This window comes from Glutamicibacter ardleyensis (genome assembly GCF_014644555.1).
Lineage (GTDB): Bacteria > Actinomycetota > Actinomycetes > Actinomycetales > Micrococcaceae > Glutamicibacter > Glutamicibacter bergerei.
The window spans coordinates 1-47,327 of sequence record NZ_BMKX01000015.1; the positions used below are offsets into that span (position 1 = coordinate 1).

Below are 47,327 nucleotides of genomic sequence, written 5' to 3' on the forward strand. Positions count from 1 at the left end.
TTGAAAAGCTCCCCAGATGTGGTTACTGATTTCTCAGTCCAACATTTGGGGAGCAGTTCATTTGAGGGTGGGGCGGTTTCGTTTACTTCGGCGGGTCTACGTTGGCTCGTGCCAGAGCACCAGCGATAAGCCCGACGAGGCTGCCGACGATGCCGACCACGACAACGAGCAGTGAGACAAACCCGTTGATCTGGTCAAGGTTGATAATGCCCATCGTGACCAACGTGGTGAGCACCAACGCTGCTAGGACGATGATTGCGGTGTAGAGCTTCTTGCGAGTTGCCGGATCACTCAGCCCGGAACCTTGTGCTTCGTACTTTCCCATGAGGGTTGCCTCCTAGTTGTTGTCGTTTAGCCATCGTTGGATGGCCTTACCGGTTTCCTTTTCAGGCTTGCCGTCCAGGCGCCACTTGCGGGTGTCGTAGTAGACCTTGCCTCGGTGGCCCAGATCGTCGGCCAGCATGCGCTGGAATTCGACCCAGAACCAGTAACCGTCCTTGCCGTCCTTCGCCAGTGGCACACCCTTGGCGACACCCTTAGCGGCGAACGGGGTCTTAACGTAGTAGCCGTTGCGCTGCATCAGCGTCATCGTGTCGGTGATGGTCAGCTTCTCGAACTTGCCATCCCAGCGTCCGTTCTTCCCGTCCACGACGTTCTCCAGCAGGATCTGCAAGGCGCCGATCTCCCAGGACAGGAAGTTGCCGTTGACCTTCAGGTTGGCGTAGTTGTCCGGGAAGTTCGTGGATCCGTTCGGAACGTTGTCCGGCGACTGGTCCTTGACCTTCGGACGCGACTTCACCGGGACAGGCTTGCCAGTCAGCTTCCCACCAAGCTCGCGTTCCCACAGCGCAATGGTGTCGTCCTTGTCGCGGCCTGCAGCAGACCAGGAGAATTCCACGTGCAGGTGGTCGGTGTGCGGGTTCACGCCGGTGTAGTTGTACCAGCCCTTATTCTTGTACCCACCGGAGAAGATCTTCCGGTTGAAGATGATGCACTGGATGCCGAGCTCCTTGGAGTTCAGGCGCAGCTGCTCGGCGAACTCTTCGAAAATCTCGATCTTGTCGTACCAGCGCAGACCGAAGTCCATCGCACGACCTTCACCATGCAACGAAGTGGTGCGAGTGGATCCACGGACTGTCCGGCAGTTGTAGATTCCCGAGTTGCGGCCGCCTAGCTCCTTGTACTTGGCGAGGAACCACGCCATAGCGCCGAGAGCGCCCTCGGCTGGACCCTTGGTGCAGGACTTGGCTCCTGCATATCCGTTGAAGACTGCCATGGTTAGTTGCCTCCTAGTGGCTTGATGCCCTTGGCCGGCGCAACGTAGTCCGGGTGCTCCGGGTCGGTGACTTCCTCAGGGTTCGGGTCGTCGTATTCCTCTTGGTCAATTGCTTCTAGCGGGTCAAGATCAGACATGGCGTTCCTTTCGAGGGCATAAAAATAACCCTCACCGTTCGGTGAAGGCTTGGAGTGTTTGGGGGGTTATTCGATATTGACGTGTGGTCTTGGTGGTGGGTGCTCAGCCTGCCGGTAGTGATCCCACCGGTTAGTTAGGTCATCCCACGCAGCGGTGAACAACCGGACCGCATCACGCAGACTGCGGATCGTTCGGTCTTGCTCACGGATATGTGTTTCGAGCGAGTCCACACGGCCAGATAGTTTCGTGCGCTCTTCACGCTCAGCATTCAAGTCCGTACGCAATCGTGTGTAGTCCTCACGCAGATCATCAGCGATAGCCATCGCCATCTGCTGCGACTTCTCAGCTACGGCAATATCAGCGTCACGCTTCTTCACCGGCGCTTCTTTACTGAACTGTTTGTATCCCCAATAACCGCCGCCGCCAACTACCCCCAGTAGAGCTACGATGATCGCTATTATTGAGCCTTCACTCATGGGTATGCTCCTCAACTTCGCGGAGTGTTCGTCGCACGCTACGTTCAATCATGACAATAGAGATAGCGCGGACAGTGGCACCGATACCGAGGAATAAGGGCACGCCCCAAGAGAATTGCGACTCAGGGTAATGCCACGAAACACTGATCGCATACGTAGCAAACCCGCCTGCTGCGAGCCACCAGCCGAATTGTTCTAACTTCCAGCCGGTGGATACGTTGTCGCCAAACCAGTTGAGGCCGGCAAGCGCCATGACACCGCCAGTACCGAGGAAACCAGACACGAGGATGACCACAGGCCACGGCATCCGGTCCATGCTCTTAGACGGCGTATATTCCGGTGCGATCAATGACAGCACCACGAGCACTCCGAAGAGAACCGCAATCACCGCCACCGTCGTATCCAAAGGGTGAACCAACAAACGATCCCACCACCTCGGCGGGTTACGTTTGGGCTGAAAAACATGGGTAGGCATTGTTACCTCAAATTTTGTGATGGTGCTGTGCGGATGGCATAAAAAATGCGCCCCCGCACAAGCGCTTCATCGTTCTTCCGGTGGCTCTGTTTCCTGCTCGACTCCTGCGCAAACCGCGCAGGTTCCTGTAGGGATGAACGGGTCAATGTCGATGTGGATGATTTCGCTGTTTTCGTCTAACTCATGCATCATGCTGCAACCCCCGGTAATGAACTAGGCCAAGGGTCGCTGGTCGCGAACGTTGCACTGAGCGTTGCCCCGGCACTTCCAGTCGTGATGAAGTTGACGACATTTCCATAAATACGCGCAGTTGCTGGCGTGCTGCTGGGTCGCGTACCCACCAAACCTTCCAAGGCGAATACTGGCCTAAACCCGCTGGGAAGAGTCAAGAACCCCTCTGTTCCAACCCCTCCCGATGCGGGTAACCAGTTTCTGACAATTAGGTGGACTAGGTTCCCTTCGCGCCGGAGGTAAACATTCGTTGCTGTTCCCACGGATAGTAGACCCGCAATCTCCCGAAGGCCTGTATCACCGTAGATCAGCTGGTACCGACTATTGAGGTAGTCCCAAACGGACACGGTGCGACCAGCAGTTTCGGAAACCTGATAGAACTGGTCGGTATTGGATACGCCAGACGGGCCGGGGTCTCCCTTTGGGCCCGGAGGACCGGGGACGGTCGAATCCGCACCTGGAGGGCCCGGCACTGTTGAAACAGGCCCCGGAGGACCCGGCACGGTGGAGTCCGCACCCGGCGCGCCCCTCACATTCCCAGCAATAAACGTGCCACCATTACGGCGCGTCATCTGCAAATCATCACCAACGACCACAGCGCCAGTGATCGTCTCGTTCACCGCAGCTTCTGCCTGCGGCAAACCATATCCAGGCGACGACGGGACCTGCACGAGAGTAGTGAGATCCTGAGTACTTCCGGACGGTAACGCGAACGCATGCGATGCGATAGCCGGCTTCACGCCAGCAACCGGGTTGAACGCGTACGTCGCAGTCCACGTCCAATCCGTCACAGATATGTCCGGGTCATCCGTGGCGATAAGCTTCACGCCCCGATACATTGCTTCGCCAGTGACAGGGTGCGGGGTGGAAAGGTACCCTTCCTCGTCAAAGACACCCACAATAGGTGCAAAGAGGATCGTTACAGGCGATGGTGACGCGGTTTGGTCTGGTGCGTAAGTAAGTGGTGACGTGAAGGTGACAGTGCCCGATGCTGGGATAGCGTCAGGTTCCTGCGCAGCATCTGCACCGTCGATGGCAGCGATAACAAACCGCCCGGTAACCATTCCCGTACTCACGTTCAATGGCAAATCTGCCATGGGAACTCCTTTCGGGTACGACGAAGGCCCCCACCATGTTTGATGAGGGCCTTCGAAAGTGTTTTGTTAGACTGCCAGCAGTTTGGCGTTGCTAGTGTTCGCGTTGATGCTCACAGTGAGAGCCGTAGCATCCAGCGGGATGGTTGCGACGTGGCGGAGGTTTAGGGTTCCGCCTGACGGGATTGTGTGAGTTTTAGTTGACTCGCCAATCTTCGAAGTCACAGTGGCGCCCACGCCGCCGGTCACCGTTGCCGTCAACTCACGGGTAGAACCGGGAAGATTCTGCCGGTATTGCGGAAACGCGAACACCTCGGAGAACGACGATCCCGAATGCGTGGTGAGCGCGTCGTCCCGATACGAACTAGAAACGTCAGCGACACCAAGCCCAGACTTCGTAAGCACAATAATATTACCCGCGTCACGTTGCGCCACAATGTAATCCAGCACTGCGATGAAGTTCGCGAGCGTCATATTCCCTGCTGTGCCAATGTTGTTTGAGTGCCACATCATCACGACACCCTTTTTCCAGTCGCGTGCCCGATCCACAAGTTCTTGACAGCGCGCCGTGTCATAAGTATCCACGCTGTAATGGATCTGCCCATCGCGTAGCACGCCGTCCAATGGCCGGTAGTAGCTGTCCGCAAAATAGCCAGATGACAATGCGTGATGCCCCGCAATGAGCCGGCCAGCGTACGTGTCCGACCAGTTACTGACAGCCGTAGAAGGAAGGTGCCCGTCATAGGACATTGCCGGACCGCCCGGAGGCGCGAAGCAATCAATCGGCACTCTCGGCATCATCGTGCGGAGGTCTTCAAGACCGCCAATGACGTTCGCATAGATCGCACTATCCCCGGCAGCATCAGCATGATCACGGCCGTGATTCCACACCTCGCCGCCAGACTCGATGCTATACGTCTGCATGATAGGGAACTCGGAAGCGCTAATATTCACGCCAGCCACTGACTTGGAAGTAGTAACCCGAGTGAAAGGAAGGTTGCGCGCCTTTAGCAACGGGAGAACAGTAGTTCGGAACTCGACGGCAGCATCGTCGAACCGTAAAGCGATAACGCCCTTACCGTTCGTTCCAATCCGCCCACCCTTACGAGCAGTTAGCGCCCCAGTAAGCAGCTCATGGCGTACTGGCCCAGCATCACTACCGCCTGAGCCGCCTGAACCTCCCCCATCCGGCTCCCAAGGTTGAATGACACCGCCAAGAGTACGCTGACGCTTATAACGCAACGATGGTTGCGCGCCGTCCTCTATCGACTCAAAGTAATGAATTCTCGCCGTGCCAAGAGCCTTGCTAGTGAAGAACCCTGGACGCTCACGAGGCAACCCAAGATCGCGAGCAATCACCACGTTAGTCACAGGGCGAGATACGTTCTCTAGCGCCCACAAATCATCGGTCCCCAAAAGCGGCGAAGGGTCCCAAGAAATATGATTTGCTAATTCAGTCCAAGAAGAAGTCACGCCGTTGATTCTATGCTGAATAAATTTGCGTGTCTTAGCCGTCTCAGCTTCGATACTAATAAATTCGTGATCACGTGCACCAGACGAACCTACAGGGTGAACGATCAGCGTACCCGGACGTGCACGAGGCAAGCCCAAAGACGTAGCCACAGCAGTGCTAACCACAGGGTGCGCACCCACAGGAAGGTTATTCACGGCGACAGTACCGTCTAGGCCACCAGGACCGCTCCAATAAGCTGTCGCACCAGCTGGCCCACGAAGGTTAGCTAAAACTATCCAAGCCATTTATTGCCACTCCTTCAAAAGTCCTGTATTACGTGCGTCGTAGGGGTCGGGGTTTGCGCCTGGCTCTTGCTCAAGCCAGAGCATGAATTTCCGTGGGTTTTCCGGTGCCGTCTGGGATACCCAAACAATGCGACCGTTCGAACCGCCAGCGGTACCGTCCGGGCCTGTAACGAGCTCACCGAAGTTCCCGCCAGCCGAGGGCACTTGAAGCCGCCAATCCGGGAAATCAATCAGCCCGGAACCGTGCTGTTTACTCAGCCAGCGAACCTGCACGTTATACCAGCCGACGTTCACCATCGAATCCGTGACAGCAAGGTTCACTGTAAAACTTCCATCAGAAGCAGGCTTCACCACGGCCGGTTCGGTAGGGATGACCCGCCCAGCAGACGAACCAACCGAATAAGTATTTAGTGCGTTGAGCTGGAAAATAATCTCAACCTCACGATTGGCCATGCTCTGCGCCGTAAGATCCAAGATGGAACCAGTAACTACTGCCATGCCGCCTCCTTGTTAAATGCGAAACCCACCGTGTTATTCGGTGGGTTCAAGTTGTGTTTCAAGTTCTTTATTGCGCTCAACCAACAGTTGGTTCTTCGCGAGAGCCTCGGCGTACTTCAAGTGAAGTTCTGCCAAATCTTTTTGGTATATCGCCAGCATCCGTTGATGGATCAGCAACTTATTATGATTTTCAATCTGAATTTCTTCCACGCCATGCCTCCTAGGCCGCTGCCGGATCAAACGTTGACTTGTACAAGTACCCCGTACCAGATATGTGCACGTTCGGTTTGTTAGCTGTCGTAGGTATACCGGTAAGTTGAACCTGCACTCCAGTGAAAAGTACCGAGTTGCCCACAGTCAGCTTTCCGGAAACATCAAGCGAACCAGTGAGAGAAGCAGTTGAACCGATAGACATGAACGTTGTTCCAGAGCTCTGCATGAACCAGTCGCCAGCCGAGTCGATACCCATCACCGTGGACCCGACTTGGAACTGTGCAGCGTTCAAACTGGCCCGAATTTCCGCACCTGAACCAGCGCCAATCATGCGAACAACGCCACCGACGGACGTGACTTTCGAACCGTCCTGAAACAGGATCGAACCACCATCAGCAGATGGGGTAAGTGTCATGTTTGTGCCCACGTTGATCTCGCCAGAGTTCGTCACGTTCAAATCGTTGTTCAGCGTGGTCACACCGTCAATATCGAGCGTTCCCGAAATCGTGGTGGGACCGTCAACCGCGAGTAAACCTGTGATCGTCGTGTCGCCAGTAATGATTAGTAGACCAGTGATCGACGTGTCACCGTTGATCGTGAGCACACCGTCAAGCGTTGTAGGACCGGTAACGTCCAGCGAACCAGATATTTCGGTAGGGCCGGTCAGATTGTTATCGCCAGACAGGTTGTTCGTGCCGTCCAGGTTGTTCGTGCCGGAACCGTTGAATGTGCCTGTTACGTCGAGCAAGCCCTCGATAACAACGGTGGAACCGTTCAGCCAACGAGTTGAACCACGCTCCACCGCCGTCCGCGACAACGGAGTCTGCACGGCGAGCGCGCCTTGGTTCCTGACGAACTTCTTGAAGCTACCTGAGTTGAGGTTGGGCTTGCGTGCCATGGGCGGTCACCTCACTTTTTATTGGAGTTCGAGTTTGATCCAGTCGCTTGTGACGTTGCCGGAGTATTTGATGATTTCTGAGAGGTGCCAGCCGTCGGGGATTCGGGGGTCACCGTTGCTGTACCAGCGGACGAGTGTTCCGGGTTTGAGATCCCACATGTTTCCGAAGCGTGGTGAGTCGGCTCGGATGTCGAAGTCGATCTGGCTGATCAGCTTGCGTGCGGTGAGCGCGGAGGTGGCGTTCTTCTGCAGCTGGGCGGCATCTTTGATGTTCTTGAACTGATCAATGACTTCCAGTGCGATCGGGCCGGTGCGGGATGCGGTGGCGACGAGCATGTCTATGCCGGATCCTTCGCCGATGGCTATCTGATGGGTGGCCATCGTTCGTCCCGAGCGTTTGTAGCTGATTCCTTTCAGGTCGGTTTTTGGTGCGGCGAGGTTGACCTCGATGGTTTGTCCTTCGGGGCTGAGATCGCCGGTTCGCATGGTCCAACGCAGGGAGCCGTCGGGCGCCCATTCTGGCCGGAAGTCAATATCCGGACCGTCGTCAAGGTCCATGATCTCGGTGATCGCATCTAGGGCTGTATCGAGGTTGTACCCGTTGTAGGTTCGGGTTTCCCCTCCGGTGTAATCGTCCTCGTATCGGATCGGTATGTTGCGTCCGATGCCGGTGGTGGCCAGCTGGATGAGTCGTTTGGCGATGGTGTCGTAGGAAAGGCCCGAGTATGTTTTCTTCCAGCTGGGGATGCTCGACGTGCGGTCTTCGGCGATGATACGAAGGTCGAATATTGACCAGATGTCATCGTGGGTGATGGTCAGTGACTGATCGTCTTTGGTGTAGTTGTCATCCCAGATGAGTCCGGCGTAGGTGACCACCCCGCCGTCTTCGACCACGATGAACCGCTCCATGGGTTCCAGGAGTCCGGCTTTCATGTGCGCTTTGGTGGCTTCGTCGTTGACGTTGAAGCTGGCGGTGTGGCTTGCCCCCGCGTTGGGTGCCCTCGACCAGGGGCAGTCCACGGTGCTGATGAGTGCTTTGTCTGCGAAGTTGGTGGCGGAGACACTCCAAACGCGTGATCCCTTCATCGGGTCTCCTTACATGTAGGTGTCGGTCACTTCGATCGCCAGTGCGCCGGTGCCTGTGGTTAGGGGAGCGAGTGCGACGTTCTGGGCGAGGCCCGGTGCGATGGTGTTCCACTGGTAGTCATTGAGACCACCCGTGGCCACAGCTCCGTCGATGCGGAGGATGCCGGTTGAGAGGTCCAGTGTGTGGATCTGCGAGGCGGTCAGCGGTGCGGTGACCGACACGGTTTTACCGCCCTTGGTGATCCGATACCCGCCGGGCATGGTTCCGCTGATCGTGAGGATCGGCGTAGCTGGGTAGGTGCCTCGCTGGAACACTCCGACCGAGGAACCGCCGGCCGTTGCGGTGAATACCTCGGCGCCACCGAACTTCCGGGGGTCAACCGCTTTCACCTGGATCGAATATTCGAGCAGCTTGTAGGCCGTCCAATCCATATCCGAGTTATCCACGAGCTTGACCCGCGCCCACTGGGCTTGGCCATCGGCTCGCACCGTCATGATCTCCGACCCACCCGAGAGCAGGGACGAGAGAATGTCTGCCCCTGCCCAACGGTCTCCCGGCGACTTCGCTGCAAACGCACCCTTGATCGTGACGAACCGGGATTCGAAGTGATCGACCGAATCAAAATCTCCGTCAGCATTAGGCCTTGACTCATCCCGCGTCTTGCGGGACGGGGCCTTCCACCATCCGTCAATATCGTCAACTTCGAAATACCCGTTGCGGTGGGATGGATTGTTCAGTTCCATCCCACCGATGATGAGGCTGAGATCATGCGCCAAGGATCAGCCCTTCCTTTCGAGCTTCGTTCCGGAACTTCGGCCACAGCTTCTGGAACAACTCCTCGGAGTCACCACCTTGCACCTGGTACACCGGCGCATAGGTCACCGATTTCGAACCGGTAGGCTGCGAGGCCTGAATCGGAGCGGTGACCGCGGCAAAGTTCACCGGGCCACCCTCATCGGGCACATTGACCAAATTCGCCATCTGGTTATCAATCGCCGGAGCCACATCCTCAACACCGAGCAGTACGCCCTCGCCGATGTTCTCGCCGAAACCAGCGAAGACCCGGGACGGGGAATGAATGCCGAGTGCCGCTTTGAACGGGCCGACGATCCAACCAGGCAGCAGGTCGAGGAAGAAGTTACCGATCGTTCCTGCGAGAGACTGAATACCGTCGATCAGGCCTTGCACGATATTCTTGCCGGCGTTGAACAGCCAGTCTCCTGCGCCCTTGAGCACACCGAGGATCATGTCCGGCAAGCCGACGAAGAACGCGATCAGGTTGGCGCCCATTTCCTGAGCACCGGTCACGAAGCCCTGCCATAAGCCGACTAAGAACGCACCGATTGCGCCCCACATGGCGTTCCACCCAGCGGCGAAGCCGGTGATCAGCTCCGTCAGCCAGTTGATGAAGCCGCCCCACACCTCGGTGCCCCAGGCGACGATGGTGTCCCAGTTTGCTACGAGTAGTGCGATCGCCGCGATCAGCAGGAGAATGCCTGCGATGATCCACGTGATCGGCGAAGCCCACATGACAGCGTTCACGATGCCCTGCACGACGGCGAACGCACCCATGGCCAGCACGAGCGGACCAAGAATCGGTGCGAACTGCCTTAGACCTTCCAACAGCGGTTCGAGGATCGGCAGAGCGCCAGAGACAATACCTCCGAAGGTTTCCTCCACGGTGCGTCCCAACTGCTTTAGCTGCGCGCCGGGCCCTTCACTGACTGCGTTACTCAGCTCTTCAGCCTTGCCAGCGGTCTGACCCATCCCACCATCTGCGGAAGTGAGCGCGTTAAGGAAGCCGGGGATCTCGTTCTTACCAATATCTTCCAGCGGGGTGCCAAACAGAGCGATCGCGGCCGACGCTTGCTGACCCGGATCCTTGATCCCTTGAAGCCCCGAGATGATCTCCTGCGAAGCCTGCTTGGCAGCCGCTCCACCGCCCAGCAGATCCTTGGCCGTTTGCTTACCAGACAGGCCGAGCGACTCAAGCGCGGACTGCGCTCCCTTGTCGTCCAGATCAGATGCGCGGATCATGAATTCCTTGAGCGCGTCACCGGTCTTATCCATCTGGATCTTGCCGCCCTGGGCAGCATCAGCGATCAACCCCATGGCATTCGGACCGTCAATGCCGAGCGCTTGGAAGTCCTTGGCGTATTCCTCCATGACCGGCAGCAGTTCACCACGCATGGCCTTGGGTACCTTCTGCGAGGCGGCCGCCATCAGGTCGAACGCTTCAGCGCTATCCTTGGCCAGCCCTGTGGAAACCATGACACCAGCAGACGCAGCGGTCTCGGTGACATCGGTACCGAGGGCCTTGGACAAAGCCATAGCCTGACCGGTGATATCTTCCAGTGCGGCCGAGCCAGCATCACGCATACCAGGGAAGGAAGACATCACGGTTTCCACCGCGTCGCCCACTTCCTGCAAGGATTCGCCGAAGGCATCAGAGTACAGTCCACCGGTCGCGGATGCTGCAGCTTCTGCCTGCCCCGCATCCAGCCCGAGGTTAGCAGTGAGCCCCTTGCTGACCGAACCCTTCTCAATCGCGAACTGGAAACCCTTGGCGAGGGCTGCACCTGACATTGCGCCGGCTGCCGCGCCCGCGCGAGGGTCCATCATGCCAGTGAAAGCCTTCTTGCCAGCGGACTTGAGCTTGCCACCCATGGTTTCTGCAGACTTCACTACGTCATCGAAGGCCTTATCGACCTTGTCAGCATTGCCAATAATGTCGAACATGAGCTTCTGGACAGCCATCAGCTACCCTCCTTCCAATTACCGGCGACGAGCCGAACGAGGTGAACGCTTCTTCTCGCGAGCCTTCTTCTGCTGCTCGCTCCACTTTTCAGCGTTCTTTACGTACAGCACCCACATGTCGTAACGCATCTCCCACACGTTCAGCGGAGTGATGCCCGGCCACACATGGGAGATCGTGGGAATCCATTTGAAGACGCTCTGCTCGATGTCCTCGATATGGTCTAGGCCTCGGCCGGAATTCCTTCGTCCGGAGCGGAATCCGTCGGGGTTTCTTTTGGGTCTGCGCTCGACTTCTCTTCGTCATCGACGAGGAAACCCATCTCGCTCATCGGAAAGTCTGTGGCTTCGTCAAAGTCGAGGTACTCACCGGCAGCGCGACGGCACAAGAAGATCATGGCCCGCAACGCCTGGATGCCGTCCTCAGTCTCGATCAGATCGAAATGAGACTCGGCTTTCTCCATCCCACGGAAGACCTCCATGATGCCCTTGACACCCATGCCGGATTTGATCTTCAAGACATACAGATCGCCGAGGGTGGCCTTGGAGATGCCCTCGCGTAGTTCGTATTCTTTTCCTTGGATGACGAGTTTCATTAACCTTTTCCGTTCAATGCGTCGTTGATGGCCTTAGCGGCCTGCTCGTGCGCCAACTTGGCGCCCTTCTCAATTGGTTTCCACCAGTAGGGCATGCCGTACTGGGTCACGTACTGGCCCTCGCCAAACGTCGGGTGCCGGAACAATTTCTTGTTCCACACTTTCGACATGTTGTACTTGCTGCCGGATTTGTCCATCGTCTTATCGGCGACGATGCGAATACCGGAACGCTTCTTGCCAGCCACCACACGGGTCTTCAACTGAGCTTTAACCCGATCGCGAAGCTGCGTGGAACGCTGGCGAGATGCTGCCTGCGCCTCGTACACGTTCACCGTGCGCAGATAGCCCTTGCGTCCATCGCGAGGCTTGACGCGGACGATCTTCTTGCCTGCACGCTTAGCCACACCAGGCAACGGTCCGGAGAGTGCTTGGCGCTGATCGGCAATGATGCCATCGCCTACCGAGCGCAGGTTCCGGCGAAGGTTTCGAAGCATCGCCGGACCCTGCTCAGCACGGACCCGGTCAAGAGTCGCACGCAAGTTCTTCATGTCGAACTCAATGCCCGGGTCGTTGCCGCTCATTAGAACGAAGTGTCGGTGGAACGGTAAACCGCGTAGATCGGCTCCACACCGGCCAGCAGGCCATCGAGCGAGGTGAAGTCCACTGACTGCGTGATCGGCTCCCCACCGTTGGATGCTGGGATCTGACCGTCCAATTTCACAGAGGACAAGAAGATCTGCAACGTCGGACGAACACCGACAGAAATTTCCGCACCAGCTTCGAAGGTCAGCACGATCTGCAACGTCTCCTGATTCAGGAACGCGTCACGCAGCATATTGCTGTCATACTCCGCCACCATCGAACCAGTAGCTTCCACAAGTCCAACTTCTGGGCGACGGCCACGCTTGCCCTCGGACCCGAAGGTGAAACCACCCTCATCAATCCCGTTACCCACCGACAGGGAGAACTCGGTGATATTAGCCGCCGGAGTACCACCCACGGCGAGCGCGGTGCTGGTTGGTGGTGTGACTGAGCCGCCGATGTTGATGGAGCCGTGCACGAAGGTGAACAGTTCCATGTCGGCTGGGTAGACGGTGGGGACGTAGGCGGTGTCGGTGACGAGTTCGCGTGCGTTCCAGGTGGTGGTGAGTTTGACGATTTCGCCTTGGGCGGCGCTGAATTCGGAGGATTCGACGACTGCGCCGTGGAAGGTGTGAGGCTGGATCGCTCCGCCCCCGATAAGCGGTACGCCCTTCTGGATGGTGAAGGACGGCAATGCGTCCTTGGTCAGCGTGTGTACCTGCTGGTTTGCTGGTCCAGCGTCTACTTGTGCGCTGGTGCTGGCACCGAAGATTGCGTGCAGGAACAGGCCGAGGCCTTTGGTGGTGGCTTCGATCTCGATGTCTCCGCCGGACATTTCCTTGCCCAGGGCACGGCGTGCGGTGCGTGGGGTACGTGACCCTACACGTAGTCCTTCGCCTTGGACGAATTCTGGATTCCATGCGAGGGATTCGGAAATGAATTCCGGGAACTGCTGTGGTGTTGCTGGTACACCGTAGGCGGACTCTAGGCCGAAGCCGAGTGAGCAGTCTAGCTGTGTGGTCATGGTCAGTTACCTCCAACCTGTTCGAAGTTTCGATCTTGCGCTAGGAGCTTGTCTGCCGCTGCTTTGGGGAGGCTGACTGTTTCGCCGTATTTGACGATCTGCCCGAGCAGGGGCACGTCGAGATCACCCAGTGGTGAGATGTTGCGGATCTTGATGTTCTGAGCCATGGGTTTCTCCTAGCCTCGGACTCGGTTGCGTGCTGTAAAGGTGGCGGTCACGTCTACGCCGCGGCCGGCTTGCAGGTACTCGTCGGGGGTTTGCCCGTCGGTTTGCACTCCGGTGAGCAGGCAGTGGCGGACGGTGCCGTTCAGGGTGGTGTCTTCCATGCGGACGTGGCGTTCGATGATGCCGAGCAGCTCGAACGCCCGTTCCTGCGAGGGAAGCTCTTGGGTGCCGTCGCCGCCGAAGAGGCAGGAAAACACTACGTCTACGGTGAGAGTCTCTTCGCGGCTTCGGTTGGTGCCCATGGTCGCGAAGTCCTGCTGTATTTCTAGCCGGGTTACTGCGACAATCTCGTCGGGCTCGAAGCTGCCGGGAGCACCAGGACAGACCAGCACGTCTTGTGTGGATGCCTCGGCGGCGAACAACTCGCTGATCTTCTCGTAGAGCGCCTTCTTGTACGCCATGCCGGCGGTAAAGGTGGAACTCACGCGAACCCTCCGATCTGCTCGTGTGGAGTGCACAGCTCCACAACGCGGCGAGGAACGGCGAAACCGGACGGCGTGAACACATCATCGGTGGGATCTTGGCGAACGGTCGAACCGCCACCGCCCTGCTTGCCTATCTGCACCCAGTGCCGGACCAGCTCACGAGCAGCTAGCCGAACGTTTGGCGGGATGCTCCGGCGCCCGGCCTGCACCGTCGCTGTCAGCAGACCCTGAGGGAAGACCCCCGACGATTGCCGTGTGCCCGCGTAGAGGATTGAATGCTCGATGTACCAGTCAGTGACGGGCACGCCGTCTACCTGCACCTGAGTCACTTCCTGAGTTGCCCAGGACAAGACCACCGAGGCGCTGCCACCGTTGGCTTCAAACGTGTAAGTCGAGAGCACCATCGGGCCAGTGATGTCTTCGATCACCGGAGTCGCTGCGGCGATGTACAAACGCAGATCGTCCATGTAGACCTTGTTAGCGCGCTGTGCGCTCAGACCCTCTACTGCGTCTTCAACGCTGATGATGAAACGTGGATCTTCGGGCCACACGTCAAACACATCGGTGTAGAGCAGGCCTGTGTCGGTTCCCCACGAGATGCGCCATCGGCCGGCCATGTCAGCCAGCAAGGTGGCCTTGCCGGTCGCTTGGTCTACCGTCGCAGTGCCGGGAGTGCCATCGGGGCGGATGACCTCGACCGTCAGCGTTGCACCGTCGGGGCGGGTCGTCCATTCGATGGTGTGCATTGAGCCGAGGTCAACCGAGGACATTAGTCAGCCTTACCCTTCGGCGCAGGCTTAGCCTTGGCTTCCGCGTCGGCCTTCGCCTTAGCATCTGCGGCTTCCTGCTCCTTGGCTTCCGCGTCGGCCTTCGCCTTCTCGTCCGCTTCCTTCTGGGCCTCGGCAGCATCAACCTTGGACTGACGCAACGCCGCCAGCGAGCTATTGCCAGCTGGAACAGTGGCCGTCTCAACGGTGCCCGTGTCCGTCGCCGTCTGAACATCATCAAGCGACACTGCAATGCCCTGATCGATCAGCTGCTTCGCCTCGGCCGCGGGCACATCGAGAGTCTCGCCGGGCTTAGGCCACTTCTTGCCGTTACGAGATCCGGAGATCAACGAACGCATGCGAATGGTGGGTGCCATGATCTTTCCTAACTGAAGTTGTGGGTCGGTACTCTGGCGGCCGCGATGGGGGCGCGACCGCCAGAGAAACCGGGCTTACTAGACTGCTGGCAACAGCAGGTGCTTCACGGCACCGGACTGGTCCATCAGCAAACCGTCACCTCGTACCAGGGCACGGAAGGTCACGACATCGCGGTTGAAGGCGAAGTGCTCCGAGGACTCGAAGCGCACGCCGTTGATCAGACGCACCACGTAGGAAGCCAGATCACCGAACAGCAGCGGTTTGGCGTTTGCACCCATGGCCGGCATGAACGGATCAGTACGAACCGGCTTACCCTCGATGGTGTCCGGAGTGCCGGCAATCACCGACGCCTGCCAGATGTAGTTGCCGTTTCCGTCCTTCAGCTTGCGCAGGTAACCGGCGGTGGTGTCTTCCATGACCCATGATGCCGACGGGCGGTTGCGGTACGGGCCAATGACCGAGTAATACAGGTCAATCACGTCATCGAAGGTCGGGGTCAAGGATCCCGCGGTTTTGCCCAGAGTCGAGCTGCCCACGATGCCAGCAGGTTCGCTGGTACCGGAGCCAGCGATCAGCTTCTCGCCCAGCGCGTTGCCGACCGCCCAGCCTGCAATGCGGGCCAAGTAGCCTTCCAGATCCACACCGGTGTCGGTCAGCAGCTCCTTCGGAACCTCTACCAGGTCACCGTACTTGTAGCCACCGAGGGTGCGCTTACCGAAGGCCGGATCGGACTGCGGAATCACGCCACCTTCGGAGACCTGGGCACCCTGCGGGTGACTCACGGTCACCGGCACGTCGATGCTCTCGCCGCTGGTGGTATTCCAGGTGGTGGCACCGCCGGCAAGCAACGTGGCCACCTCAACGGCGTGCTCCATGAGCTTTCCGTAGAAGGTGGTCGGTACGGTCGCGCCGCCAGCCGACAAGGTGCCGGTCCCTAGGGCACGGCACTCTTCCTTTGTGCCCAGGGCGTTGAACTCATTGGTCTTTCCGGTGAGGAAGGAACGCAGTTGCGCTTCGGTGTCTAGGTCACCGCCGCGCTGCTCTGGGTTGCCCCGTACGCCCGCCTTCTCCAGCGCTTCGCCGGCAGCCCGGGAACGCTCTTCGGCCTGCACTAGGGAGTCGGCCTGCTTGCGCAGAGAGTCCATGTCGGAGCTCATCTTCTCGAACTTCTCGACTTCCTCGCCGGAGAGATTGCGCTCCTCCGTCTCGGCAAAGTCCAGCAGTGCACGCATCTGCGCTTCAGTGTTTTTGCGCTGCTCCATGAGCAACTGAGCCATAGTCTTGGCCATTGGGGTTCATTCCTTTCTAGAAATGACGAAGACCCGGCATGTGCCAGGTCTTGGTTAGATTCGGAATGCGGGTGGTTTGCTACCTGCCCACGGTTTTGAGCCGAAGCTCGCCGGACTCAGCTCGACGCACACCGGCGTCGACCTTTGCCCTAAGTTCGCTGATCGAAGGGTGAGTTTCTCTCTGCCCCTCAACCAGCCGTTCCTCGTGCCCGTGGGCGCGGGAAGATTCTTTGTCGTGCAAGAGGGTGGCCAGCTTGTTCTGCTCGGCCGCCTTGCGCGTCTCGTCCAGATCCAAATCGAATCGGTCAGCCAGCGAGCGCAGGCCCGTCGAGGTGTCCCGGTAAGCGGGGGATACCACCGGAGCCACGTCGACCAGCTGAACAGCCTTGAGCGTGCGCAGCGGGAAGTCCTCGTTGGTGTAACCCCAGTCATCCTCCATCGTTCGGAACGCGAAGGAGCTAAACCGGAGATCCCCACGCTCGGCGAGCGCCTTGACATCGCGACCGTGAGTTGTGTCCGGAAGGTCAATTTCATACCAGAGGCCGGTGCCGTCTACGCCGAGGCGTACGGTCTCGGCGACACTGGTTCCGAGCAGAGCGCCATCGGAGTGGTTGAACCGGGCCAGGACTTCGGCGCCGTCTGCGAGTGACTTGTTGAATGCTGCCGGATCGACCTGCTCAACGAATCCACCAAGGTTCTGCGAGTAGCGGTTGAAGACTGCGGCGTAGCCGAATAGCACGCCGATCCCATTGGTCGATGCGCGTAGTTCGATTGTTGAGGTATGGAACCGACGTTCGATTTCCTTGACTTTCACGATGTTTCCTCCTTCGGCCCAGTTGCCGGCTTCTTGCCGTAATACTTCTGCCAGTCCTGCTTCTGTTTATCGGTCAGTGCCGGGCGCTCTTCCTGCTCGCGTCCTTCTTCTTGAAGGAGCATGCCGGTCTCAAGCCCGATCTTGGTTACTTCCATGCGGGTCTTGATGTCCGTGCGGACCAGCGCATCCGGGTTGAACTTCATGTAGTGGAAGTCTGGGAGCAGCCGCGAGATGTGGTGCTCCAAGCGAGTGAAGATTGGTTGCAGGGCGCGAGTCTGGAATTTGATCTGGTTCATTTCAAGCGTGCTGTAGGTCAGCGAGTTTCCGGCTTCACCGCCGATGTCCGACGGGTCAACCCTGTAGATCGCGGCGACCTGATTGGCGGTCGCCTTGATCGTTTGAAGGAACTGAGCTTCATCCGGATTTACGGACAACGCCGCCCATTCCCAGTCGCTGCCGGAGACGAACAGATCGTTGCCGGCCACAGCTGCTTTGAACCTGCTCTTCACCTTCGCTGCGTCGGAGCCTTCCAACGAACCCTTGTTGTACTTCAAATGGCCAGATGGAGTGGAACCGTTGTCGAACCAGTCTTTGCCGTACTGTTCCGCCGCGTACCCGGTCTCAAGCATCTGCCGGAACTGAGAGATCGGAGAGAGGCCAACACTCGTTCCTGGCAACGGGTACCAAGGAATGTGGATCACGGTGCTCGGATCTAGCTTCGCGCCCTTGTAGCTGTACACCGGCAACGAGCCGGATTCGTCTACCTGGACGTGGTCAGGATGCAACCACATGATCTTCGAAGGCGTGCCGGCCGTGTCCACTGCCGTGATCAAGCCATATGCGTTCCCACGTAGCAGGAAGCTCGAAGTGAACTGGTGCAGCCACTCGACGCGGGTCATAGTCGGCCACGGGTGCGGGTCGATCATGAGCTGCGACTGCTGCTTGGCCTTCTGCTTCGAACCACCTGTGGATTCGTACTCACTGACCGGCATAATCGCTATTGAGTCAGCGATCAAGCTGGTGGCCGCGTATACGGGGATCAGCCGGAGCGTTGATTCCATGGAGTTGTTCAGGCCACCGCCTGTGCCAAAGACGCTGGACCAGCCTCCCGAGGAAGAGCGCGTTTCAGTATCGGACCGTCGGAACAGGCTCATTTGCGTGACCTCCGATCAACCAACCAGGAGAGAAGCAAGAGCAGCACCCCGGCCGCGCCGATGGCACCAGGCACAGTGAACACGGCCACGGCGAGCGCAATTGCGATGATGACTAGCAGTGATCCGAGCAGGTCAAGGATTGATGTAAGCCCTACAGATGGTAGGTCAGAGGATCGTTTGGTCTGCACCGTATACTTCCTCCCGTTTCTCGATATAGAGCCAGCGGGCAAATGTCGCCGCGTACATCGCGGTGATGTCTTTCAGTTCGCGTCCTCGTGCGAAGACGAACGCTTTGTCGGCGACGATGCGCTTGACCGCGTTTCCCATTGAATCGTTGAGCAGCGGGTCATCAGGGAAGCGCAGGTCACCGACGAGTGCTTTGTCGTAGAAGTCGCCACATGCAGCGACGCGATTCGCGCCGGACACCTTGATGACTTCGAAGCCTTCATTTTCTAGCTCTTGCACAAGCGACAGAGCCGAGCCAGAACCGTCGATCGCGACGAACTTACCGCCAAGCTCATCGCGTAGCATGCGCATCTCAGAGACAACGTTCCTCGTTCCTTCCAGCCGATCGAACACTTCGACATAGGCGTTGGCCTTGCTGTCGACTGGTCGGCCGGCCATGGCGATCGAAGCGTAATCACGCTCTGGTGACACGTCGATACTCCAAAACGGCACGCCCGTCCACGGACCCTCATCAGTCGAGACGAAGTTCTTCTTCCAAGCACCCTCCGGAATGAGCTTCGGCGGACCTTTAGCAGCTGGCCACCAGCCCAACCAGGCACGCTCCCAGCCGGTCTTGTCTGTGGTGTTCGCCCGCTGGCTCATCACACGGTCCGCGGGGATCGTGTACCCCAGCGCTGGATGTGTGCCAAGCAAGGTTTCCGGGTCTTCTGGGTCGGCATCTGTCGGCGCCGAGTACTCGATGTAGCAAGTACGGGATTCAACTTCGGCTTCGATCAGCGCACGGCCGATGTCCACCTTGTCTCGCAAGTAAGTCGAGGTGGTGTCACCTGCAGCTGACAAGATCCACATCTGTGAACCCATGATCGTGATCATGGTTGGCTGCACGCCGTCTTCCAGCATGCTGTCCCGGTGCACGTAGGCTTCATCGATATGCGCTTCGTGGTTCGCGTCGCCGTGACCTGATTCGCGCTTCACCGCATCGATGGCCAGCTCGGCGCCATTGATGAAACGTAATGCTTCCTCACCCCCGCGCCACCGCGGCTTGTTGAGGAACATCTCCAACGGCGAGCGCTTCAACGGAAGGTAGTAATCGTCCTTCAATCGCTTGAGCGCCTTGAGGCGGTTCTGAGCGGTGTAAATCATGCGAGCGTCCTGAGTGAGCAACGCACGGTGTGTGAGCTTGCCACGGCTGATTGTGGTCTTCCCAGCACGGCGTAGAACGACGATGATCACCGTGTCATACCAGTAGTCGCCGGTTCGTGAATCAATTTCGCAGGCAACGTCCAGCGCTTCCTGCTGCCAGGGCATGGGAGTGTTTCCCATGGCCTTCATGATCTTGCCAACCTGTCCGCCGCGAGTACCGCGTGAATAGTTCCGCTTCGTTCCGTATAGCGGAGGTGGATTGCGTGGCGCTGTGTCGAGCATTCAGCACCTCCGATGAACTACTGTGCAGAAGGTTCCGGGCCGGCTGGATCGTCGCTCAGTAGTCCAGCGAGGAACTCCTCTGGTGTGACTACCTGACCGCCTGCACCATCGGTCACCTTGCGCAGGCGATCGAATACGTTGAACAGACGCGACTCCATGCCCGAGATCAGGTCGGGGCGCTCGATGCGCGGGATCTGATCCAGCACCCGGGCGTTGTACTTGGCCAGCACCAGCAGAGTCTTCTTGAATGGAGGCTCACCAACGAGCTTTCCCAGCTCCTCGGTAAGTACTTCCTCGATCTGCCCTGGCTCCGCCTGCCAATCCAGAGACATGCTCGACGGGTCGATAGCGGGAGGAAGCTCTGGTAGCTCGTCTAGCGCCACCTCACCGCCCTGCTCGCGTAGCTTACGGCGAGCGCGGTATGCCGCCATGTCATCACGCTTGGACTTCTTACACCCCGCGCAACGGCAACCCTTACGGTATCCACCCAAGCCCGGACCGACGCCACCGTGACGGTAAGGAATCTGAGGAATCTCAGCGTCTTCCATGCTCTTACCGCCTCTCTGATCAACTCGTAAAAAATCGGCCAATTCCTCGGCTGACCTGCCTACACGTGTAGGGCGCTACCCAGAAAATCGGGGAGAGAGAAAAAATGGAACACGCGCGGGTCTCCCGTACGCAGGTTCTCTAAAAAAACCGGGCTTCATTTGGCACGAAGCAGGGTCATCGGCGGCGCAATGAAGATAATTTCGTGACCGGTCGCGGTACTGGTTTAATTTTTTGTCGACGTCGAGCTGCTTCCTTCTTGCTGTTGCACCCGAGGTGCATGGGCTGAAGGTTCCATGGTGCGGTGGGATGACCACCATCAGTCAAGGCAATGATGTGATCGAGTGATGGACCGAGTGAATGCCGAGGCCGAAGACCGAAGACGATCTCTTGATTGCACCAGGCGCAGATGGAACCGGGTGGACAATGCTGAGCCACCAGCCTGCGCCACGGTCTACCCTGCCTGCCCCGCTTTGGGTCCCACTCGCTGAGCATGATCACCTCATTGCATCTGGGTACGACGAAGCCCCGAACCACTGTTGTGATTCGGGGCTATCGCTTGAGCCAGTAAGGCCATTCAATCAGTAAATTTACGCCACTATGTCAAGTCCGTCAAACCCGACTCGCACGGGGCAATCGCGCACCCCTTCGCTGTGGTCTGCTCGCTCGCAATGCCTGCGACCAGATGTCCCACGGAACAGCATGCGACACGTCCTCATTGCACCGCACAGTCTTCACACCATCAGGCCGCTCGGCCAACATCAGCTGAGCGCCACACACCGAGGTCTTCATATCAACGTGGGTCTTGTGCTTGCAGAACATGGCCGGCATATCCACCCGGGTCTCCACGCCATGAGTCACCGCCGTGATCTGATCAGCTGCCGAAGCTATCAACCAGTACGCCTCACGACTCCACCCCTTGTCCGCGGACCCAGCGATCTTGATCAGCTGCCACTTAGCCATCCACTCCGCCAAGCTCGGCGTCGTCTGATCAGCCGGCAACGCCAACCCATCATGATCATCAACCAGGCGCAGAGCCACAGACCACACATCATCACGCACGATCCTCAGCGCATCAGACACCGAAACGTCCAACGGCAACGGCGGCTCAACTCGGCCGGCATGACGCTCACTGTCACCACCACCAGAGCTAGGATGCAGTGCGTCCTGAGCTTCTTCCCACCGATCAGCAATCAACCGAAGATCAGCACGCATCCGATCATCACAGCCAACGCAGACATTCAGACCAGGCGCGGCCACCGGTGGAACCTGATCCTGCTCAGCAACCAGGTGCACCACGCATACTCCGGAACCTTCACGGGCAATCGACTGGCAACCCCAGCACCCACAAGCTGGCGAGTTCTTATGCTCTGGCACGACGCATCTCCATTCCTGACAACGTGCTCATGACCAAACCTGCAATCCAATCCGACGGGCGCCACACCATCGCAGTCTGACCAGCCACCCGCAACGCATCGAGCCACACCTCCTGATCCGGAGACACCCGACCGCTCTGCGCTTTCAACTCCACAAACAAAGTCCGACGAGTCCGAGGGTTCACCATGACCAAATCAGGGAAGCCAGGATTAGACCGGCGCGAATCTGCTGTGTGGTAAATCTGCTTGAATCCGTACTGCTTCGCCAACGTGATCACATGAGACTGAAACTCAGACTCAGACCAGAGCAAAGCAGGATGCTTGATATTCATTAGTTCTTTCTCCTACGAGGTCTTCTACGTCTTGAACGGGGCTTAGCAGGATCAACAGGTTTAGCAGGCACAGGTACAGAAGAACGAGCTTCCAGACCAGACCCAACCCGGCCAGACCCTTCCCGACCCGACCCGGCAAATCCAGATCTGTCACCCTCGTCGTCGTTGATCTTCAATTGATGATCGGTTGATTTATTTTTGATTTGCGTTTGATCGCGTGGCGAAGGTTTCGGCGACGAGTGCTGCACGTTGGGGCCGGAGTTGTCCGTTGCCTGCTTCGTGGCTTCCGGAGTCTCACCTAGTGTGGGAGTCTCTACGGTCTCGTCATCGTGGACTGCAGGGAACGAGGCCAGATCCGAGTGGGATCGTGGCTTCGCATGGGCCGGAGTGTCCGTCGCCGCATGTCGTTCAACCTTGCCTGTTGCCGTAGCTACCGGGACGATGCTGGATGCGCCGGAGTTTTCCGTTGCGTCATCACTGACCGGGCGTGCCCATTCGGGCATGCTGGCCGTCGTACCCTCGATAGCCGGAACTGGCTGGGGATCGAATAGTTCTCTGCGTTCCTCGGATACCTTCACGCGGTAACCGCACTTATCGAGCAACCAATCGGCTGTCGTCTTGCTGTAGTAAGGCGTTTCCGGGGCTGGCCGTAGTGGCTTGTCCCAGCTTGCACCGTCCTTTCTTGATGAGTTGCACTGCTTGCACGCGACAACCAGGCGCTCAAACGGGGTTGGCTCCGAGCTATCCAGATCACGCGGATCTAGATGGTCGATAGTTCCCACGCGAGCGGACTTCTGATCGCCGCCGGCACCGTTGCCGAATCTCACGATGACACCGCACCAACGGCACTCGTCGCCGTCACGCTTACGCACCGGTCCGGAACGCTCAGGCTTGCGATTATCTGCTTGCCTGTTCTTCTCGCGTTCCTTCTCGGACTTCAAGATCATGTGGAACAGGTCTTCCTCTTCCACGAGTTTGAGGACCGGGCGCATACTGCCCTGCTCCTGAATCTCCTTGATCTCGAATATCCCGCAGTACAAGGCCGCTTTCAGCAGTTCCTGGTACCGGGACAGGCCGGCCAGCATCCTTGCGGTGCCGACCTCCACGATGTAGTCGCGGTCAAACGCTGCCGACGAGGTTGCGCACCGGTTGATCCAGCCGTACATCTCGTTCAGCAGGCGTTCGTCCACCCAGTCCAGCTCCATCACGCGCAGCACTAATGGGTGATTCGCCGATACGTCCGACTGCTTCAACCAAGACATTGCCACTCGCTTCTTCTACTGGATGCTTACTCGTCTGCTGCGCCATGGCCCGAGCCACGGCGAGCGCCCATTCGTATTCTTTGGCTACGCAGATGCTTTTTTGGTGCTGGATGGTGTGCCATCGGTCTGGGCCTCGGCAGACTCGGATCTTTGAGTCTGTTGCGGTGAGGGCTGTGACGATCATTCTCATGGCGTCATCTCGATGCGGATGATCTGGTCGGGGTGGCCGTGGCGTTCTTCGTAGTCACCGTTCCAGCGGACGCCGATCTTGGTGACGTTGTCGTGGTGTGAGGTGAAGACGATCTGGCCGTAGGCTTTCTTGGATTTGTTGGCCATGTTCATTTCGACGTGCAGGCCTCGGTGGAAGTAGTTGATTTCACCCATGCGGATTGGTTCCATGTCTCGGAAGGAGTCCAGGCGTTGGGGTGCTCCGGTGTAGCTGGCTGGTTCGGCTTTAGGCTGCTCGGTCATGGTTCCTCATCATTTCTTCGTGCTTGACTTCGGTGTAGCGGAATAGGCGGCCGAGGCCGAGGGTGAAGAGGACGATGATCACGCAGTAGGCAGCGACGATGAGCGTGACGATAGCTAGGGGGCTCATGGTTTCGCTTCCGGGCGGTAGGGGCTAACGGGCTTCACGAAAGGTTCGCCTTCGAGAGATTCGTTGCATGCCCTGATTCCGGCGCTCAAGCCTTCATTGAATGACGCGTTAGCCAGCGCTCGGCCTGCCGGCGTGGTTACGAGCTCTTCCACGCTGTTCACCTCCGGGCGGTATCGGATGGTAAATGGCCCGTAGCGCTTGGCGACGCGTTCGATGCTCAGAGGGTTGGTTTCCGGGTACCAAATGTGACCGTTGAAGATGATTCCAACGTCGCCCACGTTGTCCTCAATGACCGTGTTATCCGGCAGCCCATCCACGCTGTTCACTACCGACGGGGCTGGTGCTGGTGGTTCGCATCCGTCGCATACGAGATCAGGAGAATGGCGCTCTTTGCAACGAGCTACTGACTGGGCTGCGGTGAGGTACGCGGACACGCCAACTGCAAATTGCTTGGATATGTATGCCCGCGTTGGCTCACCCATATCGCCCCACGGTGCTTTCCAAGGGGAGCCTTGATGCTGAAATTCGACGATGGCAGCTGCGCCTTCACGGAGCGCCTTCGGGTTTAGCGGGGTCTGGTCAGGCATCTGGTTTCACTTTCCTTCCGGTGATGGTGATCTTGTCGCTTGGACGGAATACGTGTGGTGTTCCGTCGATGTTGATCTGCACGAAGGGGACTAGCTTGTTGTCTGCGTCCCGGAATACTGCGTGGGAGACTGCGCAGAGTGTGCCTTTGACTCCCTGTGCTTCAACTGTTTTCTTGAGATCGGTTCCGTTTAGCCGGCGGGCTTCAATCACGGTGCTCACGGTTTAGCCTTCCGCGAGTTGGTGATCTTGCCTTTGAGTTCGCGGATCTTGTCCGGCTGGAAACCGAACCAGGTGTCGGTGTCCTCGGTCGTCGAGTCGTAGACCACGACGCACGGCATCTCAGCTGGCACGTTCAGGGCCGCGGCTTCACGCTTGAGTTCATCGATGAGGATCTTCTCGTTGTCCTGCACGAGGATCTTCGTATACGGGATCTCAATGCGGTCCATTGCACGTGCGGTGTTGATGCACTGTCCGCAACCGGAAGGCTTGGAATACACGGTGACGCGGATCGTGTCCGCTGGCGCTGGTGCTTCCTCCGGGACTTCGTCTGGAAGGTGGCAGTTGCACTGGCATTCGCCCTCGGAGTCCGTGGCGTCGTTCCAGGCGCGGCCGTAGCAGGTCTGGTGTTTCATTTCCCGGCAGTCCGCCGAAGTTTCGAAGCTGCTCATGCTGTTGGCCCCTTTGCGCTCTGAATTGCGTTCATGCCTCTTCTGATGCCACCGACCAGGCGGGTGATGGCCACGGCGCCCTGGGGAGTGATCTTGAGGGTGTGCATTACCTCGCCCTTGAAGCGGGGAGCGTCATGCGCGAGTACTGCGTGGAAGTAGTTCTTCTTGTCCGCGGTGGCGCTGTACCGGTAGATCGGCACCTTGCGGCCCTTCTTCTCGGAGTAGCGGGAAGATTCCTGCTTATAGATCCACTTCTTATCCACGAGCAGTGCGCGCAGCTCGTTCTCGCCGATCTTCAAATCAGATGCGAGCGTGCGCAGCGTGATCAGATCCTCGTCAGCCACGAAGGTATCGACGTAATCGACCTTCGGAGCGTCCTGCTCCACCTTCGACTCCAAAGCCTTGACCCGCGCGCTGGTGATCTGCAGAGCCTGCGCAACAATGTCATCCTCGGACATCGGCGAGCGCTGGTCTTTGAGCTGTTGGGCCATCTCGTAGAAAGCCTTGACGAGTGCCATTTTGAAGGTGCGCACTGTGTCGTTGTTGCGCAGGTAAGTGATAAGCAAAGTTGCGTGGCGTTCGCTGAGATGCGCGATCTCTCGGCTTTGCACCCCACCTGCCGTTTGCAAGGGTGCGTTTTCAAAACGCACCCTTCCGAACTCCGAGAGATCGGCCAGGTTGTCTCGGATCAGACGGATGATGCTCTTGTGCTGGTTTTCGGTCTGCTCGGCAATGGTCACTGAGTTGACCGTTGCGCTCCAACCGTCGTAATCGACGAGTTGTCTTCTGGTTTCAAGGTTGGTGTTCATATTTCCTCCTACAAGGTGGTGGGTTTGTTTTGGGATTAACAAGGGTTTAGCTGACGAACGCGATGGGCGATGGGAGTTCGTTGGCCCAGTGCTCTTTCAGGTCCTCGTAGTTGTCTTTGTCTTTGTTTTCGAGCTCGACGCGGTCGGCGGTAACGATTCCGACGAAGTTGTGCCCGCAGAAGACGATCAAGGATCCGAAGTCATGCACGAGCGCGGCAATGGTGAGTGGTTCACCGTAGGTGGTTTGTGCCGCACGGAACGCGCTTAGACGTTTCAGGTCAAACCTGGTCGGTGGGAGCATTGCCCGGCTGCGCTGTGCTGAGCGGGCAACAGTGGCCCAAAGACGTTCCCGATCGCCGCGCACCTGGACAGGTGTTGTGACGCTCAACTGGTCACCACCGAACAGCTGGCCGAGTCGTCGAACTTTGATCGTTGCTACGGTGATGTCTTCTTCACCGATGCGTTGTTCCTGAACGAAGGTGACTGTCACTTCCAGCTGGACGTTCCAGTCCTCTTTGCCAGGTGCGAACATGTCGATGATGGTTCCGGCGATTTCCGGGGTCATAGAGAACTGGCCCAGTTCGCCATTGAATCCTGCTTCGTCGATGGACGCGCGAGCGATACCTACGGTCAGGCCGTTGGATGCGGTGACGAGTAGTTCCCGGTTGGGACGAATAGTGCAGTCGAGGCTGCGCCCGATCTCGTCATCCCTGTCGCTGGAAACGTGGGTCTTGGTGGACGCCAAAGCGGAGCGGAAATCGTGGAGGTCTACAGTGAATTGCAGCATTGTTGATTCCTAACTTTGTGCTTCTTGGGCTTGTCTTCTTTTACGGCTGGTACGACGTGCGTGGCTGATCCGCGCCTTGGGGATAGTGCCGCCGAACACTCCGTGCTGCCGGGTGATCTCTTTATCCATGGAGTACTCCTGGCAAGCCAAGATCACCGGGCAGTCCGCGCAAACTGCTAAGGCATCAGCAGCAGCCTTTTCATCCGAGGAAACCGGGAAGAACGGGTCACCGTTCTTCTTGAAATCCCAGTCCTTGCACTTGGCCTGGTCCATCCAATGCCCCGAGTCGGAGGTCTTACCCTCGGACTGCTTGGTTATGCTTCGCCAGCCTCGCTCTACCATTCCGGCGCCCACCTTCGCTTGTGCGATCCCAGAGCACCGGTCTGATGAAAAACCGCCATTTCACGGAACTCCCGGACGGTCTTCTGCGCCCACCAGAACACTTCCGATGCATTGGTACTCGCTCTAGTAACCCAGACACCGTTCACCCGGGCTTCCTTACCAGGAGCAACCCAGATCTTCGCGGACCAGATCAACTTGCCAGCATGCAGACCAGTAGTCGGGCGAACCGTGGCGCGCGGCCACACTGCGTCGGCCGGCGTGCTATCGAATCTTCTGTACGCATTAGGCAGATCCACCAACAGAGGAACCGGAGCAGTCCCCATCGTCGAAGGATGAGCACCCATCGAACGGAAACGCTCGTGGTTCGATGGAATCTCCAACTCGAAACTGCCCATCTCGTCCAGCGCGACAATGTGAGGCATCAAATTTGACTGAACTAAGACCTCGGCACTCATTCTGAGACCGCCGCATCATCGATGCAGTTCACGCAGAAGCCAGCCCACTCGGAATCCGCAACGACCTCCTGCGAGCATTCCTGGCAAGTCGCGGTCACCTCGTCCGGGTTCTCGACGAGATCCATTTCTCGGTTGCGCTTTGGCTCAGCCTTCGCCGAGTACTGCATCGCTTCAACCTCATCGATATCCAGCTCATACCCCAGCTGGTCAGCGAGTAGCTCGTAGTACTCTCGGACGCCATTCCAGCCACCGTGGAAGCCGTCTCTCTCGTACGACGTGCGCTCAAATCCCTTGAGCTTTGCGAGCTTTTCCTCGGTCTGACTGGAACTGACCAATTTCAAGACCAATGCCAGCTTGGCCAGAGGCCACCGGGCCAAGAACTTGCCCACGTTTTCCCGCCAAGACTCACGAGAATCAAAGTCCTGTTCAGTCGGGTATTCGTTGCTGACGATCTTGCCCAACAGCATCTGCGGAGTATCTTCGTACCTCGAAGCGAACATGATCTGCTCGACCATGACCTTCTTGGCGAAATCCTCGTCAGCCTTCTTGTTCTGCACTGCGTCAACGATGTAAGCCACACGCTGTCGGGCAACGATGGCCAGCATTCCGTTCAGCTTGGCCTGAACTTGCTTGTCGAGCTTCTCCGCCTCGGACAGCTCCTGCTTCTCCTTGGCTGCCTTCGCATACCAGGTGGGCTCGGTCGCGTAGTACTCCATGCGCCAAACATGGCCAGCCTCGATATGCCCGTCATAGGACAATTCGTTCTCACTGTTGATACGATCCCACTTCGACGAATAGGACGCGTCGTCTGGCGCCTGCTCGGCACCTAGCTCATCCAGATCAGCCCGAACCTTCTCCTTGGCAACCTCGCGCTCCACCTCAGCGATGGTGCGTTCCACGTTCTCCACGGACGCACCATGCGCCAAGTTTTCGATGCGAGAAACCGTGCGCTCGTACAGTGTTGGGTCCTCTGAAGAATCCTCAAGTTCCTGTAAGCGTTGAACTGCATCTAGGCCTAGCCTGCCGGCCGAGAACGCTTTGGACACGCCATCGTCCTGCCGTGCTACCTTGGCGCGAGCCTGAACCTCCTTGCGGGACATCTTGAACTTCTTACCCACAGTGGTGATATCCATGCCGAGATCCAGCAAGCCCTGGATACCCTTCGACACCTCATGCTCGGACAAAGGCCGGTGATTACGGCCAGTACTCAGCATCGTCTCGATATCAGCGCGAGGGCCACGCTCCGCCGTTGGTGCTGGGAATACTACGCACGGCACCTCGGTCAGGCCTGCTTCGGCGGCGGCGGCACGTCTACGGTTGCCGTCCTGCACCACGAAGTCACCAGCGCGGTCAGGATGCGGGTAAACCAACAGTGGGCTCATCACACCCATCGACTTGATCTCCGACGCGAGCTGGGTTAGATCGCCGAGGTCATCACGAATGTTATCTGGGTGCTGATGCACCGAGGACAAAGCCAAAACTTTTAGTGTGGCATCAAATTTAGCCATGAAAATATGCCCCTCTCAGGGAAAGTAAAAAGGAAGTTAGAGTGAAATGTGTTCAGCGTTATAAGCTGCGCGCTCGGCGGTGAACCAGTCACCACACGCGGTAGTGACCAGCATCAAGGCGACCAGGGCAGCGAGCCCAGAAATGCCGTTGCTGAGCTGAGCGGTGAGTCCGCAGAACACCAGCAGGAAACTAATCAGTGGCGCCCAGAACCGCCACATGCGGCGGGAAGCCATCCGTAGAATCGTCTCGGCGCTCATCAGCGTCCGCCCCCAAAGAAGGACGCTGCAGGAACTGGAACCGGAACAACCACTGCTGAGAAGTCAGCGATCTCATGACCGTTCACGTGAAGGTGGCCAACGCCCTGATCCCCATCAACAGCGATCGACCCAGCCTCCACAACCACGGTGTCCCCGCGGTACTTTGCGCGAGCCCATCGGCCCACAACTTCTACCGCCTGCTTCGCACGGTCCTTCTTCGGATATTCCAACCAGGACACATCGAAAGTTGCGGACGGTTTGCCAGAGCCCTTCGGGTGCAAGATGACCCGGCCATCCATGCGGCTCATATCCGGTCGCCCTTGCCACGGAACTTCACGATCTGTGCGTAGAGCGCGTCCAGATCATCGTGTAGGTCATCGATGTTCGTGAGAGTGTGCTCGATTGCGCCGCTAATATTTCCGGTCGCATCAAATCCCTGCCACACCTTGAGCGACGAGAGCAGGTGGTAAGCCTTCGTCTTAGCCTGCTCGTAAGCAGCGACACGAGCTTCCAACGCTGACGCTTCGGCCACAGCGGCCGGAGTAACCTTCGAGCCGGTGTTGGCCCGGAAGTATCTTCTGCTTACATCGCCCATGATGGAGCCACCTCTACACGCTGGTTATCGATGTACGCCTGCAGGTCAGTTGCAGCGATACGGATGGTCTTGCCGGTCCGGCCGATCATGACCTTGGGCAGTTCGCCCAAATCGATGAGGTTGTACACGGTCTGCTTCCCGACCGACAAAAGCTCAGCAGCTTCGATCACCGTGTACAGCCAACGGACCGGCCGTGTGGCCATCGGAACGCCTGGATGCACATCGATCTCCCGCTCATCCCTGCGAGTCTGGGGAAAACTGACTACACTAGACATTGAAATCACTTCCTTGCTTACCGTTAGTTTTGGTTTCATAGCCCTCAGCAGTTGCACCTGCTGGGGGCTTTTCCGTTTCCGCGTACCAGGCTTCCCACGCTTGGGTGTAAACCTCGTTAGCTGTCCAGCGCGCTTCGTAGACCGCCCCGTACTGGTCAGCGTCACGCGGTGTCGCTTTCAACTTCCTGACCGCCGCATCAAGCTCGACGGTCCGCTGGTCAAGCTCGTCACGTAGGTCGGCGAGCGCTGGTTTCTCGCTCATGCCGTCTTCTTTCGCTCTACATCTTGTTCAGCAAAATCTGACACATGAGTCAAAAAAAGATCTTCGACACCGACCCCCAGGAACTTCGCAATGCGAAGGGCAGGTTCAGGTTCCAAAGTCTTCACTTCTCCGTTTACTAGCCGATTCATGTAGCTATGGGACTTCCATCCGGCGGCCTTTGCTAGGCCTCGGTTTGATATGTCCTGAACGATCATGAGTCGCTGGAGCATCTTTCTGTCTCGGAGTTCCATCCAGAGACCTCCAATTGCTCGGGGGTGTTTGACAATGTTCACTGTACCGCCTCTCGTTACGTCGTGTCCAGTGAAACGGTACTAGACTTTTAGTTCAGTGTCCACTCCTAGAATGGCCTTTTTGCCCGTATCCGCTTACTTACGGGCATCCATCGCCTAAAAATGGTAAATTTCTAGTGTCCAGCATGGCGTTACACATGGTGTCCGCATTGCTTGATTTGCCACTTACATCTAGTCCAAGGTTGCTCTGTGAACGAAATCCACCCACTTGGGGAGTTGCTCCAAGAAGTCATGGACCGCAATAGCTGGTCACTGAGGGCACTGTCCTCACGAGCAGATAGCTTGGGATTCAAGATGAGCCATTCAAATTTTGGCCGGCTCAAAGACGAACCTGTTTCGAGCATGAAAGGCGAGACAATCAAGATGCTCGCCCGAGTGCTCAAGGTTTCAGAAACTCGAGTAGCTTCCGCTGTTCTAGCTTCAATGGGGATCACTCCCGGCTCAGACGATGACCAACAGGGCCTGGTTGATTTCGTTCGCACTTCCAGTGAAGTGAGCGCTCGTGATCAACGGATACTACTATCCGTGATCGACGCGATGCGCGAGGACGAAAGCGAAACCAATGGACAGCAAGGCAACTACGATGCTCACCCACCTCGGCCACTCCGATCGGTGGCGCCCACGAGTGACACTAGCCAGGGACAGAAGACCGACCCCGATGACAGCATCATCGAATTCCACGGTGCCGAAGCTAAGAAGTACCCGGCGCCACCTATTGAATCTTTAGCAGCACACCCGAAGGTGAAGACTGTACGAGAGCAGCTCGACGAGCACGATGAGAATCAAGCTCCGGAGAGTGATGCGTAATGGCTGACATTGAGATTTTCCCAGAGGTCATGGAGGCGCATGTATTTCGCGCCGAACTCGTCAAAGGTAATGGCCGAATCACTCCAAAGCCTGCGGATTGGGACGCGCTACTTTCCGGATTGAAATCAGAGCTTACGCTCAAGGAGCGAACTGTCGACGGATACATTTTCGACCCAATCGAAATTTCGGGAAGAATGCTCCTGGGCGTGCATAAACCACTGTCGATTGATTTCATGACCAAAATTGATGATGAGAGCCAGGACGTCGGGAACTACCTTAGTGAAAATACCGACTCCACTATTCGCTTCGCTTTTTCAAGCTTAGTAATGTTCTCCGACATAGATCATGTGTTCGCTATGGCTCGCGGGTCCCGCGAGTCACCCCATCACACAGCGGTCGCCAAGTTTTTTCGGTCATTCATTCATACTCCTGACAAGTACCGGTGGGTGGTAGAACCTTACATGGCCCCCGACCAGATACATGAGCTTGAGAAAGCCAAGGGGCTCAAGAAATTCCAAAGCAGCTTCACGACCCCTAGAACGCTCACCGACATGAAGGAAGGGCAAAACGGTATTATGACGTTCGCTCAACAGGTAGCGAATTCAGTCGGTGTCGAGTTGAAGTTTGACCTGAAAGTGCAGATCGCAAAAGGCCACTCTTCCAGTAACGCCACCCGAGCGCTTCTTGATCTGTTCAATCGAGATCGACGCGAACTCACGCGCCCCGACTCGCGGGCTAAAGCTCAAGCGGTTCTCCCTGGCGGACTAGAGGAGGAACTAAACTTAGTAATGCACAACATGGCCTTCTCTTTCGAACTCCCAATGCTGAGCGACGAACAGAAAAACTTTACTCAGTTAGGACAGGGGCTTCTCGACGGCAGGGAAGAGCTGAATAATGAATTACGACAGGGTTCAGAATAGTAAGACCCAATTGGAGGTGACCGAAGAATGAAGAAAACTATTTTTCAAGACTTTATTCTCCGGCGCCCACTAGTCGATCAGTTGGTTCCGATCCTTGCGCTGGGAGTGTGGCATTTCGTGTTCCACGGACAGGTCCCTGGTACACCCGCAGCTCAATCGGCAGCTTATGTTGGCCTTTCGGCTGTAGCCGGAATCGTATTGGCAGCTGCCACATTTGTCTGCACCATGCTGTACCAGTCAAGCTCAACGTCCGTAAAAACGCTTCGAGATAAATTTACCGGCGAATTAGCAAAGAACTGGACCTCAATATTCGCGTTCATTTTCGTTGCTGCCATACTACCTATCATCGCCACGCTCCTGCAGGACACTCACAATGCGCTCGCGTTCGGCTTAGCCTTATACTCTGGCGCAATTCTATTTAGCCGGAGTTTCCGCACATACCTCTGGCTCATAGTCTCGTTCCGCCTAGAATCCTCTCCGGAACCTCCGACAAGAAGTGCATACGAAACTAGATTGAAGCACCGAGCCTAATAGCAGGTCACTCCGACCGTTTAGTTATCGAGATTGTCACATTAACTTCACACTTTAGTTCGAACATATGTTCTAAGAATGCAGAAGGTATGGGGCATGCTGCGCTCACTCGCGCACGTCATAATAATTTGGAATAGACCACACCCGGAAGTAGTAGCAGCGACGGACGGACGGCGGATCTGGATCGATCCTTCACTGACGGCCGTTGAACAGCACTGCTTCCTGGCACACGAAGCGATCCATATTCAGCACGGGCACACTTCGTGTCAGACACCCGCCGTCGAACGGCAGGTTCGCCTAGAGGTTGCGCGTTTTTTGATCAGCTTCGAGGATCTGCAAACGGTAGCAGGCTGGTCACGCTGCCCTACGATCATGGCCGAGGAACTGAACGTCACCGAGCAAGTGCTCCTTGACCGCCTCGTTACGCTTGACGGCCAGCAGATCCAAACACTCTGGCCACCAGGTGAACATATCGCCTAACCCGGTTATCCACAATTCGTATTTACCTCGCGCCAAGGGGCCTATTTTGCGCGCACAATTTCCCCAAGGAGGGAAGCCGATGAACACCTCTAGCAAGACCAGGCGCAACAACAACGAAGGCACAGTTCCACGCCAACGCAAAGACGGCCAATGGCAGTCCAACTACATCGCAGGATACCTACCCAGTGGAAAAGCAATCAGGAAATCTGTCTACGGATCCACACGTGCGAAATGCGCTGCCAATCTCAAAGCCGCGCTGCTCGAAGTCTCCGACGGCACTATCACGCTCACACAATCACCCCGACTCATTGAATGGCTAGACCATTACCTGAACGTGATCGCACCAAACAGCATCAAAGAACGCACCATCAACGCACACCGCTCAAAAGTGGACAACTACATTCGTGGCCATCGCCTTGCCGGCAAACGTCTAGACAAGATCACCCCGTCAGACATCGACGTGCTGTACCAGGACGCGCGGGGGAGTAGGAAACGAGCGAACAAAAGCTCCAAAGTCACCGACCCGTTATCACCAAGTACCATCCAGGGACTTCACCGCATCCTCCGGCGAGCGCTGAATGTTGCTGTGAATCGTGGCGTGTTGGTGAGGAATCCTGTGCTTCGGGTGGAGGTCTCCGGGAAGTCTGATTTTGAGCCGCAGGTTTATATGACTGATGAGGTTCGCCAGATGTTGGCTTTGGCTGTGGATATGGATGACGGAGCACGGTGGATCTTGAATCTTACTCTGGGCCCGAGGCAGGGTGAGGCGTTGGGTTTTGCGTGGCCTGACATTGATTTCGAGAAAAGTACTATCAAGCTTTCGCGTGAGGTCTACAGTCTGCCGTGGAAGCACGGTTGCGGGGGAGTGGCGGGAAGTGCTGGGGCTTGTGTCTATAAGTCCGCGTGGCGGTGCCCTGAGCGCCATGGTGGTGGTTTCTTCACCGGTCCACCGAAGAGCGCGGCCGGTTATCGCACGTTGCCGATACCTACTCAGTTGTCGGCAGCGTTGAAAGAGCACCGTGAAGTGCAACGTCTGCAGCGCTCACGAGATTGGGCGCCATATGTAGACCAAGCAGGGAAGTCTCACGAGCTGGTGTTCTGCAAACCGAACGGGCAACCAACGGACCACCGTGCGGACTGGCAAGCGTGGAAAGACTTCTTGGCGGCGGCGAACGTTCCAGACGGCCGAGTGCACGACGGCCGGCACACCGCTGCCACCACACTCCTGTTGCTCGGAGTTGAGCAGCGCGTAGTCATGGACATTCTCGGTTGGTCTCAAAGCTCCATGCTCACCAGGTACCAACACGTCCTCGACGAGATGCGAGATGATGTGGCCACGAAACTTTCAAACCATTGGACCCCGGAACCTGAGCCGGAAAGTAACGTCATCTCGCTTGCAGACGTCCGCAAACAACGCCTTAGTGGCGGTGCCTAAAAGTAAAACTGTGGTAAAACTGTGGTGTTTTCACCTGAAAGCCCCGGTTTCCGTCATAAAAAAAGAACCGCCGTTCACTTGTTTGACCAAGTGAACGGCGGTTTTGGATTTAGTACCCCCGGCCGGATTCGAACCGGCGACCTAGAGATTAGAAGGCTCTTGCTCTATCCAGCTGAGCTACGGAGGCGTAACCGAAAATTAGTTTAGCCCATTCGCAAGCAAGATCTCCAACTGAAAACGCTAGTCTTGTATGAGGTCAAGTTCATGAGCGGTTGAGTAGGAGAATATTTGTATGCAGCACTGGAGAATTGATGGTCTGAAAAGTATCTCCTGCTTTACGGTTCTCAGTTTTGCTTTGGCATGGTTAGTGGCCCTCCCACTGTGGCAAGGAGGTGGCTTACACCACCCGCAATTCACCTGGATAGCCATGGCAATGATGGTAACGCCGACTATCGCAGCAGTGGCCGTTAGTTTGCTTCAGCGCCGAGGAAAACAGTTCATTAAGGAATCAGGTCTCGCTCCGATCCGTAAGCCCAAGCGATTTCTCCTCGCTGTCCTCCTTGCGTACCTAATTCCCATTCTGCTTATCGTTCAAGCACCATTTATCGGCACGTGGCTCGGGGTCTTTCCGGGCGACTTTGATCAGTTCATGATCCTTAAATTTGTGTCGGGAACCGACGGGCCTGTGAGGTATTTGCTTGGACAAGCCGGGCTCATTCTTGTCGCCGGATTGCTGAATTTGATCCCGGCGCTCGGTGAAGAAATTGGTTGGCGTGGGTGGCTCTGGCCAAAATTGCAGCCATTGGGTCAGGTGCCAGCACTGCTGATTTCGGGCGTGATTTGGGGACTATGGCACTCCCCGCTGATCTTGTTGGGTTATAACTACCCCTTTGCCAAGGACGGTTGGGGAGTAGTGATGATGTGTGGAATGTGCATCGTTGTCGGAGCGTTTTTTGCCTGGTTAAGGACTCTGAGTAATTCCGTTTGGCCTGCAGCCTTTGCTCATGGAATCTTCAATGCCAGCGTCGGGCTGGTATCCCTATTCATGATCATGGGATCCATGCTCGACACAACGAAGGCCTCTATTCTCGGTTGGTCGGGTTGGATACTGCCAGTTGTAGTCATCGTGTTGATGGTATTAGCCGGCGCTTTCAGAGCCACCAAGAGTTATCCACAAATGGAATCGAACGAACCGAGCAACTAAGCTTCGAGGTTCAGCATGGATTGAAACCCGGTAACCGTACCGGTCAGATCCAAAGGAGAACAACGTCATGAGTGACCTTGTGACTATTCGTGCCGTTATAGGCACCGAGCCTAAGCTGAGCATCACACCGCAAGGACTGGCAGTGCTGAAGTTTCGCGCAGTTACCCACGAGCGCAAACGAGACCCTGAAACCGGGCAGTGGGTCGACGTGGGAACCAACTGGTATTCGATTAGCGCCTTCAGGTCCTTGGCCGAAAATGGCATGGAATCTTTTGAGCAAGGTGACCACATAGTGGTGACTGGCAAGCTTCAAGTTCGGCAATTTGAACGAAACGATGGAACGCGCGGGACCAGCGTAGATATCGAAGCATTCTCATTTGGGCACGATCTCAAATATGGAACTTCGACCTATACGAAGGTGCGCAATGGCGGCGGCGAATTTGAACGATCAACTCGTGGCTCCCAGTCCGATGAGACGGAACAAGTAGATGATAAGAACTCCACTGCACCATGGCCTGAAAGGGACACAGAAGCCGCCTAAAAGTTCCACATTCGGTGGTGTCACGGACAAACGTGTGAAACCGGGCACCACTGAGGCGAATTAGTGGTGTGTGGATTCGGAATTGCGGCTACTGAGCGACTAGCCTTAACCCCATGGCGGAATTCATTTATACGATGACCAAGGCTCGCAAAGCCGTTGGTGACAAAGTCATCCTTGATGATGTCAGCATGTCGTTTTTCCCGGGCGCCAAAATTGGTGTGGTGGGCCCTAACGGCGCTGGTAAATCAACGATCCTAAAGATTATGGCGGGCATCGATACCCCGTCCAATGGTGAGGCGCGTCTATCACCCGGTTACTCTGTAGGCATCTTGCTGCAGGAACCACCCTTGAATGAAGAAAAGACCGTCCTGGGTAACGTCCAGGAAGGTGTTGGTGAGATCTACCAAAAGATCACCCGCTTCAACGAGATCTCCGAGGAGATGGCTCAAGAAGGTGCCGATTTCGACACCTTGCTCGACGAGATGGGCAAGCTGCAGGAGGCTATTGACGCCGCCGATGCTTGGGACATCGACAACCAGCTAGAGCAGGCTATGGATGCCTTGCGTTGCCCACCAGGCGACGAGATGGTCACCCACCTCTCCGGTGGCGAGCGCCGACGTGTAGCACTGTGTAAGTTGCTGCTACAGAAGCCAGACCTGTTGCTCCTCGATGAGCCTACTAACCACTTGGATGCTGAGTCTGTACTGTGGCTAGAGCAGCACCTGTCGGCTTATCCAGGCGCAGTATTGGCCGTGACTCACGACCGTTACTTCCTGGACCACGTCGCTGAATGGATCTGTGAGGTTGACCGTGGTCGACTGCACCCATACGAGGGCAACTACTCCACTTACTTGGAGAAGAAGCGCGAGCGCATGGAATTCCAAGGCAAAAAGGATCAGAAGCTTGCAAAGCGTCTGACCGAAGAGCTCGAATGGGTCCGCTCCAACGCGAAGGGGCGTCAGACCAAGTCGAAGGCTCGTCTGGCTCGCTACGAAGAAATGGCAGCGGAAGCCGAGCGCACTCGCAAGCTTGACTTCGAAGAAATTCAGATTCCACCAGGCCCTCGTCTGGGACAGGTTGTTATTGAAGCTGAGAATCTCAAGAAGGGCTTCGGAGAGCGTGTGCTCATCGACGGACTTTCCTTCTCGCTTCCACGTAACGGCATTGTCGGCGTGATTGGTCCCAACGGTGTCGGTAAGTCGACGCTGTTCAAGACCATCGTGGGCATGGAAGAAATTGACGGAGGATCGCTGAAGATTGGCGAGACCGTCAAGATTTCCTATGTCGACCAGAACCGCGAAAATATTGACCCGGAAAAGTCCCTTTGGGAAGTTGTCTCTGAAGGCAACGACTACATCCAGGTCGGTCAGGTCGAAATGCCTTCGCGTGCATACGTCTCGGCTTTCGGTTTCAAGGGTCCTGACCAGCAGAAGAAGGCAGGTGTGCTCTCCGGTGGTGAGCGTAACCGTCTGAACCTGGCGTTGACCTTGAAGCAGGGTGGCAACCTGTTGCTGCTCGATGAGCCTACTAACGACTTGGACGTTGAGACTCTTTCGTCCTTGGAAAACGCGCTGCTCGACTTCCCAGGTTGCGCAGTGGTCGTCTCGCACGATCGCTGGTTCCTGGACCGAGTGGCCACTCACATTTTGGCTTACGAGGGCACCGAAGAAAATCCTTCGAGCTGGTACTGGTTCGAAGGTAACTTCCAGTCTTACGAAGACAATAAGGTTGAGCGTTTGGGAGCCGATGCAGCTAAGCCGCACCGCGTGACCCACCGTCGACTAACTCGCGACTAAGAATAAAGCGAAGCTCCGAGGCCACCACGAAATATTCGTGGTGGCCTCGGCGTTTTTTACTGCTTAAAAGTCAGCGTAGTCTAGCTACTATCCTTGGGCTGCGCCGGGGAGAAGAGCTGGTAGCTTCAGATATTTACGGTTCTGGTGCACCAAATGCTGTACGGGTTCTCCCTTGATGACTTCGAGAATTTCAGCCGCTATGAGACGCGACCCACCGACGCTAATTGACGAATGAATTTGTGCGCGCAACGCCGCCGGCGCCTTATCAAAATACGGTTCCCCTGTCGACAGGAAGGTCCACCCCTGATCTGTGGTGAACCGTGGAGCTCCAGGACGGGCGAAATTATCTGCCAATTCTTCATGATCTTCGCCGAGCATATGGATCATGAAAGTACTGGCAGCTAGCACCGCTCCAGCGGCCCCGGATTCTTTAGTCAGCGAAAAGGAAACGGCCACGGGATCGATCGATAGCGAAGCAAGACTTGAGATCGTCAGTCCGTAAGGGCTGCCATCAACAGTGGCGGTAATAAGCGCTACACCCGCGGGGTGAGTGCGAAATGCATCGCGGAAATCCGCGGACAAGCTCTGCATACGTGAATCGTCCTTTGCTTTTGAGTCACTGAGATTCAATCTCCCGCACCGAAATCCCTTGGTGTCGGGCGCCAACTATGTTCAGCCTAGAACCTCAAGTAAGCTTGAGGTCAATTTGCTGATCGGTGATACTTCACACAAGGAGAAAGTTTGAGCGACAATAACAGTCCTGGACAAGAGCTTCTAGGCATCGGACAAGTCAGTGAGCGCACAGGGGTAGCGAAGTCGGCTCTTCATTATTATGAAGACATTGGATTGATCCATTCAACACGTAGTACAGGTAACCAGCGGCGCTATCCACGGCATATGTTGCGGCGGATCTCGCTCATCTCCGTCGGCAGTAAACTCGGAATTCCACTGGCGGACATCGGTCATGCGCTCGAACCAGTGCCGATGGATACTATTCCTTCTGAAGCTGATTGGAAACGCGCGTCTACCGAATGGAAGCGTGTACTAGAGCATCGTCGTCGGGCCATCGAAGAACTCGAAGACCGGCTGATGGGATGCATCGGATGCGGTTGCCTATCGATGGAGGCGTGTTCATTGCTGAATCCGGAGGATGCCCTTGCAAGCCAAGGCGCGGGAGCCCGACGCCTAGAATCTGGAGACAGTGTCAGCTAGGCACGAAGTCCTGTGACCTGCTTCCGTGCGCTGTAACTTCTTGCAGAAAAGCAGAACAAGCGACAATCTCCGCCATAATAATTGGCGCAAATTGTCGCTTGGCATGCTTAGCTGACCTTACTCAGGGTTCGGATCCAGTCTTAGACTTACTCTAGATCCGCATCAAACTCTGGAAGTCGGACCATTCCTTCTTGGGCTACGGTAGCTACCAGCTCACCCGCCGCATTGAAGATTTGACCTGTTCCCAGACCGCGAGCAGAAGATGCGCTGGGGGAGCGCAGTACATAGAGCAACCATTCATCGGCGCGGAATTCTCGGTGCCACCACATTGCATGGTCCAAACTGGCGATACTCAAACCTCGATGAATCCAGCTGATGCCGTGGCGGCGGATGACTGGTTCGAGCAGCATATAGTCGCTGGCGTAGGCCAACGCGGCGCGGTGGAGTACCGGATCATCTGGCATCGGAGCGGTGGTGCGCATCCAGACGGCAGCCATCGCTTCGTTTTTCTCGTAGCCGGGAAGGTAAACCGGCTCGGTGATATGGCGCATGTCGAACGGTCGTTCGTAGGCCCATTCGTGGGCTACCGGGTGGTCGAAGTGACCGATGATGTCAGCCGTCTTGAGCAGAGTTTCTGGAGCTGGGACGTCAAAAGGTACAGCATCCGAGTGGTCAAGCCCTTTGGCCGGTTCTTGGAAGGAAGCGATCATCGAAAGAATCGGCACGCCATTTTGGTAGGCATGGACTCTGCGAGCAGAGAATGAACGACCATCACGCAACCGTTGAACCCCAAAGGTGATATTTTGTGTGGGGTCACCCGGGCGAAGGAAATAGCCATGCATGGAGTGGATCGCACGCCCCTCAGGGACCGTGCGTGAACCAGCAATGACAGACTGAGCCAATACTTGACCGCCAAAAACCCTCGTTCGGGATTGGCGAGGAGTTTTGCCGATAAAAATATCTTCATCGGTGCGAGCTTGCTCGGCTCCATCCAGATCCAGCAAATCCAGCAGGATTTGTGTAGTGCCCAGTTCCTCGGTCACGATATTGAACTCCTTGACGTGCTGACGATGACTTTGAAAACTCTATCGTGACAAGTTCGAATATTCACGTGACGGCACCGGGCAGGAACTGTCATATGTGACGAAAACCGATGAATGCGCCGGAAAGTTAGGCCCAAGCCATGAGAACATTAGGCTATGGCCAGTGATTCACTTGTTTTTGAAGACTCCAATTCAGTCAGCGATTTAGCTAACTTCCTCAGTCGAGCCAAAGCTATCGAAGACGATGGAGCATTGCTCACCGTCCGTGGAACTGCGCTGGCAGTTTATGTCCCGGTGCTGGTTCCTGCACAACTTGGACAAGGCGACTACACCATTCTAGGAATGCGGGTGCATCGCCTGGCGAAAGAAGCCCAGAGCAATGCCTGCTACTCCATTGCGGCTATTCAAGATCGTCTGGCGCGAATGGGGCAAACAAACACCGAGTTTATTTTCCCTCCGGTGGAAGAAAATCCGGTATGGGCCGGCATTACCGTGCCGATGTCCGGCTGGGTAGAAGCCGGAAGTGTTGCAGATACTGAGCTGGCCGCAGCAGCGCAGTCGGGAATCGATGCGGTCGCTAAGGCTTTGCCGGAAAATCCAGGCAAACCCGTTGTTGCTCAAATACGCCAGCGCATCTGGTCTGCCGAGATGGAAAACACGAAAGTCAGCCTCCCATTGGGAGCCGCCTTCGCTATGCACGCACTAGGTTTCTTGTCGTCAGATGGACAAAGTAGAATCCTGCTTCAGGGAAACTGGATCCGTGTCAGCAATGGCCTAGGCCATGTTCTCTTGCGCCGTTCGGCGTCACTGCTCTGATAACAGAAAGCTCCGCACCGGCTAGACCAGTGCGGAGCTTTCTGTTGGTGGTGTTTAGCTTGACGCGTTGAGCAGAGAATGCGCAGCGCGGTCGAAGTATTCCCGTAGCGTTTCGGCATGAAGCATCGGCAGTTCCAACTGGTCGATTGCCTTGTTCATATGTGCCAACCAGACATCGCGGTTATGTGGGTTAACTACATACGGCATATGGCGCATGCGTAGGCGAGGGTGTCCTCGATGCTCCGAATAAGAAGTGGGGCCACCCCAATATTGTTCTAGAAACAGTTGCAGGCGGATCTGAGCGGGGAACAGATCCTTTTCTGGGTACATGGCCTTAAATTCTTCATCTTCGGTAACGGATGCATAAAAATTCTCACTCAATCGGGCGAAGACCTCGCGGCCACCCACTTCTTCATAGAAAGTCCCCGCGTAATCGGAAACATCTACTGGTTCCTGAGCTAGCTTAAGGAACTCAACGGAAGATGGGCCGGTGACTACTGGGTTACTCATCGGATCGCGTTTCACGGTGTGAGGCAGCGGGTTTATTTCACTCATTAATAGATTCCTAAATTACGCGGTGACAGGTTCGTGGAGAACCGGAAAATTCACGGACCTGGCGATGAAGCAGACCCTATTGGCTTGTTGATGCAATGAATCTGCGAGTTCTCGTTGAGAATCGTCGGCTAAAGAAACCTGCGGACGGAGAACCACCTGGGTGAACTCTCCGCTATTGTCTCGGTTTAATCTTAAGGTGCCCGAAGCCTGATCTTGATAGCCGGTGACCACTACGCCGTGGGTCACCGCTACGTGGAGATAAGAGAGCATATGGCATTGGCTTAAGGCAGCGAGCATAAGTTGCTCAGGGTTCCAGCGATCTTTATCACCGTGAAAGGTTGGATCTGCAGTGCCGGCGATGTCCGGCAACCCATCCGCACGGATGATGTGGTCCCGGCCATAACCACGGTAGGTGTCGGTACCAGTCCCACGATTACCGGTCCACTCGATGGCGATCTGATAGTTGTGCTGCGAGAGGTCCATACTGCTATTCTTCCACCCTTTAAGAAGCTTATGGTGTGCGTTGAAGCACGAAACCTACGTTCCCTAGCTATTAGGTACCGTACCGATATCGAACAACAACGCACACCATGGGTGCAAACTAAATATTAGGCCTTAGCATCCGTGGACTGGGCAGCCAAGGCCCTCAGCACATCGGCACGACATTCAATCAATAGGCGGCGCATCGCGGGATGCTTCTCGCCGAGACCCGACAAAAACTCATCAGTGAGATCAACAGTCTTCTGAGAAACTGCCGAACTTGGGTAGAAGCCCAAAACGATCTGCTTCGCCATCTCATGCGAGTAGCTCTCCCATGCCTTGACCAGCAGACCAAAGTAAGGCTCCGTGAAACCATTAAGAAGCGACTGGTCATGAGAAATATTGAAGCCCGAAATGACTGCGCCTTGCTGTACGTTGGACAGCGTTGCTGACGTGGCAGCCGTAAATGCTTCATTTTTCGCTTCGGCAGAGGGACGCGCGGCCCGGGCAGTGTGCCAGCTGGCTTTACCCTTGGCGGTGTCATCCTTGGCGAGCATCTCATCTAGCTGGGCAGCATCCATTCGCGCCCCGGCGGTCAATGCGATCGCCAATGACCAGCGCAGGTCGGTGTCTAGCATCAGATTATCTAAGACCACGGAACCATCGAGCAGCCCTGAAACCTGATCAAACTGCTCAGTGGTCCGCGAACGGTGAGCAAATGCTTTAGCGAACTGCAGCTGAGCATCGGAACCTGCATCTGCTTGCTGTGCCAATTCCCAGAGGCGATCGGCTGCCCGTACCGAAAGTTCACTGCTGTGCTTGGGAGTCACATAGTAGTCCAGGGCGGTATTGAGCTGACGCAAGAGAACCATGATGACCGAGGAATCAACTTCGTGACCGATGTTATTTAGCAATAGCTGGACATAGTCACTGGCTGGACTCTCGGCATCGCGTACCGCATCCCAGGCCGCACTCCATACCAAGGTGCGTGGCAGTGATTCGACGAAGTCTTTCAAATGTTCGGTGGCGGTAGCCAAGGATTGCTTATCAAGACGGATCTTGGTGTAGGTCAGGTCATCATCGTTGAGCAGGACCAAATCTGGACGCTGCATACCGATGAGTACTGGAACATCGGTGCTGGCACCCTCGACGTCTAGCTCCTCGCGGTGTACTCGCACTAGCTTGTTCTGTTCATCGAGGCTGTAGAAGCCCACTGCTAGGCGGTGCTTGCGCAATGTAGGGAATTCTTCGATAGCACTCTGGTTGATCGTGAATCCGGTGATAATCCCGGTCTCATCGCTCGCTATTTCAGCCTTGAGTGTGTTGACACCCGCGGTTTCCAACCAGGAGGCGCCCCAGTCGCTCAAATCCCGGCCGCTAGCTGCTTCCAGCTCGGTGAGGAGGTCTGGTAGTTCGGTATTGGACCATGCGTGTTTCTTGAAGTATTCGCGTACTCCTGCCATGAACTCTTCTTGACCAACAAAGGCAACCAGCTGGCGGAGCACTGAAGCGCCCTTGGCATAGGTAATCCCGTCGAAGTTCACCTCAACATCTTCGAGATCATTAATCTCGGCAACAATGGGGTGGGTACTTGGAAGTTGGTCTTGGCGGTAGGCCCAGTTCTTTTCCAAGGTATTAAAAGTGGTCCATGAGCTAGTGAATTCGGTGTTCTGCGCCGCAGCCAAGGTAGACATGAACTCGGCAAATGATTCATTGAGCCATAGGTCGTTCCACCACTTCATGGTGACTAGGTCGCCGAACCACATATGTGCCAACTCGTGCAGGATTGTGATCGCGCGGCGTTCGACCATTGCATGGGTTGGACGGGAACGGAACACGTACTCTTCTAGGAAGGTAACGGCCCCGGCATTTTCCATGGCTCCGGCGTTAAATTCTGGAACGAAAAGCTGATCATACTTTTCAAACGGGTAGGGGGTACCAAAGTTCTTTTCATAGAATTCGAAGCCTTGACGGGTGACCGTGACGATATTCTCCACGTCTAAGTACTGCATCATGGAAGCGCGCGCGAAGACTCCCAATTCGACGGTTCGACCGCTGGAGGAAACCAGTGAATCGCGAACTACCTGATAGGGGCCAGCGATCAGTGCAGTGATGTAGCAGGAGATGCGCTGGGTAGGTACGAAGTCCCAAGTGGCCGCTTCGCCTTGCTCAACAGGTGCTGGTGTTGGCGCATTCGAAACCACATTCCAGTATTTCGGTGCGGTCACCGAGAATTGGAATGTGGCTTTAAGGTCTGGCTGCTCGAAGACGGCAAACATACGTCGGCAATCAGCGACCTCGAACTGCGAGTAAAGGTAGACTTCTTGATCCACCGGATCCACGAAGCGGTGCAGGCCTTCGCCGGTATTCATGTAAAGCGCATCGGCGTCGATGATTAAGACGTTCTCGGCTGCCAGTGCAGGCAGCTGGATGCGGATGCCGTCGGAGTGCTGGGCCGGATCAAGTTCGACACCGTTGAGGTTGATGGACCGGACAGAGTCGGTAACGGCATCTATGAAGGTTGATGCGCCTTCGGTGGCAGTGAAACGCACAGTGGTGCGGGAAGTTAACACACGCTCGCCACGTGTTAGGTCCAGGCTCACCTCGTAACCATCGACGTTGATCAAGTTCGCGCGATCGGCTGCCTCAGCGCGCGTGAGGTTCATTCCTGGCATAGTGCTCTCCGTTTTAAGGTGCTGAAAGATTATCGCCACAGATTCTGAAACGATTATTGAATAACTTCTCCCATTGTGTCACCGACACCGGGGGAGCATGCAAGCCCTAAGCCACAAAATCTTTATTTCTTGCCCAAACCTTATCCTCTCGGCCGAGACGTCACGGACACTGCCAAAGGTTATAGAGTTCGATTCTGAAGGTAGTTGGTCGCTAAGCTAAGAAGAGCATCAACCGTTCTTTCCTCCTAATGAATGAGGCAATAAAGCATGCGCGTACACATCGCCACCGATCACGCAGGTCTGGAACTCAGCGACTACTTGGTAAAGCACTTAACAGCCAAGGGATACGAAATGGTCAACCATGGCCCTAAATCGTATGACCCGCAAGATGATTACCCCGCATTCTGTATCAATGCTGCCAAGGCAGTGATCGACGATCAGCGCGCCGGCGTAGATGCTCTGGGGATTGTTCTTGGAGGATCCGGTAATGGTGAACAGATCGCAGCGAACAAGGTCGAAGGAATTCGTGCGGCTTTGGCATGGAACTTGGACACCGCCAAACTAGCTCGTGAACACAACAACGCAAATGTTATTGCCGTTGGTGGGCGTCAGCATTCGGTAGAAGAGGCAGCGCAACTGATCGAGGCATTCCTTGCGGAACCATTTAGCGACGACGAACGTCACGTGCGTAGAATCGGCAAAATAGCGTCATACGAAACTACCGGCGAGGTCATCGACTAACTGTGCCCGAAGGACATTCCCTTCACCGTCTGGCTCGCCAATTTGATGATGTTTTTGGTGGGCAGACGGTTCAGATTACTTCGCCGCAAGGCCGCTTTGTCGCAGATGCCGAACGTATCAGTGGCAATGAGCTGGAGCATGCCTTCGCTAAGGGGAAGCAGCTATTCTGCCGCTTTTCCAATGACCTATACCTGCGAGTGCACCTAGGGCTTTACGGCGCCTTCGAGTTTGGCGGCGACGATAAGTTCATTGGCGCATCCTCAATCGGTGCGCCGCGTCGCATAGGTGAACGCGAAGGCAACATGCAGGAGCCTGGCGAATATTCCGGCCCACCGGAACCTGTCGGTGCCGTACGTGCCCGTATTGTTTCCGAGCATGGATGGGCTGACCTGCGAGGGCCGACAGCGTGCGAAGTCTTGGACTATGAGCAGGTGCAAGCAAAGCTCGATAAGTTAGGTCCGGATCCCTTGGTTGGTGCCGCTGCGCGATTCCAGGCTGCTAAGGGACAGGTACGCGCTGGTGAAGACCTTGAGCTCTTAGAGCTAGGACGCAAGGAGTTCCGGGCGAATCTTGCGCGCACTAGTACCGCGATTGGCGTGGTGTTGATGAACCAAGACTTTATTAGCGGGGTCGGGAATATCTACCGAGCCGAAGCGCTTTTTAGAAATCGTATTTCCCCGGATCTTCCTGCCAATCAGCTTTCCGGACGTAGTGCGAATAAATTGTGGTGGGACATCGTGGCCATTATGGAAGATGGCGTCCGTGACGGAAAGATCATCACTACTCGTGTTGAGGACAGGGATCCGCTGGGGGTGGTGTGGCCTGATAACGCTTACTACGTGTACCAGCGTCAAGGGATGGGATGTCGTCGTTGCACCGGGACGGTCTCTCTGGCGGAAGTTGCTGGAAGGAAACTGTACTGGTGCCCTCGGTGCCAGAAGTTGCCGCGCAAAAAGGCTTTGCAAGTCGGCGTGTAGGGCGTTTGGGCCCAAGATCACTTTCCCGACCTTCGCGAAACCGCGTGTTTTGTAACGGCAGCAGAACAAAGTGATGCTATATGAGATGTGTCCAAGTCGGAACGGGAATCACCCGATTTGCATCGACCTAGATTTATGGTCTAGACTAAATTCTGTTCGCGGCAATGAAGTCACGAATCGTGGGGATGTAGCTTAGTGGTAAAGCCTTAGTCTTCCAAACTAATGATGCGGGTTCGATTCCCGTCATCCCCTCCACGAAAAAGGCCTCGCTGATGCGGGGCCTTTTGCATATCCAAAATAAGTTTGCGAACGAGCAAGCTATGGCTCTGATTTTTCAAAAACGGTCACCAGCCAGTCAGATCTTGTAGTCAAACACCCG

61 protein-coding genes and 2 tRNA genes are annotated in these 47,327 nt (G+C 56.3%); 12 read left to right on the forward strand and 51 right to left on the reverse strand.

The window, feature by feature from the left end; genetic code table 11:
* Window positions 1-82: 82 nt before the first annotated feature.
* From IEX04_RS18105 to IEX04_RS19195, 45 genes are all read right to left on the reverse strand, one after another.
* The gene (locus tag IEX04_RS18105) at window positions 83-325 is read right to left on the reverse strand and encodes a hypothetical protein (protein WP_188687449.1); all 243 of its coding nucleotides are present in this window, start codon (window positions 323-325) and stop codon (window positions 83-85) included.
* A gap of 12 nt (window positions 326-337) precedes the next feature.
* Window positions 338-1,276: a VldE C-terminal domain-containing protein gene (locus IEX04_RS18110; protein ID WP_188687450.1), complete on the reverse strand. Its 939-nt coding sequence runs from the start codon at window positions 1,274-1,276 to the stop codon at window positions 338-340.
* A gap of 2 nt (window positions 1,277-1,278) precedes the next feature.
* Complete coding sequence (locus tag IEX04_RS19055; protein WP_268236929.1) at window positions 1,279-1,413, reverse strand: hypothetical protein; 135 nt, start codon at window positions 1,411-1,413, stop codon at window positions 1,279-1,281.
* A gap of 66 nt (window positions 1,414-1,479) precedes the next feature.
* Window positions 1,480-1,890, reverse strand: a complete 411-nt coding sequence (locus IEX04_RS18115) for a hypothetical protein (RefSeq protein ID WP_188687451.1) — start codon at window positions 1,888-1,890, stop codon at window positions 1,480-1,482.
* Window positions 1,883-2,308, reverse strand: coding sequence for a hypothetical protein (locus IEX04_RS18120; protein WP_229677247.1), 426 nt, complete (start codon window positions 2,306-2,308; stop codon window positions 1,883-1,885). Before IEX04_RS18120 ends, IEX04_RS18115 begins: the two co-directional genes overlap by 8 nt.
* A 245-nt stretch (window positions 2,309-2,553) precedes the next feature.
* A complete protein-coding gene (locus IEX04_RS18125) occupies window positions 2,554-3,693 on the reverse strand; it encodes a hypothetical protein (RefSeq protein ID WP_188687453.1) in 1,140 nt (379 codons plus the stop codon).
* Window positions 3,694-3,759: 66 nt separating this feature from the next.
* Complete coding sequence (locus tag IEX04_RS18130) at window positions 3,760-5,448, reverse strand: polysaccharide deacetylase family protein (protein ID WP_188687454.1); 1,689 nt, start codon at window positions 5,446-5,448, stop codon at window positions 3,760-3,762.
* Complete coding sequence (locus IEX04_RS18135) at window positions 5,449-5,946, reverse strand: hypothetical protein (protein ID WP_188687455.1); 498 nt, start codon at window positions 5,944-5,946, stop codon at window positions 5,449-5,451.
* Window positions 5,947-5,979: 33 nt separating this feature from the next.
* A complete protein-coding gene (locus IEX04_RS18140) occupies window positions 5,980-6,156 on the reverse strand; it encodes a hypothetical protein (protein WP_188687456.1) in 177 nt (58 codons plus the stop codon).
* 10 nt (window positions 6,157-6,166) lie between these two features.
* Window positions 6,167-7,057 (reverse strand): hypothetical protein, encoded by an 891-nt coding sequence (locus IEX04_RS18145; RefSeq protein ID WP_188687457.1) that lies wholly within the window; start codon window positions 7,055-7,057, stop codon window positions 6,167-6,169.
* Between the two features lie 18 nt (window positions 7,058-7,075).
* Complete coding sequence (locus IEX04_RS18150) at window positions 7,076-8,143, reverse strand: hypothetical protein (RefSeq protein ID WP_188687458.1); 1,068 nt, start codon at window positions 8,141-8,143, stop codon at window positions 7,076-7,078.
* 9 nt (window positions 8,144-8,152) lie between these two features.
* Window positions 8,153-8,920 (reverse strand): hypothetical protein, encoded by a 768-nt coding sequence (locus tag IEX04_RS18155; RefSeq protein WP_188687459.1) that lies wholly within the window; start codon window positions 8,918-8,920, stop codon window positions 8,153-8,155.
* Window positions 8,910-10,901, reverse strand: coding sequence for a phage tail tape measure protein (locus IEX04_RS18160; RefSeq protein ID WP_188687460.1), 1,992 nt, complete (start codon window positions 10,899-10,901; stop codon window positions 8,910-8,912). The genes IEX04_RS18155 and IEX04_RS18160 overlap by 11 nt, the downstream gene beginning before the upstream one ends.
* Before the next feature lie 221 nt (window positions 10,902-11,122).
* Window positions 11,123-11,494: a hypothetical protein gene (locus IEX04_RS18165; RefSeq protein WP_188687461.1), complete on the reverse strand. Its 372-nt coding sequence runs from the start codon at window positions 11,492-11,494 to the stop codon at window positions 11,123-11,125.
* Complete coding sequence (locus IEX04_RS18170; protein WP_188687462.1) at window positions 11,494-12,075, reverse strand: hypothetical protein; 582 nt, start codon at window positions 12,073-12,075, stop codon at window positions 11,494-11,496. Before IEX04_RS18170 ends, IEX04_RS18165 begins: the two co-directional genes overlap by 1 nt.
* Window positions 12,075-13,100: a phage tail tube protein gene (locus tag IEX04_RS18175; RefSeq protein WP_188687463.1), complete on the reverse strand. Its 1,026-nt coding sequence runs from the start codon at window positions 13,098-13,100 to the stop codon at window positions 12,075-12,077. The genes IEX04_RS18170 and IEX04_RS18175 overlap by 1 nt, the downstream gene beginning before the upstream one ends.
* A 2-nt stretch (window positions 13,101-13,102) precedes the next feature.
* Window positions 13,103-13,267: a hypothetical protein gene (locus IEX04_RS18180; RefSeq protein WP_188687464.1), complete on the reverse strand. Its 165-nt coding sequence runs from the start codon at window positions 13,265-13,267 to the stop codon at window positions 13,103-13,105.
* A gap of 9 nt (window positions 13,268-13,276) precedes the next feature.
* A complete protein-coding gene (locus IEX04_RS18185) occupies window positions 13,277-13,750 on the reverse strand; it encodes a hypothetical protein (RefSeq protein ID WP_188687465.1) in 474 nt (157 codons plus the stop codon).
* Window positions 13,747-14,520 carry a hypothetical protein gene (locus IEX04_RS18190; RefSeq protein WP_188687466.1) on the reverse strand — a complete coding sequence of 258 codons (774 nt, stop codon included), beginning with the start codon at window positions 14,518-14,520 and terminating at the stop codon, window positions 13,747-13,749. The genes IEX04_RS18185 and IEX04_RS18190 overlap by 4 nt, the downstream gene beginning before the upstream one ends.
* Entirely contained in the window at window positions 14,520-14,894 is a 375-nt protein-coding gene (locus tag IEX04_RS18195) for a DUF7210 family protein (protein ID WP_188687467.1), read from the reverse strand. Before IEX04_RS18195 ends, IEX04_RS18190 begins: the two co-directional genes overlap by 1 nt.
* A gap of 78 nt (window positions 14,895-14,972) precedes the next feature.
* The gene (locus tag IEX04_RS18200) at window positions 14,973-16,184 is read right to left on the reverse strand and encodes a phage major capsid protein (protein ID WP_188687468.1); all 1,212 of its coding nucleotides are present in this window, start codon (window positions 16,182-16,184) and stop codon (window positions 14,973-14,975) included.
* A 79-nt stretch (window positions 16,185-16,263) separates the two neighbouring features.
* Window positions 16,264-16,998: an HK97 family phage prohead protease gene (locus IEX04_RS18205; RefSeq protein WP_188687469.1), complete on the reverse strand. Its 735-nt coding sequence runs from the start codon at window positions 16,996-16,998 to the stop codon at window positions 16,264-16,266.
* On the reverse strand, window positions 16,995-18,152 hold the full coding sequence (locus tag IEX04_RS18210) for a phage portal protein (protein WP_188687470.1): 1,158 nt from the start codon (window positions 18,150-18,152) through the stop codon (window positions 16,995-16,997). The genes IEX04_RS18205 and IEX04_RS18210 overlap by 4 nt, the downstream gene beginning before the upstream one ends.
* Window positions 18,149-18,340 carry a hypothetical protein gene (locus tag IEX04_RS18215; protein WP_188687471.1) on the reverse strand — a complete coding sequence of 64 codons (192 nt, stop codon included), beginning with the start codon at window positions 18,338-18,340 and terminating at the stop codon, window positions 18,149-18,151. Before IEX04_RS18215 ends, IEX04_RS18210 begins: the two co-directional genes overlap by 4 nt.
* Window positions 18,318-19,763: a terminase large subunit domain-containing protein gene (locus tag IEX04_RS18220; RefSeq protein ID WP_188687472.1), complete on the reverse strand. Its 1,446-nt coding sequence runs from the start codon at window positions 19,761-19,763 to the stop codon at window positions 18,318-18,320. Before IEX04_RS18220 ends, IEX04_RS18215 begins: the two co-directional genes overlap by 23 nt.
* 17 nt (window positions 19,764-19,780) lie before the next feature.
* Window positions 19,781-20,311 carry a hypothetical protein gene (locus IEX04_RS18225; RefSeq protein WP_188687473.1) on the reverse strand — a complete coding sequence of 177 codons (531 nt, stop codon included), beginning with the start codon at window positions 20,309-20,311 and terminating at the stop codon, window positions 19,781-19,783.
* Between the two features lie 610 nt (window positions 20,312-20,921).
* A complete protein-coding gene (locus IEX04_RS18235; protein ID WP_188687475.1) occupies window positions 20,922-21,686 on the reverse strand; it encodes a hypothetical protein in 765 nt (254 codons plus the stop codon).
* Window positions 21,673-22,017, reverse strand: coding sequence for a VRR-NUC domain-containing protein (locus IEX04_RS18240; protein WP_188687476.1), 345 nt, complete (start codon window positions 22,015-22,017; stop codon window positions 21,673-21,675). Before IEX04_RS18240 ends, IEX04_RS18235 begins: the two co-directional genes overlap by 14 nt.
* Window positions 22,017-23,279, reverse strand: coding sequence for an HNH endonuclease (locus IEX04_RS18245; RefSeq protein WP_188687477.1), 1,263 nt, complete (start codon window positions 23,277-23,279; stop codon window positions 22,017-22,019). Before IEX04_RS18245 ends, IEX04_RS18240 begins: the two co-directional genes overlap by 1 nt.
* 186 nt (window positions 23,280-23,465) lie before the next feature.
* Window positions 23,466-23,750, reverse strand: coding sequence for a hypothetical protein (locus tag IEX04_RS18250; RefSeq protein WP_188687478.1), 285 nt, complete (start codon window positions 23,748-23,750; stop codon window positions 23,466-23,468).
* The gene (locus tag IEX04_RS18255) at window positions 23,734-23,877 is read right to left on the reverse strand and encodes a hypothetical protein (protein WP_188687479.1); all 144 of its coding nucleotides are present in this window, start codon (window positions 23,875-23,877) and stop codon (window positions 23,734-23,736) included. The genes IEX04_RS18250 and IEX04_RS18255 overlap by 17 nt, the downstream gene beginning before the upstream one ends.
* Entirely contained in the window at window positions 23,874-24,464 is a 591-nt protein-coding gene (locus IEX04_RS18260; RefSeq protein ID WP_188687480.1) for a hypothetical protein, read from the reverse strand. The genes IEX04_RS18255 and IEX04_RS18260 overlap by 4 nt, the downstream gene beginning before the upstream one ends.
* Window positions 24,457-24,684 (reverse strand): C2 domain-containing protein, encoded by a 228-nt coding sequence (locus tag IEX04_RS18265; RefSeq protein ID WP_188687481.1) that lies wholly within the window; start codon window positions 24,682-24,684, stop codon window positions 24,457-24,459. The genes IEX04_RS18260 and IEX04_RS18265 overlap by 8 nt, the downstream gene beginning before the upstream one ends.
* Entirely contained in the window at window positions 24,681-25,133 is a 453-nt protein-coding gene (locus IEX04_RS18960; protein WP_229677248.1) for a glutaredoxin family protein, read from the reverse strand. Before IEX04_RS18960 ends, IEX04_RS18265 begins: the two co-directional genes overlap by 4 nt.
* Window positions 25,130-25,942 (reverse strand): Rha family transcriptional regulator, encoded by an 813-nt coding sequence (locus tag IEX04_RS18275; RefSeq protein WP_188687482.1) that lies wholly within the window; start codon window positions 25,940-25,942, stop codon window positions 25,130-25,132. The genes IEX04_RS18960 and IEX04_RS18275 overlap by 4 nt, the downstream gene beginning before the upstream one ends.
* Before the next feature lie 46 nt (window positions 25,943-25,988).
* Window positions 25,989-26,729, reverse strand: coding sequence for a hypothetical protein (locus IEX04_RS18280; RefSeq protein ID WP_188687483.1), 741 nt, complete (start codon window positions 26,727-26,729; stop codon window positions 25,989-25,991).
* Between the two features lie 9 nt (window positions 26,730-26,738).
* Window positions 26,739-27,071 (reverse strand): WhiB family transcriptional regulator, encoded by a 333-nt coding sequence (locus IEX04_RS18285; protein ID WP_188687484.1) that lies wholly within the window; start codon window positions 27,069-27,071, stop codon window positions 26,739-26,741.
* Window positions 27,065-27,493 carry a hypothetical protein gene (locus IEX04_RS18290; protein WP_194446481.1) on the reverse strand — a complete coding sequence of 143 codons (429 nt, stop codon included), beginning with the start codon at window positions 27,491-27,493 and terminating at the stop codon, window positions 27,065-27,067. Before IEX04_RS18290 ends, IEX04_RS18285 begins: the two co-directional genes overlap by 7 nt.
* Window positions 27,494-27,522: 29 nt before the next feature.
* The gene (locus IEX04_RS18295) at window positions 27,523-29,034 is read right to left on the reverse strand and encodes a ParB/RepB/Spo0J family partition protein (RefSeq protein ID WP_188687486.1); all 1,512 of its coding nucleotides are present in this window, start codon (window positions 29,032-29,034) and stop codon (window positions 27,523-27,525) included.
* Window positions 29,035-29,070: 36 nt separating this feature from the next.
* The gene (locus tag IEX04_RS18300; protein WP_188687487.1) at window positions 29,071-29,292 is read right to left on the reverse strand and encodes a hypothetical protein; all 222 of its coding nucleotides are present in this window, start codon (window positions 29,290-29,292) and stop codon (window positions 29,071-29,073) included.
* On the reverse strand, window positions 29,292-29,600 hold the full coding sequence (locus IEX04_RS18305) for a hypothetical protein (RefSeq protein WP_188687488.1): 309 nt from the start codon (window positions 29,598-29,600) through the stop codon (window positions 29,292-29,294). The genes IEX04_RS18300 and IEX04_RS18305 overlap by 1 nt, the downstream gene beginning before the upstream one ends.
* Window positions 29,597-29,887 (reverse strand): hypothetical protein, encoded by a 291-nt coding sequence (locus IEX04_RS18310; protein WP_188687489.1) that lies wholly within the window; start codon window positions 29,885-29,887, stop codon window positions 29,597-29,599. Before IEX04_RS18310 ends, IEX04_RS18305 begins: the two co-directional genes overlap by 4 nt.
* Window positions 29,875-30,162, reverse strand: a complete 288-nt coding sequence (locus tag IEX04_RS18315) for a helix-turn-helix domain-containing protein (RefSeq protein ID WP_229677249.1) — start codon at window positions 30,160-30,162, stop codon at window positions 29,875-29,877. Before IEX04_RS18315 ends, IEX04_RS18310 begins: the two co-directional genes overlap by 13 nt.
* Window positions 30,155-30,424 carry a hypothetical protein gene (locus IEX04_RS18320; RefSeq protein WP_188687490.1) on the reverse strand — a complete coding sequence of 90 codons (270 nt, stop codon included), beginning with the start codon at window positions 30,422-30,424 and terminating at the stop codon, window positions 30,155-30,157. Before IEX04_RS18320 ends, IEX04_RS18315 begins: the two co-directional genes overlap by 8 nt.
* On the reverse strand, window positions 30,421-30,675 hold the full coding sequence (locus tag IEX04_RS19195; protein ID WP_188687491.1) for a helix-turn-helix domain-containing protein: 255 nt from the start codon (window positions 30,673-30,675) through the stop codon (window positions 30,421-30,423). The genes IEX04_RS18320 and IEX04_RS19195 overlap by 4 nt, the downstream gene beginning before the upstream one ends.
* 249 nt (window positions 30,676-30,924) lie before the next feature.
* On the opposite strand from IEX04_RS19195, the gene IEX04_RS18330 reads away from it, so the two are divergent.
* The 4 genes from IEX04_RS18330 (at window position 30,925) to IEX04_RS18345 (ending at window position 34,908) form a co-directional block, all read left to right on the forward strand.
* Window positions 30,925-31,542 carry a helix-turn-helix domain-containing protein gene (locus IEX04_RS18330; RefSeq protein ID WP_188687492.1) on the forward strand — a complete coding sequence of 206 codons (618 nt, stop codon included), beginning with the start codon at window positions 30,925-30,927 and terminating at the stop codon, window positions 31,540-31,542.
* The gene (locus tag IEX04_RS18335; protein WP_188687493.1) at window positions 31,542-32,462 is read left to right on the forward strand and encodes a hypothetical protein; all 921 of its coding nucleotides are present in this window, start codon (window positions 31,542-31,544) and stop codon (window positions 32,460-32,462) included. The genes IEX04_RS18330 and IEX04_RS18335 overlap by 1 nt, the downstream gene beginning before the upstream one ends.
* Before the next feature lie 627 nt (window positions 32,463-33,089).
* A complete protein-coding gene (locus IEX04_RS18340) occupies window positions 33,090-33,473 on the forward strand; it encodes an ImmA/IrrE family metallo-endopeptidase (protein ID WP_188687494.1) in 384 nt (127 codons plus the stop codon).
* 79 nt (window positions 33,474-33,552) lie between these two features.
* A complete protein-coding gene (locus IEX04_RS18345) occupies window positions 33,553-34,908 on the forward strand; it encodes a tyrosine-type recombinase/integrase (protein ID WP_188687495.1) in 1,356 nt (451 codons plus the stop codon).
* Between the two features lie 113 nt (window positions 34,909-35,021).
* On the opposite strand, the gene IEX04_RS18350 is transcribed toward IEX04_RS18345, so the two are convergent.
* Window positions 35,022-35,095, reverse strand: a tRNA-Arg gene (locus IEX04_RS18350).
* A gap of 240 nt (window positions 35,096-35,335) precedes the next feature.
* Here IEX04_RS18350 and IEX04_RS18355 point away from each other — a divergent pair.
* The 3 genes from IEX04_RS18355 to ettA all read left to right on the forward strand — a co-directional run bounded on the left by IEX04_RS18355 (window position 35,336) and on the right by ettA (window position 38,449).
* A complete protein-coding gene (locus IEX04_RS18355) occupies window positions 35,336-36,112 on the forward strand; it encodes a CPBP family intramembrane glutamic endopeptidase (protein WP_229677250.1) in 777 nt (258 codons plus the stop codon).
* A 67-nt stretch (window positions 36,113-36,179) separates the two neighbouring features.
* The gene (locus tag IEX04_RS18360; protein WP_096254610.1) at window positions 36,180-36,653 is read left to right on the forward strand and encodes a single-stranded DNA-binding protein; all 474 of its coding nucleotides are present in this window, start codon (window positions 36,180-36,182) and stop codon (window positions 36,651-36,653) included.
* 113 nt (window positions 36,654-36,766) lie between these two features.
* On the forward strand, window positions 36,767-38,449 hold the full coding sequence (ettA, locus tag IEX04_RS18365; RefSeq protein WP_096254611.1) for an energy-dependent translational throttle protein EttA: 1,683 nt from the start codon (window positions 36,767-36,769) through the stop codon (window positions 38,447-38,449).
* An 87-nt stretch (window positions 38,450-38,536) separates the two neighbouring features.
* On the opposite strand, the gene IEX04_RS18370 is transcribed toward ettA, so the two are convergent.
* Window positions 38,537-39,040: a flavin reductase family protein gene (locus IEX04_RS18370; protein ID WP_229677251.1), complete on the reverse strand. Its 504-nt coding sequence runs from the start codon at window positions 39,038-39,040 to the stop codon at window positions 38,537-38,539.
* A 150-nt stretch (window positions 39,041-39,190) separates the two neighbouring features.
* Between IEX04_RS18370 and soxR the strand changes: the two genes are divergently transcribed.
* On the forward strand, window positions 39,191-39,661 hold the full coding sequence (soxR, locus tag IEX04_RS18375) for a redox-sensitive transcriptional activator SoxR (RefSeq protein ID WP_096254612.1): 471 nt from the start codon (window positions 39,191-39,193) through the stop codon (window positions 39,659-39,661).
* Window positions 39,662-39,807: 146 nt separating this feature from the next.
* Here soxR and IEX04_RS18380 read toward each other — a convergent pair whose 3' ends face one another.
* Window positions 39,808-40,704, reverse strand: a complete 897-nt coding sequence (locus tag IEX04_RS18380; protein ID WP_188687497.1) for an acyl-CoA thioesterase — start codon at window positions 40,702-40,704, stop codon at window positions 39,808-39,810.
* Between the two features lie 156 nt (window positions 40,705-40,860).
* On the opposite strand from IEX04_RS18380, the gene IEX04_RS18385 reads away from it, so the two are divergent.
* Window positions 40,861-41,520, forward strand: coding sequence for a DUF8185 domain-containing protein (locus tag IEX04_RS18385; protein WP_096254614.1), 660 nt, complete (start codon window positions 40,861-40,863; stop codon window positions 41,518-41,520).
* Window positions 41,521-41,574: 54 nt separating this feature from the next.
* Here the strand turns inward: IEX04_RS18385 and IEX04_RS18390 are convergent, their stop codons facing one another.
* The 3 genes from IEX04_RS18390 to pepN form a co-directional block, all read right to left on the reverse strand.
* On the reverse strand, window positions 41,575-42,075 hold the full coding sequence (locus IEX04_RS18390) for a globin (RefSeq protein ID WP_188687498.1): 501 nt from the start codon (window positions 42,073-42,075) through the stop codon (window positions 41,575-41,577).
* A 15-nt stretch (window positions 42,076-42,090) separates the two neighbouring features.
* Window positions 42,091-42,558 carry an OsmC family protein gene (locus IEX04_RS18395; protein ID WP_096254616.1) on the reverse strand — a complete coding sequence of 156 codons (468 nt, stop codon included), beginning with the start codon at window positions 42,556-42,558 and terminating at the stop codon, window positions 42,091-42,093.
* A 125-nt stretch (window positions 42,559-42,683) separates the two neighbouring features.
* Window positions 42,684-45,230, reverse strand: coding sequence for an aminopeptidase N (gene pepN, locus IEX04_RS18400; protein ID WP_188687499.1), 2,547 nt, complete (start codon window positions 45,228-45,230; stop codon window positions 42,684-42,686).
* 267 nt (window positions 45,231-45,497) lie between these two features.
* On the opposite strand from pepN, the gene IEX04_RS18405 reads away from it, so the two are divergent.
* The 3 genes from IEX04_RS18405 to IEX04_RS18415 all read left to right on the forward strand — a co-directional run bounded on the left by IEX04_RS18405 (window position 45,498) and on the right by IEX04_RS18415 (window position 47,203).
* Window positions 45,498-45,971, forward strand: coding sequence for a ribose-5-phosphate isomerase (locus IEX04_RS18405; RefSeq protein ID WP_096254618.1), 474 nt, complete (start codon window positions 45,498-45,500; stop codon window positions 45,969-45,971).
* Window positions 45,972-45,973: 2 nt separating this feature from the next.
* Complete coding sequence (locus tag IEX04_RS18410; RefSeq protein WP_096254619.1) at window positions 45,974-46,948, forward strand: Fpg/Nei family DNA glycosylase; 975 nt, start codon at window positions 45,974-45,976, stop codon at window positions 46,946-46,948.
* Between the two features lie 181 nt (window positions 46,949-47,129).
* Window positions 47,130-47,203, forward strand: a tRNA-Gly gene (locus IEX04_RS18415).
* The last annotated feature ends 124 nt before the right edge of the window (window positions 47,204-47,327 follow it).

Coding starts and splice junctions, on each gene's coding strand:
- IEX04_RS18105 (WP_188687449.1), bottom strand. CDS start 325: ATGGGAAAGTACGAAGCACAAGGTTCCGGGCTGAGTGATCCGGCAACT.
- IEX04_RS18110 (WP_188687450.1), bottom strand. CDS start 1,276: ATGGCAGTCTTCAACGGATATGCAGGAGCCAAGTCCTGCACCAAGGGT.
- IEX04_RS19055 (WP_268236929.1), bottom strand. CDS start 1,413: ATGTCTGATCTTGACCCGCTAGAAGCAATTGACCAAGAGGAATACGAC.
- IEX04_RS18115 (WP_188687451.1), bottom strand. CDS start 1,890: ATGAGTGAAGGCTCAATAATAGCGATCATCGTAGCTCTACTGGGGGTA.
- IEX04_RS18125 (WP_188687453.1), bottom strand. CDS start 3,693: ATGGCAGATTTGCCATTGAACGTGAGTACGGGAATGGTTACCGGGCGG.
- IEX04_RS18130 (WP_188687454.1), bottom strand. CDS start 5,448: ATGGCTTGGATAGTTTTAGCTAACCTTCGTGGGCCAGCTGGTGCGACA.
- IEX04_RS18135 (WP_188687455.1), bottom strand. CDS start 5,946: ATGGCAGTAGTTACTGGTTCCATCTTGGATCTTACGGCGCAGAGCATG.
- IEX04_RS18145 (WP_188687457.1), bottom strand. CDS start 7,057: ATGGCACGCAAGCCCAACCTCAACTCAGGTAGCTTCAAGAAGTTCGTC.
- IEX04_RS18150 (WP_188687458.1), bottom strand. CDS start 8,143: ATGAAGGGATCACGCGTTTGGAGTGTCTCCGCCACCAACTTCGCAGAC.
- IEX04_RS18160 (WP_188687460.1), bottom strand. CDS start 10,901: ATGGCTGTCCAGAAGCTCATGTTCGACATTATTGGCAATGCTGACAAG.
- IEX04_RS18165 (WP_188687461.1), bottom strand. CDS start 11,494: ATGAAACTCGTCATCCAAGGAAAAGAATACGAACTACGCGAGGGCATC.
- IEX04_RS18170 (WP_188687462.1), bottom strand. CDS start 12,075: ATGAGCGGCAACGACCCGGGCATTGAGTTCGACATGAAGAACTTGCGT.
- IEX04_RS18175 (WP_188687463.1), bottom strand. CDS start 13,100: ATGACCACACAGCTAGACTGCTCACTCGGCTTCGGCCTAGAGTCCGCC.
- IEX04_RS18180 (WP_188687464.1), bottom strand. CDS start 13,267: ATGGCTCAGAACATCAAGATCCGCAACATCTCACCACTGGGTGATCTC.
- IEX04_RS18190 (WP_188687466.1), bottom strand. CDS start 14,520: ATGTCCTCGGTTGACCTCGGCTCAATGCACACCATCGAATGGACGACC.
- IEX04_RS18195 (WP_188687467.1), bottom strand. CDS start 14,894: ATGGCACCCACCATTCGCATGCGTTCGTTGATCTCCGGATCTCGTAAC.
- IEX04_RS18200 (WP_188687468.1), bottom strand. CDS start 16,184: ATGGCCAAGACTATGGCTCAGTTGCTCATGGAGCAGCGCAAAAACACT.
- IEX04_RS18210 (WP_188687470.1), bottom strand. CDS start 18,152: ATGAGCCTGTTCCGACGGTCCGATACTGAAACGCGCTCTTCCTCGGGA.
- IEX04_RS18220 (WP_188687472.1), bottom strand. CDS start 19,763: ATGCTCGACACAGCGCCACGCAATCCACCTCCGCTATACGGAACGAAG.
- IEX04_RS18225 (WP_188687473.1), bottom strand. CDS start 20,311: ATGGAAGACGCTGAGATTCCTCAGATTCCTTACCGTCACGGTGGCGTC.
- IEX04_RS18240 (WP_188687476.1), bottom strand. CDS start 22,017: ATGAATATCAAGCATCCTGCTTTGCTCTGGTCTGAGTCTGAGTTTCAG.
- IEX04_RS18245 (WP_188687477.1), bottom strand. CDS start 23,279: ATGTCTTGGTTGAAGCAGTCGGACGTATCGGCGAATCACCCATTAGTG.
- IEX04_RS18250 (WP_188687478.1), bottom strand. CDS start 23,750: ATGACCGAGCAGCCTAAAGCCGAACCAGCCAGCTACACCGGAGCACCC.
- IEX04_RS18255 (WP_188687479.1), bottom strand. CDS start 23,877: ATGAGCCCCCTAGCTATCGTCACGCTCATCGTCGCTGCCTACTGCGTG.
- IEX04_RS18260 (WP_188687480.1), bottom strand. CDS start 24,464: ATGCCTGACCAGACCCCGCTAAACCCGAAGGCGCTCCGTGAAGGCGCA.
- IEX04_RS18960 (WP_229677248.1), bottom strand. CDS start 25,133: ATGAGCAGCTTCGAAACTTCGGCGGACTGCCGGGAAATGAAACACCAG.
- IEX04_RS18275 (WP_188687482.1), bottom strand. CDS start 25,942: ATGAACACCAACCTTGAAACCAGAAGACAACTCGTCGATTACGACGGT.
- IEX04_RS18280 (WP_188687483.1), bottom strand. CDS start 26,729: ATGCTGCAATTCACTGTAGACCTCCACGATTTCCGCTCCGCTTTGGCG.
- IEX04_RS18285 (WP_188687484.1), bottom strand. CDS start 27,071: ATGGTAGAGCGAGGCTGGCGAAGCATAACCAAGCAGTCCGAGGGTAAG.
- IEX04_RS18290 (WP_194446481.1), bottom strand. CDS start 27,493: ATGCCTCACATTGTCGCGCTGGACGAGATGGGCAGTTTCGAGTTGGAG.
- IEX04_RS18295 (WP_188687486.1), bottom strand. CDS start 29,034: ATGGCTAAATTTGATGCCACACTAAAAGTTTTGGCTTTGTCCTCGGTG.
- IEX04_RS18300 (WP_188687487.1), bottom strand. CDS start 29,292: ATGAGCGCCGAGACGATTCTACGGATGGCTTCCCGCCGCATGTGGCGG.
- IEX04_RS18305 (WP_188687488.1), bottom strand. CDS start 29,600: ATGAGCCGCATGGATGGCCGGGTCATCTTGCACCCGAAGGGCTCTGGC.
- IEX04_RS18310 (WP_188687489.1), bottom strand. CDS start 29,887: ATGGGCGATGTAAGCAGAAGATACTTCCGGGCCAACACCGGCTCGAAG.
- IEX04_RS18315 (WP_229677249.1), bottom strand. CDS start 30,162: ATGTCTAGTGTAGTCAGTTTTCCCCAGACTCGCAGGGATGAGCGGGAG.
- IEX04_RS18320 (WP_188687490.1), bottom strand. CDS start 30,424: ATGAGCGAGAAACCAGCGCTCGCCGACCTACGTGACGAGCTTGACCAG.
- IEX04_RS19195 (WP_188687491.1), bottom strand. CDS start 30,675: ATGGAACTCCGAGACAGAAAGATGCTCCAGCGACTCATGATCGTTCAG.
- IEX04_RS18335 (WP_188687493.1), top strand. CDS start 31,542: ATGGCTGACATTGAGATTTTCCCAGAGGTCATGGAGGCGCATGTATTT.
- IEX04_RS18340 (WP_188687494.1), top strand. CDS start 33,090: ATGCTGCGCTCACTCGCGCACGTCATAATAATTTGGAATAGACCACAC.
- IEX04_RS18345 (WP_188687495.1), top strand. CDS start 33,553: ATGAACACCTCTAGCAAGACCAGGCGCAACAACAACGAAGGCACAGTT.
- IEX04_RS18355 (WP_229677250.1), top strand. CDS start 35,336: ATGGCAATGATGGTAACGCCGACTATCGCAGCAGTGGCCGTTAGTTTG.
- IEX04_RS18360 (WP_096254610.1), top strand. CDS start 36,180: ATGAGTGACCTTGTGACTATTCGTGCCGTTATAGGCACCGAGCCTAAG.
- ettA (WP_096254611.1), top strand. CDS start 36,767: ATGGCGGAATTCATTTATACGATGACCAAGGCTCGCAAAGCCGTTGGT.
- IEX04_RS18370 (WP_229677251.1), bottom strand. CDS start 39,040: ATGCAGAGCTTGTCCGCGGATTTCCGCGATGCATTTCGCACTCACCCC.
- IEX04_RS18385 (WP_096254614.1), top strand. CDS start 40,861: ATGGCCAGTGATTCACTTGTTTTTGAAGACTCCAATTCAGTCAGCGAT.
- IEX04_RS18390 (WP_188687498.1), bottom strand. CDS start 42,075: ATGAGTGAAATAAACCCGCTGCCTCACACCGTGAAACGCGATCCGATG.
- IEX04_RS18395 (WP_096254616.1), bottom strand. CDS start 42,558: ATGGACCTCTCGCAGCACAACTATCAGATCGCCATCGAGTGGACCGGT.
- pepN (WP_188687499.1), bottom strand. CDS start 45,230: ATGCCAGGAATGAACCTCACGCGCGCTGAGGCAGCCGATCGCGCGAAC.
- IEX04_RS18405 (WP_096254618.1), top strand. CDS start 45,498: ATGCGCGTACACATCGCCACCGATCACGCAGGTCTGGAACTCAGCGAC.